Origin of the sequence: Flavobacterium sp. KACC 22758 (assembly GCF_028736135.1) — a bacterium.
Lineage (GTDB): Bacteria > Bacteroidota > Bacteroidia > Flavobacteriales > Flavobacteriaceae > Flavobacterium > Flavobacterium johnsoniae.
In genome coordinates, this window is sequence record NZ_CP117878.1 from 115,344 (window position 1) to 173,014 (window position 57,671).

Sequence of the window (57,671 nt, forward strand, 5' to 3'; positions counted from 1 at the left end):
ATTCAACCAGAAACAGAGAACGTCTGGCACTTATAGAAAAAGGAGTAGATGCCAGCATCTTTTTGCAGGGAAAAGGAAACGGCGTTCCGGCCTGGAAAATATTTGTTGTGAATCTGGCCTTCTTATTAATAGGAAGCGGAGTTGGAATTTTTCTGGCTTTACTAATCACAACCTATACTTCTCTTAATGATGGAGCTGTTTATCCTTCGATTATTTTTATAATGGCCGGAATTGGACTTTTAACAGGATTTAAAACTGCCAAAGATCTGGATAAAGAATAAGAGAAGTAAAAGTTTAAGTTAGTAAAAAAGGGCATCAAATATTTGATGCCCTTTTTTATTCTTTAGATCCTATGGTTTCGTAGTAAACATCTACAGAAAGTTTTGGCTGCATTGATGCCATTACAGCAAGCTGGTCGCAGCGTTCGTTTTGCGGATGGTTATTGTGTCCTTTTATCCATTTAAAATCAACCTTATGTTTTCGGTAAGCAATTAAAAAACGTTTCCACAGGTCAGGATTTTTTTTTCCTGTATATCCTTTTTTTTCCCAGCCGAAAACCCATTTTTTTTCGACAGAATCAACAACATATTTGGAGTCTGAAATTACTAAGACTTTCATGTTGGGATTTTTGAGTTTTTCTAAACCCACAATTACAGCCAGAAGTTCCATTCGGTTATTGGTAGTCAGACGAAAGCCCTCATAGAATTCTTTTTTATAAGGAGTGCCTACCAATTCCATTACCACGCCGTAACCGCCATTGCCTGGATTTCCTTTTGCTGCACCATCTGTATATATATGTACTTCGTGACTCATTTATTTATTTTAGATTGACTTTAGATTGCAGATTGTATGGCTTTATCTAAAATTTGAATTTATATTTAAGAATTTGCATCTAATAATCTATGGATAATTTCAGGAAAATGTTTTTGTTCTAATTCATGAATCTTTTCAGCAACAGTTTCAGGAGTGTCTTCTTCGGTTAAAAGAACGTTTTGCTGAAATATAATACCGCCTTCATCATAATTCTCGTTTACATAATGAATAGAAATTCCGGTTTCTTTTTCCTTATTATTCACTATCGCCCTGTGAATGTGCATTCCGTACATTCCTTTGCCTCCATACTTAGGTAAAAGTGCAGGGTGAATGTTGATTATTTTATTGGGATAGTGCTCAATTATGTTTTCAGGAAATTTGAGTAAAAAACCGGCAAGGATAATTAAATCCGGGTCGATTTTTTGTATTTTTTGTAATACATTTCGTTCTAAAAGTTCATTTTTTGAGAAGATTTCGACCGGAATTTGATGATTTTTTGCTCTGTCAATAACTTTTGCCGAAGCATTATTTGTAAAAACCGAAACGACCTTGGCAATTTCGATATTCGAAAAATATTTTATAATGTTTTCTGCGTTAGTTCCTGATCCTGAGGCAAAAACGATAATTTTTTTCATGATTGAATTTATTTTTAGAATGCAAAAAACGGAATAAAAATCGAAAATAAATAGCTTTAAAAGACCTTTCTTGAAATTAATTTTATAAATTAGTGTCACATTTATAAACTAAATAGTTGTTTTAAAATAAAGTTTTTTATTTTTGCCAACAAATTAAATTCTAAAATTAAAGATTATGTCAGACATTGCATCAAGAGTAAAAGCGATTATCGTAGACAAATTAGGTGTTGACGAAAACGAAGTTGTAACAGAAGCAAGCTTCACTAATGATTTAGGAGCTGACTCATTAGACACTGTTGAGCTTATTATGGAATTCGAAAAAGAATTTGATATTCAAATTCCAGACGATCAAGCAGAAAACATTGCTACTGTAGGTCAAGCTATTTCTTATATCGAGGAAGCTAAAAAATAATAATACCACACCCGAATTTTAAAAATTCCAAAGTTTGAATATCCAAATTCCAAAATTGGCGTTTGTTTTTTACAAAATTGAAATTTCTAAAAATCGGGTGTTATTATTTTTTAAAATTTAAATTTCGATTGATTTTCAATCAAAAAGATATATTTATATTGTAATACCCATGGCTCTTAAGTAGCAATACAATTAAGAAAGCATGGGTTTTATTTGTTTAAAGACACAAAATACATAATTATGGCATTAAGGCGAGTTGTTGTAACAGGATTAGGTGCACTTACTCCTATCGGGAATAATATCCAGGAATATTGGAATGCACTTGTGAATGGGGTAAGCGGAGCCGCTCCTATCACATATTATGATACAGAGAAGCATAAAACGAAATTTGCCTGCGAAGTAAAAAACTTCAACATTGAAGATTACATGGATCGCAAGGAATCTCGCAGACTAGATAAATTTGCTCAATATGCAATTGCTGCCAGTGACGAAGCTATTAAAGATGCTGGTCTAACAAATGATAATATCGACAAAACAAGAGTAGGTGTTATCTGGGGAGCTGGAATTGGAGGGTTAGAAACTTTCCAGGAAGAAGTAATGTATTATGCAAAAGGTGACGGAACTCCAAAATTCAATCCGTTTTTTATACCTAAAATGATTGCCGATATTGCTCCTGCGCATATTTCAATGCGTAACGGGTATATGGGACCAAATTATACTACCGTTTCTGCATGTGCATCTTCTGCAAATGCATTAATCGATGCTTTTAACTACATTCGTTTAGGAATGTGCGATGTTATTGTGTCTGGTGGTTCTGAAGCTGCTGTTACCATTGCAGGTATGGGTGGTTTTAGTTCAATGCACGCTTTATCTACAAGAAATGAAAGTCCTGAAACAGCTTCAAGACCTTTTGATGCAACCAGAGATGGTTTCGTTTTAGGAGAAGGAGCAGGAGCTTTAGTTCTTGAAGATTATGAGCACGCAAAAGCAAGAGGCGCTAAAATTTACTGTGAAATTGGCGGCGGCGGAATGTCATCTGATGCTTACCATTTAACAGCACCGCATCCGGAAGGAATTGGAGTTATCGCAGTAATGAAAAATACACTAAAAGATGCCGGAATGAACCCGGAAGATGTTGATCATATCAACACTCACGGAACTTCTACTCCACTTGGAGATGTGGCTGAATTAAAAGCAATCAGTAATGTTTTTGGTGAACACGCTAAAAACATTAACATCAATTCAACAAAATCAATGACAGGACACTTACTTGGCGCTGCCGGAGCTATCGAAGCAATTGCTTCTATTTTGGCAATGCAGCACGGAATTGTTCCTCCAACGATTAACCATACTGTTGTTGATGAAAATATTGATCCATCATTAAACCTTACTTTAAACAAACCTCAAAAAAGAGAAGTGAATGTTGCTATGAGTAACACGTTTGGTTTTGGCGGACACAATGCTTGTGTATTGTTTAAAAAGTTAGCTGACTAATTTTCGGATATGAATATTATCAAAAAAATATTTTCTAAATCCCGTTCTCTAGAAGACGGGATTTTTTTTGACACTATTCAGAAAATTCTTGGTTTTCAGCCTATAAATATCGAATTTTATAAAAAAGCCTTTACACATAGATCATCAAATAAATTAGATGAAGCAGGACATCCTATAAATTACGAAAGACTTGAATTTTTAGGAGATGCAATGCTAAGTGCTGTAATTGCTGCACATTTGTTTAATAAGGCGCCAAATGGAGACGAAGGTTATTTAACAAAAATGCGTTCAAAAATCGTGAGCCGCGAACATTTAAATGAACTTGGCAAAGATTTGAATTTAGTGCGTTTTGTAGAAAGTAAAGTACCAGTACAGCATTTTGGAGAAAATATTCATGGTAATATTTTCGAATCGCTTATTGGAGCTATATATTTAGATAAAGGGTATTCGTACTGCGAAAGATTTATTCAAAAAAGAGTAATTACACCTTATGTTGATATTGCGAGACTCGAAGGAAAAGTAATTAGTTATAAAAGTTTAGTTATCGAATGGTGTCAGAAAGAAAAGAGAATCTTTCACTACGACATTTTTGAAGATAATGGCATCGACGGACAGCGTTTGTTTGGTGTCAAATTAAGTATAGACGATAAAGTGGTCGCAAGAGCGCGGGCAACTTCAAAAAAGAAAGCAGAAGAAAAAGCTTCGCAAAGAGCCTATTTTGCATTTCAGGAAAAAATTGACAAGAAATAATTACAAAAATGCTGTAGTTTTCTTAACGCTAAATCGTTTTCGTTTATAAATTAATAAAAACAAGCTGCTTATAACTATTGATGCTCCGTTAGAAATAGTATATTTACAACTTGATTTTTCATGACATGGCTATTCATAGATTGGATTTAGATGAATTTGACGAAATTGATTATTATTTAATGGCAATTCATACTTCATTAGAAGATTATAGATTGGCCTATTTTATCAATAAGAACCTTCCGATTAACTTAAGTAAGAGCAAAAACGAGATCCATGCTCAGACTAAAGAAGGTGAGGCAAATTTTTCGAGATTTTATTATTATGATTCTGAGAAAGCTGTATCATGGAATTTGATTCAGAATAAAAATGAGATCATTTCTGTGAGTACAAATGATTTCCAGAATTTGTTTTCTAATGAAACAAGTGAGGTTTCTACAACAATTCATTTACTTCCTGAATTCAAAAAAGTAGATTTTTTCCTGAAAATCGATAACAGCGAAGAGGCTGTTGATTTTTCAGAAATTCAGCAAAAACTAAATTCAATAGAAAGTATCGCAGCAATATATGCTGTAGATACCAATAAAATAAAATCAAAAAACAATCTAATTTTTTAAAAAAAATGTTAACAAATAAGAAAACCAAAATTGTTGCTACACTTGGGCCTGCCTGTAGTACAAGAGAGATCATTAAAGATATGATTGATGCAGGGGTTAATGTGTTTAGAATCAATTTTTCGCATGCAGATTACGAAGGAGTAAAAGAAAAAATTGACATCATTAGAGGATTAAACGAAGAGTTTGGTTATACTACAGCGATTCTTGGAGATTTGCAGGGACCAAAACTTAGAGTTGGTGTAATGGAAGAAGGTACTGTTGTACACGATGGAGATGAAATTACTTTTACAACTGCAGAAGATATTATCGGAAATGCAAAAAAAGCATTTATGAAATATCAGAATTTCCCAAATGATGTAAATGTTGGAGAGCGTATTTTGCTTGACGATGGTAAACTTATTTTTGAAATTGTTTCAACAGATAAAAAAACAGAAGTTGTTGCTAAAGTTATTCAGGGTGGAGAATTAAAATCTAAAAAAGGAGTTAATCTTCCAAATACAAAAATTTCTTTACCAGCTTTAACTGAAAAAGATATTGCTGATGCCATTTTTGCAATCGAACAAAAAGTAGACTGGATCGCACTTTCATTCGTGAAAACACCGCGCGATTTACAAGATTTGCAAGAATTAATCGCGAAGCATTCAGAATATAAAATTCCAATTATTGCTAAAATTGAAATGCCGGAAGCTCTTGAGAACATGGATAAAATTGTAGCATATTGCGATGGTTTAATGGTAGCTCGTGGAGATCTTGGTGTTGAGCTTCCTGCTCACGAAGTTCCATTGGTACAAAAAGATTTGATCCGCAGAGCAAAAACTGCTAGAATTCCTGTTATTGTTGCTACACAAATGATGGAAACAATGATTACAAGTTTAACTCCAACAAGAGCAGAGGTAAACGACGTTGCTAACTCAGTAATGGACGGAGCAGATGCAGTAATGCTTTCTGGAGAAACTGCTACAGGAAACTATCCAGTACAAGTAATTCAAAGAATGGCGCAAATTTGCGAAGCTGTAGAAAACTCTCCGCTTATTCAAGTACCACAAAATACGCCGCAAATTAAAACTAAACGTTTCGTTACTAAAACAGTTTGCCACCAAGCAGCTTTATTAGCAAATGAAATCGAAGCTAAAGCAATTTGTACTTTAACAAACAGCGGTTATACAGCTTTCCAAATTTCGGCTTGGAGACCTTCAACGGCTCATATTTTAGTATTTACTTCAAACAGAAGAATCTTAACACAATTGAATTTATTATGGGGAGTTAAATCTTTCTACTATGATAATGAAGAAAGTACTGACGATACTGTGACAGATGTAAATCAAATTGCAATTGAAAAAGGTTATGCACAAAAAGGAGATTATTTAATCAACCTTGCTGCAATGCCAATTAAAGAGAAAGGAATGGTTAACACCATGAGAGTTTCTGAGATAGAATAGTTTTCTGTAAAAGATCCTAATATTTTTAAAAGCCATCCGATGAATCGGATGGCTTTTTGCTTTTATACCCCTTAGTCAGGATTGTTTCAGATTAAACTTTTAAAGCAAAAAAATCTAAACTCATGTTTTTAGTTGATGCTCCAAACCATAAAATAAAATGGTTTGAAGCACGATAACGCTTTTTTGATGTTGCAAGTTATAATTTGCAACAATGTAGTGTCTTAAAAACAAGGTTGTTAGGTTTTTAATTTTTTAATTTTGATATCCTTAACAAAACGTTAAAAAAAATTACTGTTGAAATTTCCCCTTATTTATCCAACTGTAAAATGCTTAATAAGCTGCTTTTTTAGTATAGGTTATTTTCTATAAAATGTGAGTAGAAAAATTAGTTCGATTACATAAAAAAACATTATACAACGAATTTATTAACAAATCTTATTACCATGAAACAAAGTAAACTTAGAAATGCCTTAATGCTTTTTGCATTAGTATGCTTCACAATTGTTCAGGTGAAAGCTCAAAATAAAAAAGTCAATATTTTAGTGTTGTGGGGCGATGATATTGGAACTACCAATATTAGCGCCTATAGTGACGGACTTATGGGATATACAACCCCGAATATAGATCGTTTAGCTAATGAAGGATTACGTTTTCTTCATTATTATGGAGAACAAAGCTGTACAGCCGGGCGTGCTGCTTTTTTAACAGGACAGCACGGTCTTAGAACCGGACTTACAAAAGTAGGTTTCCCAGGTGCGCCAATGGGTATGAGTCAATTAGATCCTTCTATAGGAGGTATCATGAAAAGTTTAGGATATGCAACAGGCCAGTTTGGTAAAAACCACGTAGGAGATCGTAATGAAAGTTTGCCAACGGTAAATGGTTTCGATGAATTTTTTGGAAACCTGTATCACTTAAATGCTGAAGAAGAACCCGAATTACCAGATTACCCTAAAGATCCTGAATACTTGAAAAAATTTGGACCAAGAGGAGTATTAAAATGTACTGCAACTAATGTTGATGATGCGACTACTGACCCGCGTTTTGGAAGAGTAGGAAAACAAAGAATTGAAGATACAGGTCCATTGACTAAAAAAAGAATGGAAACCGTAGATGACGAAACATCTGCTGCGGCTATCGATTTTATAAAAAGACAAAATGCAGCAGGTAAACCATTTTTCTGCTGGTTTAATGCTACTCGTATGCACTTGCGTACACATGTTAGACCAGAACACAGAGGAAGATATACGCACGGAGACAGTGAATATATCGATGGTATGATAGAACATGATGAAACAATAGGAAGCATTTTAAAAGCATTAGACGATTTAGGAATTGCTGATAATACAATTGTGGTTTATTCTACAGATAACGGACCACACATGAATACTTGGCCAGATGGAGCCATGACACCTTTCCGTTCAGAAAAAAACACCAACTGGGATGGAGCTTTCCGTGTACCATGTCTTGTTCGATGGCCGGGTGTAATTAAACCTGGAACTGTTACAACTGAGTTGATGAGTCATAATGACTGGATTCCAACTTTTGCTTCAATTGCTGGAGAACCCGATATTGTAAATAAACTTTTGAAAGGGTATAATGCTAATGGAAAAACCTATAAAGTACATTTAGACGGTTTTGACCAAAGCAATTTCTTACGTGGTAAAACACAAAAAAGTGCAAGAGATAAATTCTTTTATACAGATGATGACGGCCTTTTAGTTGGTTTAAGAGAAGGAGACTATAAATATGTTTTTGCAGAACAGCGTTTAGGCGGTACAATGGGGGTTTGGGCAGAACCTTTTACTAAACTGCGTTTGCAAAAAATATTCAATTTATACCAAGACCCTTTCGAAAGAGCAGATATTACTTCAAATACATTTTGGGACTGGCAGATGAATCATGTGCAATTAATGTATGGTGCAATACAAGATGTGGTTGTATTTGCAGAAACCTTTAAAGAATATCCTCCAAGATCAATTCCGCCTAGTTTCTCTGCTTACACCATTATGGAAGAAGCAATGAAAGATATCAAGGCACAAAAATATATCGAGAAAAACGTTCTGCCTAAATTAAAAGAAGAAGAGACAGAAACGAAAAAGAAAAAATAAAGAAATATAAATTTTAATAGAGCTTGAATCCCTGTTTCAAGCTCTATAAATTAAAAATCAACACCATGACGTATAGAAAAATTTATGTATTAGCACTGCTGCCTTTTTTTCTTTTTTCCTGTAAAAACAAATCAGAAGAAGCGGTAAGTGTTAATCCAAAAGACAGTTCTGCAGTTATAGTCGGCGATCCGCTGCCAAGCTGGAATAACGGACCTTTAAAAGAAGATATTATTTCTTATGTAGAAAAAGTAACCAAAAAAGGCAGCCCGGATTTTATTCCTATAGAAGACAGAATTGCCACTTTTGATAACGACGGAACATTATGGGCCGAAAAACCGTATGTTCAGGAATTATTTGCTTTTTATCAGGTAAAAAAAATGGTTGAAGCCAATCCGGCATTGGCACAAAAGCAGCCTTTTAAAGCCGTGATCGAAAAAGACAAAACTTACTTTGAAAAAGGCGGAGACAAAGCACTTATACAACTTGTTGGTGCAACACATACCGGAACGACAGAAGATGAATTTGAAACCTCGGTTAATACTTTTTTTAAGGATGCAAAATATCCTGGAAAAAATGTTCCCGTAAAACAAATACGCTATCAGCCTCAGCTGGAACTGTTAAATTATCTTCGCTCAAACGGGTTTAAAACCTATATCGTAACCGGAGGAACAATAGAAGTGGTGAGAGCAATATCTCAGGATTTTTACGGGATTCCAAAAGATCAGGTTGTAGGTACTTCTTTCAAATACAAATACGATGATGCGAAAAATGCAGTACAAAGAGAACCGGCCTTAGATCATTTTAATGATAAAGAAGGAAAACCTGTAGGTATACAACTCCATATTGGCCAGCGCCCTGTTTTTGCCTGCGGCAACGAAGGCGGAGCCGGAGACATTGCCATGCTCAAATATTCGCAGGGAAATAAATATCCTTCATTTCAGCTGCTTGTAAACCACAACGATTCTATTAGAGAATACAGCTACCAGGAAAAAGATAATTTGTCCTTGAGTACAGCGGCAAAAAACAAGTGGCATGTAGTAAGCATAAAAGACGATTGGAAAAAGGTGTTTGCAGATAAATAATTTTGAATTAGTTAAGATTAATGAGAGAGCTTTTGCTGGCCAAAAGTTGTTTCATTTTGATTTTGCGATGAATGATTTTCTTAAATGAATTATTATGAAACGAATTACGATATTATTTCTCAGTACAGTCTTTTTTATATTGTCATTTAATGTTTGTGCACAAGACGCACCGCCAAAAGAAGGAGCAAGTGCACAGGAATTGGCAGATAAACTGGCAAATCCGGTCGCAAGTTTAATTAGTGTCCCGCTGCAAAATAATCTTACTTACGGTATTGGTCCCTATAACGGAATAAAATATCAGATTAATATACAGCCTGTTATTCCATTTAAATTGAGTGAGAATCTAAACTTAATTACCCGTTATATTCTTCCTGTTGTAGATCAGCAGGATGTAACGGGAGAAAATACACACGAGTTTGGTTTAAGCGATGCAACAATAACCGCTTTTTTTGCTCCTAAAACGAAAGGAATCATCTTTGGGGCTGGTCCGGCATTTTTAGTACCAACTGCTACAGAAAAACTTTTAGGAACAGAAAAATTTGGAATTGGGCCAAGTATTTTGGTTATGCATCAGGGAAAAGGACTTTCGGTTGGTTTTATTGCCAATCAAATTTGGTCAGTGGCAGGAGCATCAGATCGTGCTGATTTCAATCAATTTTACACTCAGATATTTCTAACACATAGTTATAAGAGCGGTGCAAGTTTAGGAATCAGTTCAGAAATTACACAAAACTGGCATGGAAACACAACACTTATTACAATTAGTCCAAACGTTGGGGCAATCACAAAATTAGGCAGTCAGACAATGCAATTTGCTGTGATGCCATTAATTCCAATTGTAGGACATGAATCTATAAAACCCGATTGGGGTTTAAGAGCTGTTGTAGCATTTGTATTTCCGGGATCTTAAAACCGTTTAATAAAAAAATATGAACTCAGACCTTAATTAAAGATATGACATATTCCATGGAAAATTAGAGACGTGACAGAAGTAAAATAAATCATTCCTATGACCGAAAAAGCGGATAACAACGATATTTTATTTGATCCCACGGCATCAAAAACAGAACGCTATGAAAAAGGCAGAGCGATTAGAAAAATTGTGCCACGTTCCTCTCATCAGCAATATGTTCCGTTAGAAAATCGGGAAGATCCTGTTGACATTTTAATAAAAACCAGTATAGGAAGAATCGAAAGTTTACTGCCTATTCGATATACTAGAATGATGGAATCGCCTTTTGCATTCTTTCGCGGAGCCGCCGCAATTATGGCAGCAGATCTTGAACAAACGCCCAATACAGGAATAGATTTACAACTCTGCGGTGATTGTCATTTAATGAATTTTGGAGGATTTGCAACGCCAGAACGCAAACTGGTTTTTGATATTAATGATTTTGATGAAACTTTTCCGGGACCCTGGGAATGGGATGTAAAACGATTAGCGGCAAGTTTTGTTATTGCCGGAAAATGGAGAAAATTTTCTAAAAAAAATTGTAAAGAATTTGCCTGGAATGTTGCAGACAGTTACAAAAGACATATGCTGGATTACAGTAAATTATCGGCACTGCAAATTTGGTATGCCGATATTGATCTGGCAGAATTAATAGAATTAGGAAAAGATGAAGAGATAAAAGAGTTTCATCAAAAAAGAATAAAAAAAGCTGCGGAATATACAGCACATGAAAAAGAGTTTGCAAAGATGACATATCGTGATGGTGTGCGGGCAAGAATTAAAGACGAACCGCCACTGATTTATCATCCCTCAGGAAACGAAGAAGATCAAATTTTAAAAGACGCAGAAATAGTTCATAAACGATATTTAAAATCACTTCCAGAAGACAAACAGGTTTTATTAAGCCGGTATTCGATGCATGATTTTGCCATAAAAGTAGTAGGTGTAGGAAGTGTTGGTACACTCTGCGGTATTAGTTTGTTAATGTCGGCAACGGGAGAACCAATCTTTCTGCAGTTTAAAGAAGCAAGAAAAAGCGTTTTAGAACAACATGTAAAAGTAAAAGCTAAATACACGCATCAAGGCGAAAGAATTGTAATAGGACAAAAACTTATGCAGTCAGCCTCAGATATGTTTTTAGGATGGACAAATGACGACAAAGGCCGATTTTTTTATATCCGTCAGCTGAGAGATGCCAAGGTAAAACCGGTTCTTGAAATTATGAAAGAAGAAAACATGATAGATTATGCCAAAGCCTGCGGATGGGCACTTGCAAGGGCACACGCACGTTCTGGCGATCCTTCTATGCTTTCCGGATATATAGGAGACAGTAACGAATTTGCTAATTCAATTTCAAAATTTTCTCTTTTATACGCAGACCAAAACGAATCAGATTATAATAAAATGGTTACAGCAGTAAAAGAAGGCAGACTGCCAATTGCTGCAGAAATATAAATAAATACATTCATGTAGCTGTACAAGGTAAAAAATGAATCTGCTGTTTTATTTGAATGACAGAAAAAAGCATAAAAATAAATAAGTAAGAAATTTACATAATATATGATGCTAATTAAAATAAATGATTTATCTTTGAGTGTTTTGTAAACGCCTGTAATATAGTTCTTTGTGTTTTGATAACGCATTGTCGAAGCCTTTATAGTTCATTCAAGATTTTCAGAATTAATAATTTCGAGTTAAGCCAATTAATCAATAATTTAAATTCTACAAGATGAATATCAAAAGAACAAATCTTCGCATTATCCCAATTTTATTTTTGGGTTTAATTTACAGCTGTTCTCCAACTGTAAAAGTTACGACTGATTACGATCATGCCGCAAATTTTGGTGAATATAAAACTTTTGCAGTTTACGATTTAAAAGCACAACAAGGCCAGGTAAATCAGTTAAATGTAGACCGTGTTACTAATGCCATTCGTGCAGAAATGATAGCTAAAGGATTTACAGAAAGCAGTAATCCGGACTTAAAAGTAAATGCAGTTTCTATCCTAAAAAATAAAACTTCAGTATCTGCCGATACCAATTTCTACGGTTACGGCGGTATGTATAGACCATACGGATATTGGGGAGGCGGTGCCATGATGGGCGGCGCTAATACAACATTTAATACATACGATTATGTTGACGGCTCACTTGTAATTGATATTGTTTCTACAAAATCTCAAAAACTAGTGTGGCAGGGAATTGGTAATGCTGAAATCGACAGTAAGCCAGACAATCCGGAGGAATTTATTAATAACTCTATCAAAAAAATCTTAGCCGGTTTTCCTCCCGGAGCAGAAAAAAAATAATTAAAGTTTTTATAAAAAACAGCTGTACTTTTTCTAAAACAGGAAAAAGTGCAGCACTTATAAAAACACCTTATTTTCTTTTGATTTCTTCAAAAGAACAGAATATCTATTTATAATTTAAGATCAAAATTATGCAGGATATAGTACTTTCTCTTTTCTTTTTTATAGCTACAATCGTTGGATTTGCTACTTCATTTATGGTTCTTTTTTCAAAGAAAAACTATACTAAGAGTTTTTTCTTAGGACTATTTTTGTTTAGCCTTGCAGTTGTAAGTATTTACAATTTTTATTTGTCGGCACACGATTTTAAAGATTTTCCAGATCTTATCATGATCACAAAATCGTTTATATTTCTTGTTGCCCCGTGCGCATTTTTATACGTTCGGAGTGTATTGTTTCCGTGTTCAGCTTTTAAAAATTATGACTGGCTTCATTTCCTGCCATTTTTAATTTATTTCTCGCTTACAATTGTTGTTTGGATTGGAAACTTCACAAACTTTTATTCTGTTGAATACCTTTCTGTAAAAATAAAAAGTCCGTTTTCTATATTCAGCCTGAGTGTTTGGCTCTTATATGCTTTTTGCCAGACCATGATGATTTTAAATTATGATTTAAAAAAGTTCAAGGAAAATCATCTTCAAAAAATAAAAATTTTAAACTGGATCAGAGTTTACAATTTAATGATTCTGTTTTTGTTTTCTACACTTTTTGTGCACTTCTTTTTAATGAGCAAAGTCAACCGTATAGACTATTCTTGTTATGTTTTGATTTCGTCGGTGCTCATTTTTACGGTATGCTGGCTGTATTTTAAACCGCAGATATTTTATGATCAGCAAGAGATAGATGAGTTTAAGATTGTTGAAGAAAACTTAGAAATTTTTACATCGAAAGAAACTAAAAATTCACTCCCGATGGTCAAAGAATTCACACCTGAAAAAAAAGAATTGTACCTGTCTAAACTGGAAAGCATATTTGATTCAAAAAAACTCTTTTTAAAGAAAGATCTCGTGATTCGCGACATTTCAGAAGAAACCGGAATTACCGTAAATAATCTTTCTAATCTAATTAATTCAGAATTTAATTTACATTTTCAGGATTATATAAATCTAAAGCGAATCGAATATTTTAAAGAAAAAATAAACGATGCAGACTGGAAAGATTTATCACTCGAGGGAATGGCTTGGGCTTCTGGTTTTAAATCCAGAACAACCTGTTTTAGAGCTTTTATAAAACATACCGGAAAATCCCCTTCAGAATACTTCAGAATAATCAGGATTAGTCCTGAAAAAACAAATTCCTACTTCTTTAAACAATCTACAAACTAAAAATAGTTTGCTTAGGTTTTGAAGTGTAATTAATTAAAACAGAAACCATGAAAACGATAATAAATCAAAACCTTAAATCAATATTCCTATTATTCTTTTTTTTCGTTTGTTTTCTGGGAAATGCCCAGCTTAAAGGCGGTCATATTCTGGGGGCGATGGGTCTTCAGTCAGGAACGCAGACACCAGCCAATACACTCAGTGTTTATGTGCCGGGTTATTTATATGATGCATGTTCTTTGAGGGATGCCAACGGAGACAAATCGATTGCAAATCCAGATATAACCATGTTTTTAACAGGTGCCGGAGCCAATTATGTAAGCGATTTTAAAATTTTAGGAGCCAATTACGGAGCCACGATTTTAGTCGCCTTTGCCTCAAATACAATTCAGGGAAACACAATCGATTCTAAAAACTCGCTTGCTTTTACAGATATGTATGTACAGCCTTTACAATTGGGCTGGCATAACAAAAGGGCCGATTTTGTTTTCAGTTATCAAATGTATCTCCCAACCGGAAGATTTACAGCAGGAGCTTCAGATAATGCCGGTTTAGGAATGTTTATAAACGAATTTTCTGCCGGAACAACTTTGTTCTTTAATGATAAAAAAACGTTTCATTTCTCGGTTTTGGCATCGTATGAAATCAATAGCAAAAAGAAAGATACCGATATAAAAACCGGAGATATTTTAAGTGTAGAAGGCGGACTTGGTAAAACCTTTTATATGCTTAATGCCGAAAAAACAGCACCAAAATCTATTTTAAACGCAGGGTTAATTTATTATTTCCAATATAAAGTATCTAACGATAAAATTCCGGCGGGCAATTTTGTACTGGAACCAGACAAAGACCAAATTGGCGGACTCGGTGCTGAGGTTAATTATCTTCATATTGGCTGTATGACTTCTGCAGGTTTAAGATGGGTTTCAGAATTTGGTGCTGAAAGCCGTTTTCAGGGAAGTACTTTTTTCCTCACACTGGCACACGTATTTAGCTTATCAAAAGAAAAGAAAGGATAAGCAAAAGTTAGGTTGATGTTTTTTAATGAATACGATAAATTTTAAATTGACTTAAATGAGAAATATACATTCAGATTCTTTTATAAAAAACAGAAAACTTTTGCCGCAAATTATTTTCATTTCTGCTTTTTTGCTTTTTACTTTTCAAACCGCCATTGCACAGAAACAGCATATAAGTGTAAAAGATTCTCTGGACGGCGCTTTCGATTTAAGCGATTATATTATTTATGCACACGGTTTTATTGTGGTGCCAACCGTAATTACAGAACCGGCTTTGGGTGGAATTGGAGGTGCAATTGTTCCCGTTTTTCTAAAAAAACATGCTCCGGTTATTGACGAAAACGGAAAAAAACGTTTTATAAATCCCGATATAACAGGAGGAATTGGAATGTACACCGGAAACAAAAGCTGGATGGCAGGTGCGTTTCGATCTGGAACTCTTATAAAATCCAGGATATTATATCGTGTTATGGCAGGTTATGGCGATATGAATTTATCTTTTTATGCCAATAATATTCCAAATGCAAAAGATCAGGAATTTAAACTAAACTTTAAATCAACGATATTATATACCCAATGGCTAAAGCAGTTTAATAATCCAAAATGGAGCGCAGGACCGCAGTATTTGTTTTTAAATTCTAAAATCAACCTGCCTGATGTAAATCTTCCTCCGCCATTTGTAAAGCCGGGAGATATTAAAAGCACCATAAGTCAGCTGGGCGCTGCGATTCAGTTTGACGGACGCGACAATATATTTACACCAGATAAAGGAATACGGCTTCAGTCAGATTTCTTTTGGTCAGATGATGTTATTGGGAGCGATTACGATGCCTGGCGTGTCAATTTATCGGCTATAGGTTTTTATCCATTAACTAAAAAATTAATTGGCGGGCTTAGAGTAGAAGGAGAGCAGGCGTTTGGGAGTCCGCCTTTTTATCTATTGCCCGGAATCAATTTAAGAGGAATTCCCGCTGCTCGTTATCAGGGAAAAACCAGTATTGTTACCGAAGCCGAATTGCGATGGGATTTGTACCGAAGATGGAGTCTTATGGGCTACGGAGGGTTAGCAAGTGCTTTTAACGATTGGGACAAAGCTTTTGCAAAACCTGTAATTTATAGCTACGGAACAGGATTTAGATATTTATTAGCCCGAAAATTCAAACTCCGAATGGGTGTAGATGTTGCAAAAGGTCCCGAAGACTGGGCCTATTATATTGTATTTGGAAGCAATTGGCTGAGATAATTATTGATTGTTGATTGTAAAAATTAAATTCCCGATAATTGTTTATCGAGAATTTAATTATATCCGTGCACTTGCTTCGCTGGCGGCAAAAAATTATTTTTTCCAGTAAGGCAGAATGATTTTATTTTGTTTTTGGCTCAAAGCCAATAGTAAAATGGTTCCTAATGCACAAAATACAATTGCTTGTATTGATCCTTCGGGACCAAATTCTCCTCCGGTTATAAATTCCGGACCTTGTATTTTGGCTTCTAATAAACTGCTTGTTTTTTCGTTTCCGGATGTTATCGCTCCAAAAATTCCCGACTGTGTAAAATTCCATGCAAAATGCAAAGCAATTGGCATCCATAAATTACGGCTGTAAATAAAAGCAGCACCCAGCATAAAACCTGCAGTTGTAATACATATTCCGGAAATTAAGGTTCCGTGAGGATTCGCCAGGTGAAAAATGCCAAATAACACCGAAGAAATAGTAAGAGAAATATAACTTCCCAGTTTTTCTTCCAGAATTCTAAATATAATACCGCGTACCAATATTTCTTCGATAATGGCAACGGTAAACATTATGGCAAAAGGAATCAGGATAAACGAAACAGGATTAATATTTACAACACTGTAATTTCCGTTAAGGTACATTACTAAAATAGTAAAGGACTGTAAAACAAAACCAATCAAAATTCCAATGGTAAGATTTTTGGCAAGTCCATTTACAGAAAATTCCGTTATGGCTCTTTTATCGTATTTTTTAAAGAAAAGGATATAGCTAAAGATACAGGAGAAAGAAACAAAAAGCCCTTTTAAAAGATTTCGGTAGTCTTTTTCAAGTGGTGTTAAGGCTAGTAATTTTACGGCAATCTGCTGGCCAATAATAACAACAGTCATAAAAGTAAGCAGCGCAAGAACGATTTTGACAATAGGGAAATTGAATATTTTTTGTTTTCGGGTAAGGGTTTCCATTTGATTTATTTTAATGATTTATGATGAGACAAAAGTATCCCGCATTAAAAACAAAAAATAGAATGAAATTTGCCTCTTTATAATTTTTGAAACTGTTTTGGCAGAAATCCCGTTTGCGTTTTAAAAGTCCTTATAAAATGGCTTTGATCAGCAAATCCGCATTCGAGGGCAATTTCGGTTAAATTATTTTCGCTGGATTGTATCAGCGAAAGCGAACGGTTAATTTTTATACGACGCATATATTCGCCCAATGTGCATCCAAAATATTTAGGAAAATGCTTTGAAATCGTAATGGGGTTGAGGTTTAAAACCAATGCCAAATCCTGAAGATTGGGATTCTCGTTCCAGCAGTCGTTTAATAATTCATTTAGACTTTTTACCCAAAACGGACTTTTCTCAAATCGTTTCAAATGAGTATTGGAGTTCGATAACTGAGAGAACAACATTTTAATTGTATCGGCAGAAAAAGTATCGGCGGTAAGCGTTTCCTTAAAAATCTTTAAAATCAAAAACTTGGTAAAAGCTTCATTTTGAATTGATTTTTCGATAACTGCTTCGGAGATTTGAAGTTCCTTGATGAGGTTTTCTTCAATTTCAATATTAATATTTCGGGAAGGAAAAAGCGTATTTTGGTTTAAATGCAGTTCGTCGCTGTGATAAAACAAAAGTGATCCCGCGCCAACCGTTTCGCTGAAATTTTTTCTTTTCTCTGTCGTGCCGCCTTTTAAGAAAAGCGTTATATGTGCATTATTGTGCGAATGCCAGCCTTCGTAAACCTTGTTTTGGTATTCAGTTTCGACCACAGCAATTCCCTGCGCGGTATCAAAACTATTTTTGGTATTACCTAAGTATTTCTCTTTTTCGAGTTCGTACATTTCGGGATCTATTGCGTGGCATTTCTGGAACTAAAATACTATTTATTTTAAAACAAAAATTCAAAACTATTTTGATTCTACTGAATTAGTCGTTTTTATGTAATTTGTAAGATTTAAATGTATAATAAAAACATTGTATAAAGATTAACTGTTAAATAATAGTTTTTTTACCGAATATTTAATTGTTTTGTAACAAAAATATAATAAGGGCGACAAATTAGTCAACTATTTAAATCTTTATATTATGTATAAAAATACGATGAAATCAGTTTTTGCTGCATCTGCTTTTTTAGTGGGAGTAAGCGGCTGTTTTGCACAAGACATTTTGGTAAATTCATTAAAGTTAAATGCAAGTGATAAAAGTAAAGAGGCTTTTAAATTTACCGAAGTAGTTAACTTAGGAACTACATCTGTAAAAAACCAGGGTTCATCTGGAACTTGCTGGAGTTATGCTTCAAACTCGTTTTTAGAGTCAGAAATGATTCGTTTAGGAAAACAGCCTGTTGAGCTTTCTCAGGTTTTTTCGGCAAGAAATGTTTATGTAGAAAAAGGAATTAACTACGTTCGTATGCATGGAGCTGTTACTTTGGGCGACGGTGGTGCTTTGCACGATGTTACAAACATGTACAAAAAATACGGAGCAGTTCCTAGAGAAGTTTACACAGGATTAAACTACGGAACAGATAAAAATAAATTTGCAGAAATGGCAGCACTTATCGAAGGCGTTTTAGCTGCGGTGGTTAAAAATCCAAACGGAGAATTAACACCAAACTGGCAAAAAGCCTATGCAGCGGTTATCGATTCTTATTTAGGAAAAGTGCCGGAAAACTTTACTTATAAAGGAAAAAACTATACACCACAGTCTTTTGCTAAAGAAGTAGTAGGAATTAATCCAGATGAGTACATCGAAATGTCATCGTTTACAACATCTCCATACTACCAAAAAACAACTATGATGGTGCCGGACAACTGGTCATTTGATCAGGTTTACAACGTAAAAGTAAACGACATGACAGATGTTATCGACAATGCATTGAAAAAAGGATATACTGTAGCCTGGGCAACAGACGTAAGCGAGAAAAGCTTTAGCTGGAAAAACGGTGTAGCGTATGTGCCAACAAAGAAATTTGACGAAATGACTGCTGAAGAAAAAGCGGATATGTTTAACGGACCAAAAGCGGAGCCAGAAATTACTCCAGAAATGCGTCAGGCTGCGTTTGATAACTACACTACTACAGACGACCACGGAATGCACATTATTGGTCTTGCTAAAGATCAAACTGGAAAAGAATATTATATCGTAAAAAATTCTTGGGGAGAAACAAACGACTACAAAGGTTTCTTGTTTGTAACCAAAAATTTCGTAAAATATAAAACTACTGCCTTAATGGTAAACAAAGGCGGAATTCCAACTGATATTGCTAAGAAATTAGGGGTTTAAGTTTAAGTTAGTTTTTAATAAAATAAAAAAGCGCTGTGATCTTTGGATTGCAGCGCTTTTTTATTGAATTTGATATAATTATATAATAGTTTTTCTAAAATGATGTAATTTTAAAATAGAAATAATTTCCAATTTAGAAAACTTATCTAGAAGAAAATATCATGGAAAAGATGGATAAAAAAACAAGGATTCAAGTCCCTAGATTTAAAGAAGAAAATGGATTTTATACAACTCCAGAAAGGAGTAAGTTAATGTCTAAGATTAAATCAAAAAACACAAAACCGGAAATAAAATTAAGAAAAAAATTGTGGAATTTAGGATTTCGGTATAGACTACATAATAAACGATTGCCTGGAAATCCTGATATAATATTAGAGAAGTTTAAAATTGTGATTTTTGTTGATGGAGAATTTTGGCACGGATATAACTGGCATGAAAAGAAGTTGAAAATTAAAACAAATCGTGAATTTTGGATTCCAAAAATAGAAAGGAATATGGAAAGAGATATTGAAAATGATTTAAAGATTCGTACTTTAGGATATAAAGTTTTTCGATTTTGGGAACATTCTATTAAAAAAGATATTGATTTGTGTGTCAATGTTGTACAGGAGTATATTGATGAATTGGGAAATTAAATTTGAAACAAGGCGATCTTAAATTTGCATATATGATAATTTTTGTCTAAAATTGCAATATAATTCTTATATATGGAAAATTGGAATAATAAGGCTAAACGGCTTCTCAAATCCGAATTAATAAAAAGAGGAATTACAAATAGTGATTTAGCTCAATTATTAAATAGAAAAGGTATAGAAGAAACAAAAGCAAGTATTGATAGTAAAATAAGCCGAGGAAGTTTTAGTGCTTCTTTTTTTTTACAATGTTTGTCTGTTATTGGATGTAATAAAATTACAATAGAAGATTATGAAACAAATTATTTACTAGTAGCTGAACCAGAAACTATATATGAAAAAACTACCAATGAGAAATAATACTGTAAAATTTATAGATCTTTTTGCGGGTCTTGGAGGAATAAGACTTGGTTTTGAAAGTGCATTTAGTGCTTTAGGGTTTAACACAGAGTGTGTAATGACATCTGAAATAAAACCTTATGCAGTTAAAACTTTAAAACAAAATTTTGAGCACGATTTTTTTGTTGGGGATATTTTCCAAGTAAAAAATGAGGAAATACCAGACTTTGATTTTCTTTTAGGTGGGTTTCCTTGCCAGCCCTTTAGTTCAGGAGGAAGGAGGCAAGGTTTTCTTGATACAAGAGGTACGTTATTTTTTGAGATAGAAAGAATATTGAGAAATAAAAAACCTTACGGCTTTATTTTAGAAAACGTAGAGGGATTGGTGAAACATGATATTGAAAATAAACATGATAAAATAGGTAGAACGTTATCCACAATTTTATATAAATTAGAAAATGATTTAGGTTATAATGTTGCCTGGAAAGTATTTGACTCAGTAGAATTTGGACTGCCACAATCACGTAAAAGAATATTTATTGTTGGGACTAAAAAAGATTGTGTCGATTTAAGCGGAAATGATCCAGTATTTAATTCGTTAGATAGCATCTTGGAAAAAGGGTTGAAAACAATTGAATCTAATTTTATTACTAAAATATTCTCACATTTTGAATTAAAGGATTTGTATGGCAAATCTATAAAAGATAAAAGAGGGGGAGATAATAATATACATAGTTGGGATATTGGCTTAAAAGGAGAAGTATCTGACCAACAATCTTTTTTGCTTAATAAGCTGTTTAAGGAGAGAAGAAAAAAACAATGGGCGCAAGAAATTGGTATTGATTGGATGGATGGTATGGCTTTAACTTTAGAACAAATAAATACTTTTATTGATGTTGATAAAAAAGAACTTTACGAAATGTTGGAAGATCTTACGAAAAAAGGGTATTTAAAATTTGAGCATCCTAAAAAATTAGTTAAAGAACCAACAGAAGATGGTGTTAAAACTTACAGAACTTATGATACAAGTAAACCAAAAGGATATAATATTGTTACTGGTAAATTAAGTTTCGAAGTTAATAAAATTTTAGACCCTAATGATATTGCGCCAACATTAGTTGCAACTGATGTCTCGCGTTTAGCTGTTCCTGATGGTAACGGTTTAAGAAAGTTAACTATTAGAGAAGGTTTGAGATTATTTGGTTATCCTGAATGGTATGTTATTCCAACAAAAGAATATGATGCATTTGATTTGCTTGGTAATACTGTCGCTGTTCCTGTTGTTGAATTTGTTGCATCACAACTAGCAAAGAATTATTTGTTATATTCAGATTTTAATGTCGAGATAAATAAGGTTTCTCTTTGTGGTTAAAGCTTAGGTAAATAATTATCTAAAATATTGTCGAGAATATGAAGGTTTTTTTGGTTGAATACAAAATCACTTGCATCGTATATTCGATGTAAATCATTTTGTCTTCCAACCCATCCAAATCCATCGCAATAATTCAACATTAGAATTTTGTTATTCCTATGATTGGCATTATGTTTCATTAAAATAGAGTAAAGCTCTACTAATTGGTCTGCTCTTTTTGATTGTCCACTACCAGTTGTAATGTTGTATGATGATTCAATTAATATTATAGGAGAATTGACATTTGGTATTAAAATGTCAATGTTTTTATTGAATAATGGAAATTCTTTTTGAATTTCATATGTCAAATTTTTATTGACACTGGCTTTATATGAATCTAGTTTTTTTTGAATTATTTTTTCGACATGCGTTCCTATTCTATTTGAATATTTTCCTTGAATTTCGTTATCATTTAAAATTCTTTCGACATATTTATGATTCTTCAGGTCGTTTATAAATTCTTGATTGGTTAATTTGAAATTTCTCATATAATAAAGAGGAATTTCCGATCCAATTATGGAATTTCTTCCATCAATAAAAAAATCTATTAAATTGTTTTTAAAAATACTGTCAGATTTTATAGTGCTACTAATTTTTTTAATGTCCCATTCACTTTTAAAGACTTCATTGTAGAATCTATACCTAACAAGAGATACTACTCTCTTTAATCTTTCTTCTGAAAGGCCTATTAGGGATATGAATGCTTTAAGTTTAATAATTGGAGGAAATTTATCGTTTGTTGTTAAGAATTCACTTAAGCTTTCAGGATTAGAGAATTTATGACAATTTTCATTTATGAATTTTGTTAATGGTTCGATTGATAAAAGAAAACTATTGTCAAATTCATCATCAATTACAAATGACATTGTATTTTTCCATATTTCGAATGATAATTTCTCCATATTGTTTTAAGTTAAATTAAATGAGAAGGTCTTGTGGATTTTTTTCCACAAACTCTGTAAATATAAAAATTTATTTGGTGATTTTTCTTAACTTAATATTTGCTGTTAAAAAAAAACTATATTCTTACTATTAAAAATTTTTGAAATAAAAAAGAGCTTCTTTTTTAAGAACCTCTTCGTATTTTATATAATAATATATTATTTTTAATCTACTTCCCTTTCAACAACTTCTCCAAATACTCAACCTTATCTTTTTCAGCCTGAACCAAACGTTCGAAAAGCTCAACCATTTTATCAAGTGGATTGAAATTACAGTTATATGCATTTCCATTTACAACATTGCTTTCATGATAAGTATTTCCAATAATATTTAAAACCGCTTCTTCGGAAAAATTTTTAATTCCTTCAACAGAAACACCTAAAATTTCAGCAATTGCCTGAAGCTTTTCATCATCAATTGTTTCGCTGTTTTCAATAATCGAAACGGTTTGCTGGGTTATGCCTAAAGCCTGCGCCAATGCTTCTTGTTTCATGTCACGAAGTTCACGAATACGGCTTATTTTGCGTCCTATATGGTTGGGTTTGGTAAGTGTGCTCATAATTCAAAGATATTTAAAAAATCGTGAAAATGTATTTGTGCTGTAATTTACAAATGTGAATTTTTGAGATACATTTTCTGTTGTCTCACGAAAGCACAAAAATACAATTTTTCGCACAGCTTACTATTAAAAACTAAAATTATAAAGCAGCCGGTGGTTCTTTAAAAAGCAAATTGCACACTTTATCGTTTTTCCGGGCAGTTTATAGTTAAAATAAATCATAACTAACACAAAATCAGTAAATTTATATGATTTTTAATACAGTACGAAATCCAAATCATCATGAAAAGGTATGCAGCATATTTTACTATTATCGCAAGTGTTTTTTCTATAAGTAGTTTTGCCCAGACAAATTATACGATTATCGATGCAGAAACTAAAAAAACAGCTTCAAAGTTTGATGACAAATCAGATGAAGATCTTATTATTGATTCTTATCTGGTTGTAGAAATAATCAATATGCCTTTTGGTAAACGTACAACCAAATACGAAGTATCAAAACTCGATATGGTATATACAAACGATTTAGGACCAAATAACACCAGAACCGTCACACCAATATACAGAAAGAAAAAAGTAAGATCTGCAGGCGCTGTTCCTCCAAAAGCAATTGCCGATGCCAGCGTAGAGATTCAGCCCGTAGAAGTTGAGGTTACGGCTCCCGCATATACAGAGAAATTCGTTAAGGTAGATATTTTAGACACCTACGCCAATGTTTTAGACAAAGGCTACAAATCTATAGAAATGCTCAAAAAAGTCGCAGACAAGCGGTATTTTGAAAGCGATTACGAAGCCTCGGCAAAATACTATGCTGAGTTAATAAGCCTCGATCCAGATTTAGAACCAGTTTATTACTTTAGATACGTCGAATCTTTAAAAGCAATTAATCAAACGGATAAGGCTAATGAAGCGATGCTTTTATTTGAAAGTAAAAATGTTGGCAATGATGTGATGAAACACAGTAAAGTGGCGAGAAATTAAGCTAAATCAGAATAAAAAAAAAGACGATCATTTGATCGTCTTTTTTTTATATATCTTTCTTAAGCAGGATTAGCTGATAAAACCAAACTTGTTTTCGAAAAGTTTCCCAATTAAAGGAAGCGGAGTTTCTTTTTCTTTACTTGCGTTAATTGCTCCAATAATTAAAAGGATTAAAAAAACTAAAGACACTAAACTTAAAATTAAAACTAAGGCAGGAACTATAGCAGCAAGTATTTGAATAATGACATTGTAAATAATTGCTGTAATCCATAATCCAAAGCTTTGTTTTAAGTGATATTTCACCAAAGGATTTCTAGGCATTTTTGATGAAAAAAAAGATACTAACCAGCCTATTATGGTTATATAAGATACAATTGCTAATGTTTTGTTGTTCATTTTGACAAATATTAAATTTAATTTTTGCGCAAAATTATAGACAGCGGCTTTTTTAATTAGGCCGTATAGGTTTTTAATGTATTAAAATAAGACTTTTTAAATGGAAGTTTTTTTTCTAAAATGAAACAATATGGTTTGCACTTTTGTTTTGACAGTCTGATTAAGATTTTATTTGTACTTCTCTTTGAGTCTAGAAATAATATCCGGATACTTAATAAGGTTTTCGACATAGGTTTTGCTTTTCATTTTTTTAATGTGTTTTTCAATAGCCAGACCTTGTGTTTTGTTTTCGCATTCTATTTTGAGAAATAATTCCCAATCTTGAGCATTAGCAGTAAACTTATGTGATTCGGCGTTTTTATGAAACTCCATTCGCACATCAAAATCAGAAGTAAATCCAATGTAAAATCGGTTTAATTTGGCAGAAAAAAGAATGTAAACAATGTTCATAAATATTACTCAAAATTTGAAAGTTCTTTTTATAAAGCTCCCCCTCTTGGTCTCGAACCAACCCCGATAGCTATCGGGGCTCTGATTAACGCCAAAAAAAAATACCACTTAGAATTTGTAAATTCTTTTATAAGATTCCCTCTGGTCTCGAACCAACCCCGATAGCTATCGGGGCTCTGATTAACGCCAAAAAAATACCGCTTAGAATTTGTAAATTCTTTTATAAGATTCCCTCTGGTCTCGAACCAACCCCGATAGTTATCGGGGCTCTGATTAACGCCAAAAAAAAAATACCACTTAGAATTTGTAAATTCTTTTATAAGATTCCCTCTGGTCTCGAACCAACCCCGATAGCTATCGGGGCTCTGATTAACGCCAAAAAAAAAATACCACTTACAATTTGTAAGTTCTTTTATAAGATTCCTCTTGATCTCGAATCAACCCCGATAGTTATCGGGGCTCTGATTAACGCCAAAAAAAAATACCACTTACAATTTGTAAGTTCTTTTATAAGATTCCTCTTGATCTCGAATCAACCCCGATAGTTATCGGGACTCTGATTAACGTCAAAAAAAATACCACTTACAATTTGTAAGTTCTTTTATAAGATTCCTCTTGATCTCGAATCAACCCCGATAGTTATCGGGACTCTGATTAACGTCAAAAAAAAATTACCACTTACAATTTGTAAGTTCTTTTATAAGATTCCTCTTGATCTCGAATCAACCCCGATAGTTATCGGGACTCTGATTAACGCCAAAAAAAATACCACTTACAATTTGTAAGTGGTATTTAATAAGCTCCCCCTCTTGGGCTCGAACCAAGGACCCTCTGATTAACAGTCAGATGCTCTAACCAACTGAGCTAAGGAGGAATCACCTTAAAGGTAAATATGTTTGCTAAAAAAAGTTGCTCCCCCTCTTGGGCTCGAACCAAGGACCCTCTGATTAACAGTCAGATGCTCTAACCAACTGAGCTAAGGAGGAAGTTGTTTGCTCTTTTTAGCGAGTGCAAATATAAAACTATTTTTAGTTTCTCAAAAACATTTTCGCTCTTTTTTTTGACTTTTTTTTACTTGCCTACAATTGCCTTGTAAATGTCGTTACCATTAGCAAACAGTAGTAGTGAAATAAGTAAAACAAAACCAACCATTTGTGCGTTCTCTAGGAATTTATCGCTCGGTTTTTTACCGCTGATCATTTCGTATAATAAAAACATCACATGACCACCATCAAGTGCCGGAATTGGCAATAAATTCATAACTCCAAGCATAATTGATAATAAAGCCGTAATTGACCAGAAAGTTTCCCAGCTCCAAAAACTAGGGAAAATGTTGTAAATCGCAGCAAAACCACCTACTTGTTTGTAAGCTTTTGTTTCTGGATTAAAAATCATTTTTAATTGTTTTCCGTAACCTACTAACTGATCTTTTCCTTTTTCAAGACCAACCGGAATCGATTCGAAGAAACCATATTCTTTTGTGCTTACTTTATAGTAACCTAATTTTTCTAAAGAGTCCATTCCTAAACCGCCCACAGCAACCCCAAGTTTCCCTGCATTAGATACTTTTACGGTAATAGGAGTTTCTTTTAAATCACGCAAAACAACAGCAGGAATAGATTTTCCTTTATTGCTTTCTAAAATAGCTTTAGCTTCATCAAAATATTTAATTTTCTGCCCGTTCAGGCTTACAACTAAATCTTTTGGTTTTAGAGCAGTATTTTCAGATTCTTCAGAAATTTTGCCCACAACAAATGGCATTCTAATACCAACTAATAAGCCTTTTTCATGTTTAGACAACTGATCGACAAAATCAGTAGGCATTTTAATAGTCTGCTGTTCGCCGTTTCTTTCTACAAGAACTTGTTTTGCCATAATGATATTCATATTCATATCACTGTCAAAATTCTCTACTTTTTTTCCGTCAATAGAAATAATCTTGTCTCCGGTTTTAAATCCGGCTTTAAGCATTGCAGGATTGTCTATTGCCACACCATCTTTTAAATCAGAGTTTGCAATATAAGTATCGCCGTAAGCAAATGCCATTCCTATATAAATGATAAATGCAAGAATAAAATTTACGGTAACACCGCCAAGCATAATAATTAAACGCTGCCAAGCCGGTTTAGAACGAAATTCCCACGGCTGCGGAGGAAGCGCCATTTGCTCTTTGTCCATACTTTCATCGATCATTCCGGAAATTTTTACATAACCTCCAAGCGGTAACCATCCGATACCATATTCAGTTTCGCCGATTTTCTTTTTTAACAGCGAATATTTAACATCAAAAAATAAGTAAAATTTTTCAACTCTCGTTTTAAATAATTTAGCAGGAATAAAATGTCCTAATTCGTGAAGAATAATAAGTAAAGATAAACTCAATAAAAATTGAGAGAGTTTGATAACTATATCCATTTTGTATTTTTAATTCGTATTTAACGCACAAAAGTAGCGTTTCTATTTTAATTTGATAGTGCAATATAATACATAAGGTTTTAAATGTTTGTTAATAAATGTCCTTACTTTTAAATTAAGCTGAACTTATCTCATGTCTATATAATTAGTATCTCATTCGATGATAATGTTACAAATGTCTTATTTTGATATTTTAAAAACTTTTACAGGATGTTTTTTTTAAAACACTATTCTAATTTCATCTTTTTGATCTTGTATGAGTAATTCTTAAATAGTTAACATAACTATTTTGAAATTATTAAGATCTGTTTTGTTTTATTAATTTTTTACAGTGAGAATATGAATTTTATTAAACAAATTAAAAGAATTACAAAAATGCATAAATTAATTAGTTCTGAAAAAACAGGGACACCAGAGATTTTTGCTAAAAAATTATCCTTAAGCAGAAGTCAGCTTTATAACGAATTAGATGTTATAAAAGAACTTGATGCGCCAGTTAGGTACTGTAAAAAGAGAGAGAGTTTTTATTACACAGCACCTTTTGAATTAATATTTAATTTTTCCTTAAAAGTAATTAAAGAGGATGAAACTAAAGAAATTTTTGGAGGTACTAACTTCCGTCCAAGTTTATTAGACGGAACTCTGATAAGTTTGCCTTAACAAAATATTTCTCGAGAAAATGAATTTTGTTGAATTTATTAATTAACCATTTAAATTTTAGTATTATGAATTTAGAAGAATTGAATCTAGTTGAACTTAATGTTCAGGAAACATTAGAAATTGAAGGAGGAATTTTACCAGCAATTCTTGCAGCAGTTGAAATAGCGGGAGCTTGTTATGCAGCTGGATACGCAGTAGGTTATTTTATGAGTCATTAAAAATTTAATATTATGGAAAATTTAATAGAAAAAAAAGAAAACGAAATAGTAGAATTGACATTGAATGAAATGGTCTCAATTGATGGTGGAATAGAGAAATGGATGGTTGCAGCAGCTTTTATGGTTGGATTTGCACCAGGCTGTTGTGCTTTAGGATACTACAATGCTACACACTAAATAATAAATTTAAAAACAATTTTTATGGAATCATCTAAATTTTTAAAAATTATAAGGCTATGTGTATTAGCATCTGTGGCATTATACGTTTTAGGTTATTTTATAGGTTATTTAAGTAAAATGTTGTTTTAATTTTATTTGGAAATCTCTCTCTTCAACTCAAATGTTTGAAGAGAGATTTTTTGAATAACAAATTTTATAGTTATGAAAAAACTATTTCTTGTTCTTATAATGATAGCGTATTTACTTACTATTATTATACTTAGAAAATATCCAGAAAACCATATTTGCTCTTTTTTAATCGGACTTTCTTGTGCATTAACTGTAGTATTTTTTATATATATGATTAATATTAAAAATCAACATTTAAAAAAAAAATGAGAATAGCATTTTAATAAGACGATGCTTTGGTATACGCTAATAATTTTATAATATTCTCTTTATTTAATAAAGAGAATATTCTTTTTACCTTGAATATGAATTTCAGTTCAGATCCAATACATACTCTTGAAAATCTTATTGCAAAAAACAAATCCAAGAGTTTTTCTATTTACTTGATTGTTATTATAGCAATTCTAACTTTTTTGATATTACTGCCTATAATTAAGGTAGATATAAGTAGTCAAAGTCGCGGCATTATTCGTGGTAAAGCTGAAAATGTTCCCGTTTCAACGATTGTAAACGGGAGAATTAGCTGGATATTTTTAAAAAATAATGCTTTTGTAAAAAAAGGAGATACACTTTTAAAAATATCTAAAGAAAATCTGGAAAGTGATAAAAGAACTCAAGATACCTTATTAGTTTCTGTTCTTGCATTATTAAGAGACATTTCAAATCTTTTACAGAATAAAACAACACATCTACAAACTTCTACTGCACGCGAAGATTTATTCAAATTCCAATCTGGAAAAAATGGACTTCAAAGTAAAATTTCACAAGCTAAAATAAATTATGATCGCAATAAAATTCTTTACGATAAAGATATTATTGCTAAGGCAGATTTTGAAAAACTTGAATATGAATTACGTTTAACAGAACAGGCAATGCAAAGTTTTATAAGTCAGCAAAAAGCAACTTGGGAAAATCAGAAAAGAGATTTAGAAGAACGTTTAAAAAACCTTAACGGAACGGTTTTTAAAATAAATGCAGAATCAAATAATTATGTTGTTACAGCTCCCATTTCGGGAACTATAGAAAGCTTTTCAGGGATTCAAAAAGGCTCTTTTGTAAGCGCATCACAAACCATTGCGATAATTTCCTCAACAGACAATCTTATAGTCGAAAATAATGTTTCGCCCAATGATATTGGTTTGATAAAGAAAAACCAAAAAGTGAAGTTTCAGTTAGATGCTTTCAATTATAATCAATGGGGATTATTAGATGGAAAAATAATCGACATTGATCATAATATTACGATACAGGGTGATCAGGCATTTTTTAAAGTGCGATGTTCTCTAAACTCAAAAACTTTACAATTAAAATCAGGTGACAAAACTAACGTGTCAAAAGGAATGACCTTAACTACAAGATATATAATCACTAAAAGAAGTTTGTTTGATTTGCTGTTTGATAAAATTGACGATTGGTTAAACCCCAAATTATCAAATAAAATATAAAATGGCTTCAATAAAAATAAAACAACATGATATTAAAGATTGTGGCGCTGCTTGTCTGGTTTCTATTGGGAACTATTTTAAAGTTAATTTGCCCATAGCTAGAATACGTCAGTATGCAAATACGGATAAACGTGGTACAAATGTGCTGGGAATAATTGAGGCTGCTGAAAAAATGGGTTTTATGGCAAAAGGCGTAAAAGGAAATTTAGATGCCATAAATAAAATTCCGCTTCCAGCTATTGCACATATTGTTACAAAAGAGCAGCTTCATCATTATGTTGTAGTTTATAAAATCGAAAAATCGAAAATTACAGTCATGGATCCTGGGTATGGAAAAATGGAAGTTTATAATTTTGATGAATTTCAAAAAATATGGTCAGGAGTGCTAATACTTTTTGCTCCAAATGATGATTTTAAAATTAGAAACGAAAAAACTTCACCACTAAAAAGGTTTTGGAACTTAATTCAGCCGCATAAAACGATTTTAATTCAGGCTTTAGTCGGAGCAATATTGTTTACCGTTTTAGGATTGGCAATGTCAGTTTACATACAAAAAATTACAGATTATGTTTTAGTAGATGGAAATAGAAAACTATTAAATTTATTAAGTGTTTCTATGATTACACTTATTTTGCTTCAATCTTATATTAATTCAAAGAAAAGCATATTTGTAATGAAAACGGGGCAATTAATAGATGCTCAATTAATTCTTGGTTATTATAAGCATTTACTTCATTTGCCGCAACGTTTTTTTGATACTATGCAAATAGGAGAAATTACATCCAGAATAAACGATGCGGTAAAAATTCGTTCTTTTATAAATGAAGTGGCAATAGAAATGATTGTAAATGTTTTTATTGTCATTTTTTCATTTGTATTGATGTTTACCTATTATTGGAAACTAGCTTTAGTTATTATTCTTGTTATACCTTTTTACATTTCTATATATTTTTTATTAAATAAATTTAATAAAAAAGTAGAACGAAGCATTATGGAAAATGCTGCAGAATTACAAACTCAATTAGTAGAAAGCATTACCCATATCAGAACAGTAAAAGAATTTGGAATCGAAGAGTTTTCGAATTTTAAAACTGAAAACAAATTTGTAAAACTTTTATTCTTTACTTATAAATCGGGTTTAAATGGAATTTTTGCGGCAACTTCAACGCAGTTTCTTGCTTCTCTATTTACTATAATTTTAATGTGGATTGGCTCCGGTTATGTTATAGATCGAGAGATTACTCCTGGGGAATTATTTTCATTTTATGCGTTAATTGGATATTTTACTTCTCCAGTTGCTTCGCTGATTAATATGAACAAAACATCACAAAACGCCTTAATCGCTGCAGAAAGGCTTTTTGAGATTATGGATTTAGAAAGAGAAGAAACAGAAAATAAAGTCGAATTACAAAAAGAAAACTTAGGAGATATAAAATTTGAAAACGTTTCTTTTCGTTATGGATCACGATTAGAAGTTTTTAAAAAATTTAATGCAGTATTTAAAAAGAATCAAACAACAGCTATAGTTGGGGAGAGTGGTAGTGGGAAGACAACATTGATTTCACTACTTCAGAACTTATACCCAATAAAAGAAGGGGAAATTCTAATTGGCCAATATGATATTAAATTTATTCATTATCAAAGTTTAAGAAAAATGATTGGAGTTATTCCGCAACAGTTGAATTTATTTTCAGGAAATATTATCGAAAACATCGCTTTGGGAGATTCGTTTCCAAATATTCAAAGAGTCTTAGATTTATCGAAAGAATTAGGAATAACTGATTTTGTAGAAAAACTACCAAATGGTTTTGAAACGCAGATTGGTGAAAACGGAACAATGCTTTCGGGAGGACAAAAACAAAGAATTGCCATTGCAAGAGCATTATATAAAAAACCAGAAATTTTACTAATGGATGAAGCAACAGCTTCGTTAGATACTAATTCAGAAGGAATAGTAAAAAGAGTGATTGACAAATTCAAAACACAAGAGAAAACGATAATAGTTATAGCACATCGTTTAAGTACAATCGCAAATGCCGATACAATATTAGTTATGAAAAATGGAGAAATTATTGAATCAGGAAATCATTTAGAATTGTTGGAACAAAAATCAGAATATTATAATTTATGGAATAAACAGAATTTGCTTTAAATGTTTGTTAATTAATAAACATTTCAATTTCTCGTTTTAGCAAGATGCCGTAACTTTACTTTTTATAAAGGCTCCTATTTTTAATTGGTAGCACTAATCTATTAAAAGTTACAAATATGGCTTCACAATTATTTTCTCCCTTAACTTTAAAAAGCATCACCTTAAAAAATAGAATCGTTATTTCGCCAATGTGCCAATATTCAGCCGTTGACGGATTTGCAAACGACTGGCATCTGGTTCACTTAGGAAGCCGTGCAAGCGGAGGCGTTGGTTTAATTATTCAGGAAGCGACTGCCGTTTCTCCCGAAGCCAGAATTTCTCCTTCAGACCTTGGAATCTGGAAAGACGAACATATCGAAAAACTCAAACAAATTAACGCATTTATTGTTTCTCAAAATTCAGTTCCCGGAATCCAGCTGGCACATGCCGGAAGAAAAGCAAGTGTTTCGGCTCCTTGGCTCGGAAATAAAAAATTAGATTTTGATCAGGGCGGATGGCAGACTGCTGCGCCAAGTGCGATTCCGTATCACGAAGGAGAACCTTTTCTTCCTGAAGCTTTAGACCAAAACGGAATCCAAAAAATAATCTCCGATTTTAAAACTGCAACAAAAAGAGCCGTTGAAGCCGGATACAAAGTATTAGAAATTCACGGTGCACACGGATATTTACTGCACCAGTTTTTATCGCCTTTAACAAATATCAGAACCGACGAATATGGCGGAAGTTTCGAAAACCGAATTCGTTTTACACTCGAAATTGTAGAAGCAGTTCAAACCGAATGGCCTTCAGATTTACCTTTAATCGTTAGAATCTCAGCAACAGACTGGGCAGAAGGCGGATGGAATCCTGAAGAATCTGTACAGCTTTCAAAAATTCTAAAAGAAAAAGGAGTAGATTTAATCGATGTTTCGTCTGGCGGATTGGTTTCGCATCAAAAAATTGCAATTGGTCCGGGTTATCAGGTTCCTTTTGCAGAAAAAATCAAGAAAGAAGCCAATATTCTTACAGGCGCTGTAGGTCTAATTACCGAAGCAAAACAAGCCGAAGAAATTTTAAATAAAGGTCAGGCCGATTTAATTTTGTTTGCCAGAGAATCGCTTAGAAACCCTAACCTGCCATTAGATTTCGCCAAAGAATTAAACGACGATATTCAATGGCCAAAACAATACGAAAGAGCTAAAATTTAAATTTTTATTGGCCGCAAATTGCACAGATTAAAGTGATTTTTTTAGTTTTATTTGCGACAAAAGAAAAAATCCTTTTAATCACATTAATCTGTGGCAAAAAAACACACACAACATGCAAAAAATAAAAACAGCACTATTATCATACGGAATGTCGGGAAAGGTTTTTCATGCCCCTTTTTTAGATATTCACCCGGGTTTTGAGTTATTAGGATCTTGGGAAAGAAGCAAAAAACTCATTCAGGAAGATTATCCAGATGTAAAAAGTTATCCTTCAATCGACGATTTATTGGCAGATGATGTCGATTTAGTTATCGTAAATACACCCGTTGGAACCCATTACGAATATGCAAAAAAAGTACTTTTGGCAGGTAAACATGCCGTTGTAGAAAAAGCATTCACCACAACTGTAGCCGAGGCTCAGGAATTGGCAAAAATTGCAGAAGAAAAAGGAGTAAAATTAGCCGTTTTTCAAAACAGAAGATGGGACAGCGATTTTAAAACCGTTCAAAAAATTATAGACGAAGGTGTTTTGGGAGATTTGGTTGAAGCTGAAATCCATTTTGACAGATACAATCCGTTATTAAGTCCAAAAGCACATAAAGAAACAGCAAACGACGGCGCCGGAGTTTTAAAAGATTTAGGTCCGCATATTATCGATCAGGCCGTTTGTTTATTTGGTTCACCAAAGTCGGTTTTTGGAGATATCAGAATTACAAGAGAAAATTCATTAGTCGATGACTGGATCGATTTGTTATTAATTTACGAAGATTTCAGAGTACGTTTAAAAGCAGGTTTCTTTGTGAGAGAAGCAAATCCTGCATATACAATTCACGGAAAAAAAGGATCTTTCTTAAAACCACGCGGAGACGTTCAGGAAGACGAATTAAAACTTGGAAACAAACCAAATTTAGAAACATGGGGAACAGAATCTGAAGATTTAAAGGGAATTCTGCACACTGAAATCGACGGAAAAGTGGTTCGTGAAAAAGTGCCAACACTTCAGGGAAATTATTTCTCATTTTTTGACGGTGTTTTCAATTCTATTACAAACAATGCTGCAGAACCTGTTACCGCACAAGACGGCGTAAAAGTAATGCAGATTATCGAAGCGGCCATTGCAAGTAACGCGCAGCGTACTGTAATTAATCTGTAACGATTATAGCCCGCGAATTTTACAGGTGAAACGGGTTTACACTGGTTTGATTTTTAATTTGTGTTTAAATATATAACGACGATCAAAGACGCACAACAGTGCGTCTTTTTTTATGTGTAAAATAAAAATATCATCTGCGTAAACCCGTTTAATCTGCTAAATCTGCGTGCAAAATTTGTCAAAGTCTGCGTGCAAAACCAAGCAATTTATAAACAATAACGTTGTAAATAAACGAACAATTTGTACTTTTAAGTAAATATGCTGCTTTTTTGTAATTTTATAACATAATCCCGTAAATACACTATTTTGATAAACTTCAATCCGTTACAACTTTTTCAGACAAAAGGAAAAATCAAGAAAGTTTTTAGAGAAGCAAAAGCATCTTATCTAAACAGAATTCGTTTTGCTGTTGGAATGTTTTATTTTGGAATGGGATTAAGTTTTGCAACCTGGGCAAGCAGAATTCCGGATATCAAAACGGCTTTGCATTTAACCGAAGGCGATTTGGGTTCTATACTTTTTGCCCTGCCAATGGGACAATTAATTGTTATGCCTTTTTCGGGAAAAATGGTAACAAAATTCGGGAGTCATCGTATTTTGATTTTCTCCTTAATAATGTATGTTTTGTGTCTGGCAAATTTAGGTTTGGCTACAACTGGTCTGCAGTTATCAATTGGATTATTTTTGTTTGGATTATTCGGAAATCTGGCAAATATTGCCGTAAACACACAAGGCGTTTACACCGAAGTACTTTTCAAAAAAACAATCATGTCTTCTTTTCACGGAATGTGGAGTTTTGCCGGATTTACAGGAGCATTAGTTGGTTTAGGAATGCTGGCTTTAAAATTATCTCCTTTACATCATTTCCTTATTGTGGGCGGAATAGTGCTTTTGATGATTGCTTTTAACTTTAAATTTTTAATTAGAGCCAAAGAAAAAATCAAGCATAGTACAGAAAAGAAAAAAATGTTTACCAAACCAGACAGCGCTTTAATCTGGCTGGGCGTTATTGGTTTTTGCAGTATGGCCAGCGAAGGCGTAATGTTTGACTGGAGCGGGGTTTATTTTAAAGATATTGTACAGGCTCCGGGACCTTTAGTAGTTTTAGGTTATACATCATTTATGATTATGATGGCCGGCGGAAGATTTTTGGGCGACGGCTTAATCCATAAATTTGGACGCGAACGTGTTATGCAAATCAGCGGTGTTATGATTTCTGCCGGACTTTTTACAGCAGTTTTTCTTCCTTATATCATTCCTTGTACAATTGCATTTATGGCTGTGGGTCTGGGCGTTGCCACTATTGTGCCAACCGTTTACAGTCTGGCAGGAAAAAATCCAACAGTTCCGGCAGGCGAAGCTTTAACAATAGTTTCAAGCGTAAGTTTTCTAGGGTTTTTAATGGGACCACCTGTTATTGGACACATTGCACAAAACTTCGGGCTTCAGTTTTCTTTTGCTTTTATCGGAATCTTTGGCGTTTTAATCGCTTTTATGGTTTCTAAAATTAGAACATCTGCTTAATTTATTGCCCGCAGGTTTAACGGATTAAACTGATTTACGCTGCATTTTCTAATTTTTAAAATCTATAATAAATTATTTTTTTGTAAGAATTTGTTTTCTTTTACAAGAATTTATCTATATTTGAAACTTCTATCGTTTGTATTAGAAACCAGACAAAACTTTTTCCAAAAACCAATTTTATCTTTTGAATAGGATGAATATCCGAAAACAATTTTGAAAGTTAATTGGAATTTTAATGGTAAAAAAATACGCAGCCTTCCTTATTTTATGGTCTTTTAATCTGGCATTTGCACAGCAGGAAATAACAGTTACAGGAATTGTTATTGACGCCCGCACACAAAATCCGCTGGAAAATGTAGTGGTAACTATACAAAACACAGCAGTAATGCAGCTTACTTCCAAAAAAGGAAAATTTGAGCTTCATGTATTTCCAACTAAAGAAAAACTGCTTTTGCTGAGAAGCCAGGGTTACAAAGATTTACTTTTAAAACTTCAATACAATTCAGGACAAAATATAAATCTGGGTATTTTACAATTAGAAGATACTTATACAGATGAAGTTCCTGCTGCCTTGATTACTTTGTCAGATAATGATTTTTCTGATGATAACAGCTCTTCAGAAATGACATCGGGTTTATTGCAGTCTTCAAGAGATGCTTTTATGCAGGCGTCGGCATTTAACTGGGGTCAGGCCCGATTTAGAATGCGCGGTCTCGACAGCGAGAACGGAACGATGATGCTTAACGGTATGACCATGAATAAAATCTACGATGGCAGACCGCAATGGAACAATTGGGGCGGATTAAATAATGTACTTCGTAATCAGGAATTTTCAGTTGGAAATGCAGCATCCAATTATACTTTTGGCGGTGTTTTAGGAACACAGCAAATATTTACACAAGCCTCTTTATATCGAAAAGGAACACAGCTTACCTTTTCAGGAAGTAATGCTTCTTACACTCTGCGTGCTATAGGAACGTATGCTTCTGGAATGAGTGCTTCGGGCTGGGCTTATGTGGTTTCTGCCGGTAAAAGATGGGCAGACGAAGGCTATTTTGAAGGAACAAATTTTGATGCCGATTCCTTTTTTATGAGTGTTGAAAAGAAACTAAATAGCAAACATTCAATCAATTTTACTGGGTTTTATACGCCGAATTCCCGCGGAAAAAATTCTCCAAATACAAACGAAGTGACAGCTTTAATGGGAGAAAAGTACAATTCATACTGGGGGTTTCAGAACGGAGAAAGACGAAATGCAAGAGTAAAAACGGTAGAAGAACCCTTGTTTATGCTGAATCATTATTTTAAAATAGATGAAAAAACAAAGCTGAATTCAGGCGTTATGTATCAATTTGGAAAAGTAGGAAACAGCAATGTCGATTATCAAAATGCTGACAGCCCAGATCCGGTTTACTATCGAAAAATGCCAAGTTATTTTAGTTCACTTTATGCAAAAGACAAAGGTGAATTTTCAGGAGACTTTACTCCGGATTATGAAAATGCAGACAAAAGCAGAACAACATTTTTAGCCAATTCCCAAATTGATTGGAATGCCATGTATATGGCCAATCAAAAACAAGGTCAAAATGGTTACGAACCTTCGCAGAGTCATTATGTTTTATATGAAGACAGAACCGATGATAAAACTTTTGCAGTAAATTCTAACTTAAATACGCAGCTTACTCCAAATATTTCTTTTGATGGAGGAGTTATGTATCGAAATTTAAAATCGCATAATTTTCAATATTTACTGGATCTTCTTGGCGGAAAATATTTCGAAGATATTGATCCGTTTTATAAAGGAGACCTTTCTCAATCTGATTTACAAAATCCAAACAGACAGGTAAAAGAAGGAGATATTTACGGTTACAATTATAATTTTTCAGCCAATACAATTGATGTTTTTACACAGTTTAAATTTTCATATAATAAAACCGAATTTTATTTGACGCAATCCTATTCAATGTCAAATTATCAAAGAGAAGGTTTATACCAGAATGGACTTTATCCAACGGCATCTTTAGGAAAAAGTGAAAAAGTAAACTTTGAGAATTTTGGCTTTAAAGGCGGATTCGTCTATAAGGTTTCAGGTAAACAATGGCTGTTTTTTAATGCAGCACATTTAACAAGGGCGCCTTCACTTCGAAATACATTTGCAAATTCACGCTTAAATAATAATGTAGTAAACGGAATTGAAAGTGAAAATGTTACCAGCGCTGAGGCGAATTATGTATATAGTTCTCCAAAACTTAAATTAAGGATTACGGCTTATTACACTTTAATTAAAAATTCTTCAAAAACGTCTTTTTTCTATGCCGAAGGAATTTTTGATAACGGAGCCGGATATGATCCAACAGACGCTTTTGTAAGTCAGACTTTGACAAAAATGGACAAGAAAAATACTGGTGCAGAATTGAGTTTTGAATATCAGATTACATCTACTTTAAAATCAACCTTAAGTGCTGCTTACGGAAATTATATCTACAACAGCAATCCAAATGTTTCGATTACAAATGATGCAAATGCAGCAAAAGACGGAGCGCAGACTACTTTTGATTTCGGCAAAGCTTATCTTAAAAACTACAAGCAATCCGGAACACCGCAAAATGCACTTTCGTTGGGTTTGGAATATCGTGATCCTAAATTTTGGTGGATTGGAACCAATATTAACTATTTGACAGATAATTATATTGATGTTTCGCCTATTTCCAGAACCTCTCAATTTTACATTAATCCGGTAAACGGATTTCCTTTTCCAGAAGCATCTTCTGAAAGAGGAAATGAATTGTTGAAACAAGAAAAATTTGACCCTGTAACCTTATTAAATATCAATGGCGGAAAATCCTGGAGAGTTTATAAAAAGTATATTGGTCTTTTTGCCAGCGTTAATAATGTCCTGAATGCAGTATATAAAACCGGTGGTTTTGAACAGGCTAGAAATGCCAATTTTAGAGCTTTAAACCAAGATGTATCAAGCGGAACACCTTCATTTGGGCCCAAATATTATTACGGTTACGGAAGAACTTATTTTTTAAATCTTACTATCGGTTTATAAACCGAAATTTTAATTTGTTATGAAAAACATCGTTTTAAATTTATTTTTTGGAATAGCATTATTGTCTGTCTGCAGCTGTAATAATGAAATCGAAACACCAGTATTAGGCTGTACACAGCCGGATTTTAAAGTCAATAAAACAGTTGAAAAGGTTTATGAACTTTCGGCAAATACAGCAAAACAATATTTATATGATGACATAATTGAAGCCTATGTTGTTTCAAGTGATGAAGGAGGAAATTTTTTCAAAAGCATATCACTTCAGACAAAAGCTTCTGCAAATAATCCTGCAATTGGTTTTAGTGTTCCTGTAGATGCTTCAAACACATATATTGATTATCGGGTTGGTAATAAAGTGTATGTAAAACTTAAAAATCAATTCACAGATTTGTATTATGGCGGATTAAGAATTGGAAGTTTATATGTGAGTAATGCGGGAGATCCAACAGTGGGCAGGATTTCTCAAAATGAATACAAGAATGTTTTAAATGCATCATGTACAATCATTGATGAAAATGAATTAGTACAATCTCTTTCTGTAGAAGAAGCGCTTTCAGATAATAAATTAAATACCCTAATAGAACTTAATAATGTTGAATTTACCGAAGCAGCATTGGGACGTCATTATTTTGAAGAATCAAATAATGTAGGAGGATCAACAAATTGGTATTTGAGAGATAAAACAGGAAATCAAATTATTTTTAGAACCAGCAGTTATGCAAAATTTGCCGATCATTTTGTTCCTGAAGGAAGCGGAAAAGTAAAAGGAATTCTAACAAAATTTGGTACTGATTATCAATTTATGGTGCGATATGAAAGTGATATTGTAATGAATGGAAAAAGAAATGTTCCGTTTTTTGCAGAAGACTTTCAGTCGGTTAAAAACAATGTGAATTTTGCCTTGCCGGGATGGAGCAACATTGTAGAAAAAGCGTCAAAATTATGGAAAAGCATGGTATATGCGGGAAATGGTTATGCCGAATTTAATACCACAAGTACAACAGCTGCAGAAAATATTGCCTGGCTGGTTTCTCCTAAAATTAATTTAACAGGCTACAAAAATGCGGTACTTTCTTTTAGAAGCGCTCAGCACGATTTAAAAGTAGATTCTCCATTAAATACGCTGGAAGTATACGTGTCAACAAATTTTGACGGTTCGAGTGTAACGAAAGCAAAATGGACAAAACTTGAAGCAAAAGTTCCAACGCTTTCAAACCCTTCCCGTGAATTTATGAGTTCTGGCGGAATAGATTTATCGGCCTATTCAGGAAATATAAATATTGCTTTTCGATATGTAGGTTCCGGGAAAGATAAAACACTAAATGGGGCTTTTATGGTTGATGATATAAAGATTTTTGGCGAGAAATAAGTGTCGTGTTTTTAAGTGTTTGATTTTTAGTTTTATAAAGATGTTTTTTTGTTTTTTTAAATTTATAATTGTTGATTTCTGACAGAATTTTGTATTTTGGTCATCCCAAATCAATACAAAAACAACATGAAAACCTACTTTATTGCCATCTTAATGATGGTGTTTCCATTCTTGATGCACAGTCAGGACAACGTTAGACTAAAGCAGATCAACATTGTAAAAACAAATTACCAAAACTCTAAAGACGGCGAGATTGTTAATAAAACAATGGTTTTTAAAGATGGTAAACTTCAAACGATTACTACTTCAGATGTTGTGCAGCATTTTTATTACAACAAAAACGGACTGTTGGATATGACAGTAAAAGACAAAGTAGGAAGTGACTGGAAAGAAGTAATCAATTATACTTATGATGCTGATAACAATATTACCAAGTTTGTAAAAAAATATCAGGAAGGGCCAAACTATATTACAAAAGTGGTTTCATTCGTTTATGAAGGAGCAAGAGTAAAAGTAACAACCAAAAAGAGTACAAACCACCAGAATTTAGTTGACGATATTGAATATTTAATTGAAAACGGAATTATTGTAAGACGTACTTCACGCGATAGAAATAAAGCAATTATTGGAAAATTAGAATATGTTTATGTAAACGATAATGTATCTAAACATAGAGGATTGGTTGGCGACAAAATTTCTAAATCATATACTTATGATGATAAAAAATCAGTAGATCAATTAATTGTTCAAAGTCTTTTTGGAGATAATTATAAAGTAATTGTTCCAATGATTTCATACCACGAAGACGAATTTGCTTTTGAATCGATTTCATATAATAATGAAGTAAATTTCAGCCCTTCGTCTGCAGCTTTGGTAGCAGTAAGCAGAAAATACAAATACAACAAATTGAATTTCCCAATTTCTTGTTCACAAATTGAAGAAAACGGAATAGTTAAAACAGAAAAAACATTTATTTACGAATAAGATTATTTTTTTAATTATACTTTGAACCATTTATAAGTCAAGTTAAAACCTGATTTGTAAATGGTTTATTCTTTTATAGAATTTAAAATTGAAATTCTATAATTGTAGTAGTTTACAAATGATTAAATTTGCAGGATTATTTTAAGATATGCTAGAGAAAGAAGTTATAAATTTTGAGAAAACAGCCATTGTAGGTATTGTAACTCAAAATCAGAGTGAGGAAAAACTTAATGAATATTTAGACGAATTAGAGTTTTTAACTTTTACTGCAGGCGGAGAAGTTATTAAACGTTTTTCGCAGAAAATGGAACGCCCTAATCCGAAGACTTTTGTTGGAACGGGAAAAATAGACGAAATCAATCTTTTTGTAAAAGAAAACAAAATATCGACAGTTATTTTTGATGATGAGCTGACACCTTCTCAACAAAAAAATATTTCAAGAATTATCGATTGTAAAATCCTTGACAGAACCAATTTGATTTTGGATATTTTTGCGCAGAGAGCTGAAACTTCGTATGCAAGAACACAGGTTGAATTAGCACAGTGTATTTATTTACTGCCAAGACTTTCTGGTTTATGGACACACCTTGAGCGTCAAAAAGGGGGAATTGGTATGCGTGGTCCCGGTGAAACGGAGATTGAAACAGACAGACGTATTGTTCGTGACCGTATTTCGTTATTGAAAGAGAAAATCAAAACGATTGATAAACAAATGAGCATTCAGCGCAGTAATCGTGGTGCAATGGTTCGTGTGGCACTTGTTGGTTATACCAATGTTGGAAAATCGACTTTGATGAATGCTATTGGAAAAAGTGAGGTCTTTGTTGAAAATAAATTGTTTGCAACTTTAGATACAACCGTTAGAAAAGTTGTAATTAAAAACCTGCCGTTTTTACTTTCGGATACGGTTGGATTTATTCGAAAACTGCCAACTCAATTGGTTGATTCCTTCAAGAGTACACTTGATGAGGTTCGTGAAGCTGATTTACTTTTGCACGTTGTAGATATTTCTCATCCTGATTTCGAAGACCACATTGAATCTGTAAATCAGATTTTACAGGAAATCAAAAGTAATGATAAGCCAACGATTATGGTTTTTAATAAAATCGATGCTTATAAACACCTTACAATTGACAACGATGATTTAATCACCGAAAGAACCAGAAAACACTGGACGCTTGACGAGTGGAAACAAACCTGGATGAGTAATGTAGGTCATGATAAAGCATTATTTATCTCAGCAACTCAAAAGGAAAATTTTGAAGAATTCAGAGAAATGGTTTACGAAGCTGTTCGCCAGATTCATATTACACGTTTTCCTTACAACAATTTCTTATATCCAGATTATAAGGATGCGGTTGAAAAGGATGAAGAATAAAAGACAAACGGCTTTTGAGATTTCAAAAGCCGTTTTTTTATAAATTAGATTAGAAGTTATATTCTTATCTTTGTAGTAATGAGTAAGAATTTATATATAATTTCAGGCTGTAATGGCGCAGGTAAAACTACTGCTTCTTTTACTATATTACCTGAAGTTTTAGATTGCAGAGAATTTGTAAATGCAGATGAGATTGCAAAAGGTCTTTCCCCATTTCAACCCGAAAAGGTAGCTTTTGAGGCTGGTAGGATAATGCTTCATAGGATAAGTGAGCTCTTAGAAAGTGGCCAGGTATTTGCTTTTGAAACTACGCTTGCTACTAAAAGTTATAAATCTAAAATTGCTTTAGCCCAAGAAAAAGGCTATAAAGTTATTCTTTTATTTTTTTGGCTGCAGGATGTTGAACTTGCTATTGAAAGGGTAAAAACAAGAGTTTTGGAAGGAGGTCACAATATTGAAAAAGATGTTATTAGACGTCGATATATAAATGGAATAGCAAACTTATTTAATATATATTTGCCAATAGTTGATGAGGTTATGATTTTTGATAATTCATTTGGTAAACCTGAATTGATTGCAGAAAAAATGTTAGATACTGAAATTGATGTAATAAACGAAATCAAATACGATAAACTTAATAATATCTATAATGAAAACATATAAAAGATCAGCAACACAAACTAAAATTTTGGACGCAATGGATCAGGTTTATGACAAGTTAATTGAATTTAAAAAAAAATCAAATAGCGAGTTGGTTATCATGAAAGATAATAAAATCGTGAAGATAAAACCTAAATCATTATAAAATAAAAAAAAGATAGAGCCTCAATTCAATTGCAATTGAGGCTCTATCTTTTAATATTTATTAAAATCCAAAATTAACGCCTAAACCAAATACTTGTCTGGTTTGAAGCCCTCTGAAGGCATTGTCATCATATATTGCTTGAAAAGCAAAATTTGCAGATAAGAATTTGTTAATTTTCATAATGATATTCAAAGAATAATTGATATCTACGTTTTGAGGATCTTCCAGATAATTAGAATATAAATTCAGCGTATTTTCGGCAGTTACATTGGTCATAATGGCTAATTTATAATAAACTGAAGCATAAAAACCGAGCTCATATCGCATAGTTTTGCCTTCGTCAACTCCAAAATAATCCCCATCCACATAAGGCAGACCAGTAAATCTATCTATACCGCTTGTATAAGCGTTGTCTACAAAAGTGAATTTTGAAGTCAGCGGTGCGAAGTTTATTTTCAGGTTTTCATCTTTTGACCAGTAAATACCAGGTCCAGTGGTAAGATATCCAGGAGACATAAATTTAGTTTGCTCGGTTCTAATTTCTTTGCCATTGGCATCCTGACCATAAATATAACCCGTTGTAAATTGTGTTCTAAAATTTAAGAAGAATGAGTAATACCATTCGCCAAAAGCTCTTTTTCCCACAATTGAATTAAACTCTAAACGGTCATCAGTCTTTTTCCCGAAATCGGTATTTTTAGTTTGTAAAAGACCGTATGAAGCAAGAATTTTATTATCCCAGGTTACATCGTCTTTTTTGTAGTTAAAGTCATAATTTACTCCTAAAGTTCCGGAGAAACTATCTTCGCCTCCTGCAATCCAGTTATTAAAGCTGGATTGATTTAATAAAAGTGATACGATTCCTTTTGCTTTCCAGCCTTCTTCTTCAATGGTATCATTGATTTTTTTTACGGCTTTTTCTGTATTTTGAATTAATTCTTTTTCTGAATTTTGTGCCTGAACAATAGCAAAGTTCGCTAAAATGCATAGTAATAACGCCAGCTTTCTCATGGTTGTTTAGTTTAGTGTATTACCAAATATACTAAAAACGAATGGAAAACTAAATGATAATCTCTTGTAATTGCAGGTTATTTCTTAGATTCTTTGTACAGAGGTACTGCAGAACATGCTTCGCCATACATAATACTGCGGGCAAATGGCTGTAAATAGTTTGCAGCCAAAATGTAAGCACGCATTGGAACCGGTTTTCTAGAACAGCCTTTTACAATAACGGGTTTGCTTTTGTAAACAGAATAATCAATTTTGCTTAAAATTTCTTCGTAAAGACTTGCGTCAAGATCTTCGATAGTTCCGTTAACAACTTTTTTTGCAAAAGGAGCTAAATGAACGCCAACTAAAATTAATGCCCAAGCGGGAATAATGGCATCTGTACTGCAGTGTACAGCCACATATTGATCTTGATATTGCGACCAGTCGTGATTTTTAAGATGCTCTCTAAAGTCTTTTTCTTTCAATAAAAATCCTTCCAAAAGCCATTGCGAAATGTCAATCTGCACACGAATTCCTTTTGGATAATAATCCTCAAGATCAAAAACTTCTAAAGCACTATTGGCAACTTTATTGATGATTTCTTCCATATGAAAAGTTAGTTTCAAGTTTAAAGTTTCACGTTTCAGGTTACACAACTTGAAACGTGAAACTTTAAACTTGAAACAAATATTAAAGCATTCCTAATTCTAATTTTGCTTCTTCGCTCATTAAGTCTTTACTCCAAGGCGGATCGAAAGTAATTTCTACGTCTACATCTTTGATGTTTTCAATTGTTTTTACTTTTTCTTCTACTTCTCTTGGTAAGCTTTCTGCAACTGGGCAGTTTGGTGAAGTAAGTGTCATAAGGATTTTTACTTCGTAATCTGTGTTTACCATTACGTCATAAATTAATCCTAATTCGTAAATATCTACAGGAATCTCAGGATCGTAAATTCCTTTTAAAACTCTTACGATTGATTCTCCTAATTCGTTTGTGTCTATTTCTTGTTCCATTGTTTTTTGTTTTTGAACACTAAGTGTTTTTATTTTTTACCATTAAGACATTAAGAAAATTAAGTTTTGCTTTGTGTCAAAACAGTAAACTTAATTTACTTTTGACTATTAAGGAAATTAAGCATGTCATCTTTATGGAACTTAATTTCTTAATGGTTTAATTAAAATTTAATTTTTGTTTTTAGCATCAAAAGCCAAAGCGTACATTTTGATGTTTTTTATCATCGAAACCAAACCGTTGGCACGTGTTGCAGATAAATGTTCTTTTAAACCAATCTCGTCTATAAAATCAGTATCAGCTTCTAGAATATCTTTTGCTTTTTGATTGGAGAATGCACGAATTAAAATTGCGATTATTCCTTTAGTCAAAATAGCATCACTGTCTGCTGTGAAAACAATTTTATCATCGTTCTGTTCACCTTGCAGCCAAACTTTTGACTGACAGCCTTTGATTAAATTATCGTCGGTTTTGTATTCTTCTTTAATTAGCGGAAGACTTTTTCCTAATTCGATGATGTATTCATAACGCTGCATCCAGTCATCAAACATTGAAAATTCGTCTATTATTTCGTTTTGTATTTCTTTTATCGTCATAATTATTCTTTAGAAAAATCAACTAATAGATCAACTAGTTTTTTAATTTCTTTTGGAGGGAAGCCATTGTCGAAACCTGGTGTCTCGTATGTTTTTCCATCTTTAGTTATTTTTAAATTTCCTATTGCAGCACCATCATAAGTACGTTTGTCTGTTGGCGCTTTTAAGGAAGAAAGACTGTCTAAATTCACTTTTGAATATGCAGAAACAATCTCGCTCCATTTTGCATCATCAATCTTGCTTTGAACAGCTTCGCCGTTACGTTCTTTAACAATAGAAACAGATTTATTTTGTACTACAATACTCTTGTAATAACCTCTTGACATTGCAGAGTATTCAATTTGAGTTGATGTCATATCTGCTTTTTTTTGACTGCAGCATCCCGTAGCAATAAAAAGTGTCAGGAGCAATAATGATACTATTCGCATATAATTTGTTTTTTTAGCTTAACATAGTTTGTGCCTTCTTAACAGCTTCAACCATTGCATCTATTTCTTCTTTTGTATTATAGAAAGAAAACGAAGCACGAATTGTTCCCGGAATACAGAAGAAATTCATAATTGGCTGTGCACAATGGTGTCCTGTTCTAACAGCAATTCCTAATTTATCTATAATAGAACCAACATCATACGGATGAATTCCATCAATATTAAACGAAACTACAGATGCTTTATTTTTGGTGTTTCCGTAAATTCGGATACCTTCAATTTCGTTAAGACGTTTTGTAGCGTGTTCTAACAATTCATTTTCATATTCATGAATTTTATCAAAACCAATCTCGTTTAAATAATCAATTGCAGTTCCTAAAACAATTCCGCCAGCAATATTTGGCGTTCCTGCTTCAAATTTATGAGGCAAATCTGCATAAGTTGTTTTTTCGAAAGTCACTTCTTTGATCATTTCGCCACCGCCCTGATAAGGCGGAAGTTTGTTAAGCCATTCTTCTTTTCCGTAAAGAATTCCTGTTCCTGTTGGGCCACACATTTTATGTCCTGAAAAAGCATAAAAATCGCAGTCTAATTCCTGAACATCTGGTTTTAAGTGTGGAACTGCCTGCGCGCCGTCAATTAAAACTGCAGCGCCAACTGAGTGTGCTTTGTCAATAATATATTTGATTGGATTGATAACACCCAATGCATTTGAAATATGATTTACAGTAACGATTTTCGTTTTGTCTGAAAGCAATTTGTCAAATTCCTCAATGATTAATTCTCCATTGTCATTGATTGGAATAACTTTTAAAACAGCTCCAGTTTTCTCGCATAACATCTGCCAAGGCACAATGTTACTATGGTGTTCTAATGAAGAAACTACAACTTCATCGCCTGGTTTTAAAATCGAAGCAAAACCGTTTGAAACTAAGTTGATTCCGTGTGTTGTTCCCGAAGTAAAAAGCACTTCATGAGCATGTTTTGCGTTGATGTGATCTTTTACTTTTCCGCGAGCAACCTCATAAGCATCAGTTGCTAACTGGCTTAAAGTGTGAACGCCGCGGTGAATATTGGCGTTGATTTCCTGATAATATTTTACTTCTGCATCAATCACAACTTGTGGTTTCTGAGAAGTAGCACCGTTGTCGAAATATACTAATGGCTTTCCGTTTACAGTTTGTGAAAGTATCGGAAAATCAGCTCTTATTTTTTGAATATCTAGCATGTCTTATTTAGAAAAAATCTATTTACAAAAGTACTAAAACTAAATTTGTTTATACAGCAATTCTATAATTTCCTTTTATGATGCCATTGTTACAGGGCTTAAATGCTGATTCCTTAAAAATCAATTCAGTTTTCTGAATTATCCGAAACAGATTTATAATTTGGGTTCTAAAATCGTGAACATAAATTATTTATATTGCATTAAAAATAACTAACTATCATGAAAAAATTTCTCAAAGTACTTTTGCTTATTGTGGTTCTTGCTTTTTTATATTTCGGATTTACAACTTATCCAAAACTTGATTTAATTTCTGGTTTCTCTGCCAAAAGTGTCGCATCTGGACATTTTATAGATAATCGTTCGTTGGATCTAATCCAGAAAACCGACAATGATATCAATTTGGTTGACTTGGCTAAAAATTCAATTGATGATGCCGGGAAATTTGCTATTTCATCTGTTTATGGACTGAAAGAAAGAAAAGCCATTTATCGCGAAGGTTTAGGAGCGACTTTGATTAATGATGATTTTGATGTTTCGAAACCGTATCTTCTTCCAAAAAGGACAAAACTAGAAAACAATCTTCCTTTTCCATACGGAAATAATGAGCCAAAAGATACTGCATTTTTGAATGTAGATTATTCGAAATTGAAAAAAGCTGTCGATAATGCTTTTGACAAAACAGGTGGAAAAATCAAAAGAACTCGCGCTGTTGTGGTTTTGTATAAAGATAAATTGATTGCCGAAAAATACGATACAGGTTTTAATAAAGACAGTAAAATTTTAGGCTGGTCAATGACAAAAAGCATTACAAGTTCGGCTTTTGGCGTTTTGGCTAAACAAGGAAAAATAGATATTTACAAACCTGCTCCAGTAAAAGAATGGCAGAATGATGAGCGTAAAAACATCACGCTTAACGATTTGCTTCATATGAATTCTGGTTTAGAATGGGAAGAGAATTACAGCACAATCTGCGATGCCACCAAAATGCTTTTTCAGGCCGAAGATATGGGAAAAGTGCAATTGGATAAACCATCACAATTTAAACCCAATACACATTGGAATTATTCGTCTGGAACAACCAATTTATTATCTCTAATTTTAAGAAGACAATTCAAAACACAACAAGAATATCTTGATTTTTGGTACAGCGCTGTAATAGACAAAATCGGAATGAATTCGATGATTGTTGAACAAGATATGTCAGGAACTTTCGTAGGTTCATCTTACGGATGGGCAACGCCAAGAGATTGGTCAAAATTTGGATTATTATATCTAAGAAAAGGAAATTGGAACGGTGAACAAATTCTAGACGAAAGCTGGGTAAAATATACAGCAACACCAACCAATACTTCTGAAGGGAAATATGGCGCACAATTTTGGTTAAACGCTGGAGGGAAATTTCCAGATGTTCCTAGAGATATGTTTTATTGCAGCGGTTATCAAGGTCAAATGGTTGCGATTATTCCGTCTCTGGATATGGTGATTGTAAGAATGGGAGTGAGAGAAGGAGATAAAGGTTTTGACTTTAATGGGTTTTTGAAGGAGATAATTGAGAGCGTGAAGAAATAAATTTGTAATATATTTCATTCTTTTTTATAACTTGCTAAAAAAAAATTAATGATGGAATCGTTCGATAACATATTTTTTATTGGTGGTATTCATGGAGTTGGAAAAGGAACTATTTGTAAAGAAATTGCTTCTAAAGCTGAATTGATACATATAACGGCAAGCGAAGTTTTAAAATGGCGTGAAATTAGTTCTTCAAATAATAAATTGGTTGAAAATATTTCTTCAACACAAGAAAAGTTAATTTTTGGATTAAAGAGCTTAATTAAAGAGGATAAAAAATATTTACTTGATGGTCATTTTTGTTTGCTGAATTCATTAAATGTTCCTTTCAAAATTGACGAAGAAACTTTTGATATTCTTAACCCGAGAGTGATTTCTATTGTTCTAGATGATGTAGAAAAAATAATTAAAAGATTGGAAAATCGTGATAGTAAAAAATATGACATAAAAGTTTTGAACGAATTACAGAATATGGAAATTGAATATGCAAAATATCTTTCGAAAAAGTATTCTGTTCCGTATATCGAGATTATGGATAATAATTATGAACAGTTATTAAATATCACTAGGTAATGAAAGTTTTGCTAGACACAAATATTATTATTCATAGAGAAGCAAATAAAATATACAAACCAGAAATTGGTCAACTTTTCAAGTGGATAGATAATCTCAAATATTCAAAATACATTCATCCTTTGACTGTTGAGGAATTAGAAAGATATAAGGATCCAAATACTCTCGATACTATGAGTATTAAAATTGAGAGTTACAATTTGCTTAAGCATCAAGCTCCGCTGGGTGAAGAAATTCTTAAAGTTAGTAAGAAGATAGATAATCAAGATAATGATATAAATGACACCCAAATCTTAAATGAAGTTTATGAAGGAAGGGTTGACATATTAATTTCCGAAGATAAAAAGATACACACTAAAGCGAGTTTACTTGGCATAGCAGACAAGGTTTATAAAATTGAAGATTTTCTGGAAAAAGTAACCTCAGAAAATCCAGAATTAGTAGACTATAAAGTTTTGTCTGTTCAGAAAGTTGATTTTGCTGAAGTTAACATTAGAGATGCTTTTTTTGATAGCTTCAGAGAAGATTATGCGGAATTTGATAAGTGGTTTAATAAAAAAGCTGATGACATTTGTTATGTCTGTTATAGTGAAGGTAGACTAACTGCTTTTCTATTTATAAAAAGAGAGGATGAAAATGAGAATTATTATGAAATCAATCCTGTTTTTGCGAAGAAAAAAAGATTAAAAATTGGAACATTCAAAGTAACTGCAAATGGATATAAAATAGGAGAAAGATTTTTAAAAATAATTTTTGACAATGCTTTGCAATTTAGGGTTGATGAAATATATGTAACTATTTTCGATCAAAGAGATGAACAAGAAAGGTTAATCGAGCTTCTTAAAAATTGGGGTTTTAATCATTATGGAATAAAAACAACTCACAATGGAGTTGAGCAAGTTTATGTTAGATCTTTTAATAAAGAAATAATTAATGTTGAAAATCCTAAACTAACATTTCCCTTTTTTTCTCGGCAACAAAATATTTTTATTGTTCCCATATATCCTAATTATCATATAGAGCTGTTTCCAGATTCAATCTTGAATAATCAATCTCCAAAAGATTATATTGAAAGTTTTCCTCATAGAAACGCATTAAGTAAAGTTTATATTTCACGTTCTTATGAAAAGAAAATGCGATCTGGTGATGTATTAGTTTTTTATATGACAGGTGGAAAATATAAAGGTGTTGCAACTACATTAGGAATAGTTGAGTCATGTGTTTTAAACATCGAAACTGAAGAAGAATTCTTGTCTTTATGCAGAAAAAGAAGCGTTTTTACTAATCAAGAGTTGTCAGAACATTGGAATTATAGTCCTGCCAATAGACCTTTTATTGTAAATTTTCTTTATACCTATTCATTTAGAAAAAGACCAAATCTTGAATGGTTAGTTAATAACGGAATTATTGTGGATTACGAAAATGTACCAAGAGGATTTTCTAAAATAACTGTTGAGCAATTTGATAAACTTTTAACTTTTGCATATTAAGATGAAGAGCATAGCAATTTGGTATAAACCTGTAAATGATAATGTTGAGTTAAATGAGATTTTAGACTTGCATTTTAATTTTTGGAAAATTCCAAACGGGTCAAAACGATCTCACAAGTTTTTAGATATTGGTATAAAATTATCAAATACGAAGAATATTAAAACGTTAAAAATATATTTCCCAATAAAGATTAAGGAAAATGAATTTGAAGACATAGTCGGAAAATTTATTCATAAGGTAGATTTAGTGAGCGCTGTATTCAATGAAAACTATAAGGTGATTTCAACAACATCGAGTAAATCTTATGAAATTAGAAATGCTAAAAATGAGTTTGTTTTTAATATTTACAAAACATCCATTAGTGATTTGACTTTTGAACAAAAGTATGATGGAACAATAATTAATATAAATATTCCGAAACAAGAAATAACAAATTATTTTAGGTTTAGGATAAAAGGAGATTTTATAAATTCGTTATCTTCTGTTAGTGTGCCAACCAATTCTCTACTAGAAAGTGCATTTTCTGAAATTGAAATGATTGATTTTAGGGTTAATGAAATACGGGATTTAAATCAGGACTTGCTTGAGGAAATGAAAGTTGAAAAATTACTGAAAATCCAAAAGCAACATTTTTTCTTTATATGCTCAAAAGATGAAGAATTGATTGGAAATCATCAACCTTTTTTGAGTTGTAGAAATCTTGAAAATTACAGATGGGATGATTATGTTGGTATTAAAAACATTAATAAACAAATTTACTTAGCTTATCATTGGAAAGAAACAAATGTTGAAAGTGCTAGTACACTTATAAAAACTAAATATGAGAAAAACAATTGGAAAACAATTTCTAAATATGCGATATTTGCATTCATGTTAGCTGTGATTATTGAGCTATTTAGTAATTGGCTGTATGACTTAATAAAATAAAAAGGTATTTATGAAAGTAGTATTATCAATAAAACCCCAATTTGCAAATAAAATATTTGATGGGACAAAAAAATTTGAATTCAGAAAAGCTATTTTCAAAAACCAAAATGTAACATCAGTTTTGGTTTACGCTTCTTCACCTGTTCAAAAAGTGATAGGAGAATTCGAAATAGAGAAAATTTTTAATCTTGACCTTAAAGAACTTTGGGACAAAACCAAAGAATATTCAGGTATAACTGAAGATTATTTTTACGAATATTTCGAAAACAGACAACAAGGTTTTGCCATTCAAATAAAAAATAAAAATAAATTTGAAGAACCTAAATGTTTAAAGGCTGATTATAATTTAACACCACCTCAGTCATTTGCATATTGGTCAAATGAAAAAAGATAAAAATTAAAAAACCGATAAGTTTTTAAATCTTATCGGTTTTTTAATTTTAAAAATAGAATCTATTACAAATCAAATCCTAAATTCACTCCCAATTTCATGGCAATGATTTTAGTAATTCTTTGTTTTAATTCTGGTATTTTAATGCTTTCGATAACGGCATTTGAGAATGCGTACATCAATAAAGCCTTAGCTTCTTTTTTCGGAATTCCACGTGATTGCATGTAGAACATTGCTGTTTCATCCAGTTGTCCAACTGTACATCCGTGAGAACATTTTACGTCATCTGCAAAAATTTCCAATTGCGGTTTTGCGTTGATTGTAGCTTTGTCACTCAATAAAATGTTGTTGCTTTTTTGGAAAGCATTTGTTTTTTGAGCTTCTTTCTCTACCAAAACTTTTCCGTTGAAGACTCCAGTCGAACGATCAGAGAAAATTCCTTTATAATCCTGGAAACTTTCGCAATTTGGTGTTGCGTGGTTTACCAATGTATAATGATCAACGTGTTGTTTGTCATTTAAGATAGAAATTCCGTTTAATGTGCTTGTTAATCTTTCTCCGAAATGGTAAAAGTTTAAGTTGTTACGAGTTAAATTTCCTCCAAATGAGAAAGTATGAACAGAAGCATGACTTTCTTGTTGTTGTGAAACGTAAGTGTTGTCAATTAAATTCGCTTCGTTATTATCGTTTTGAATTTTGTAATAATCAACAATCGCACGTTTTTGAGCAAAAATCTCAGTAACAGAGTTTGTTAAAACTGGATTTTCGTTCAAACTTTGGTGACGCTCAATAATTTGAACATGTGAATTTTCACCCACAATAACCAAATTTCTTGGCTGAACCATTAATGCAGCTTCGTTACCTGTTGAGAAATACATAATCTCAATTGGTTTATCAGCTACTTTTTTCTTAGGAATATTAATAAAAGCACCTTCAATTGCAAAAGCAGTATTCAATGAAGTCAAGCTGTCATCTTTACTTGCAATTTGATTAAAGTAAGTATCAATAACCATTTTATATTTTGGTTTGGTCAATGCCGATGACATCAAGCAAACATCTATTCCGTCATGCGTTGTAGAAGACAAATGTGAACTGAAAACGCCATCGATAAATACTAATTTGTAAGTGTCAATTTCGTGTAAAAAGTATTTTTTTACCTGATTGAATTCGATTGCATTTTCCTGCTTAGGAAAAACCGTAAAGTCATTTTTTAAGATGGCATTTAACGATGTATATTTCCAAGCTTCTTCTTTTTTGGTTGGGAAACCTTTATTTTCGAAGTTTTTTAAAGCATTTGTGCGTATGTCGTGTAAATCTGAATGTACATCGACACGCTCTTCAAAAGCCATAAAAGACGATACTAATTTTTCTTTTAAATCCATTGTTCTTTTGTTTCCTTCGGTGTTTCAGGTTTCAAGTTTCATGTTGCCTATTGAAACTTATTCCCCTTGAAATCTGTTTTATTTAGGTAAGTGATAAAGTTTTTTATTTTACCGCTTAAATTTTCATAATCTTTTTTTAAAGCTTCGAATTTTTCTTCTGAAATATATTCAAAATCAAAAACTCGATACAATTGAGATCTTGTTTCTCCGGCAGAACCTTTTGCAATTGATAAAAATTGTCGAAATTCTAAATTTCCATCTCTTTCAAATCCTTCAGCAATGTTATCCATTACTGAACCCGAAGAATCTTTTATTTGATTTTTAAACCTGAGATCGGATCTTAACTCTGTTTGAACGGCAATGAGATGAATTTCTTTTGCTAATCGTCGAGCCTCTTTCCAGATTTCTAAATCTTCAAATCGAGTAATTGTTGCCATAATTTCTGTTTTAAATAATTTAAGTTTAAACTTACAAAACGTAATTCAACTTGAAACTAAAAAAAACATGAAACTTGAAACAAAAATTTAATTTTCTGCTTTGATCCAGTCGTATCCTTTTTCTTCTAATTCGTAAGCCAGTTCTTTTCCGCCAGATTTTACGATTCTTCCGTTGTAAAGAACGTGAACGAAATCAGGAACGATATAATCTAACAAACGTTGGTAGTGCGTGATTACAATAATTGCGTTTTTGTCGCTTTTTAATTTGTTCACTCCGTTAGCAACAATTCTTAAAGCGTCGATATCAAGACCAGAATCGGTTTCGTCAAGGATCGCTAATTTTGGCTCTAACATTGCCATTTGGAAGATTTCATTTCTTTTTTTCTCTCCTCCAGAAAAACCTTCATTAAGAGAACGAGAAAGAAATTTACGATCGATTTCTAACAATTCAGATTTCTCACGAATTACTTTCAGCATTTCGTTTGCTGGCATTTCTTCCTGTCCGTTTGCTTTACGAGTTTCGTTGATTGCAGTTTTCATAAAGTTAGTTACACTAACTCCAGGAATTTCTACCGGATATTGAAAAGAAAGGAAAACACCTTTGTGTGCTCTTTCCTCAGGTGCTAAATCAGCAAGATCTTCTCCGTCAAGGATAACCTCTCCGTCTGTAACTTCATAGTTTTCGTTTCCTGCAATAACAGCAGAAAGTGTACTTTTTCCAGAACCGTTTGGTCCCATGATAGCGTGAACTTCTCCAGCTTTAACTTCTATATTAATTCCTTTAAGGATTTCTTTATCACCAATTGCGGCGTGAAGGTTTTTTATTGATAACATCTTTTTTTTGTTTAAAGTTTCAAGTTTCAAATTCTCAGTTATGCTGAAAAGCGAAACTTTGAAAAATCTTTTATTTTAATATAATATAAAATTCTTTTTTAATGGTTGCAAAAGTGAGTTTCGGATCAAAAACTTGACGCCTGAAACAAGGAACTTTTTTAACCTACAGATCCTTCTAAAGAAATCTCTAATAATTTTTGCGCTTCAACCGCAAATTCCATTGGAAGTTTGTTCAATACGTCTTTACTAAAACCGTTTACAATTAAGGCAATCGCTTTTTCAGTCGGAATACCTCTTTGGTTACAGTAGAAAACTTGGTCTTCTCCAATTTTACTTGTAGTTGCTTCGTGCTCGATTTTTGCTGTTGGATTTTTACTTTCGATATAAGGGAAAGTATGTGCTCCGCAATTGTTGCCCATTAATAACGAGTCACATTGAGAAAAGTTTCTTGCATTCTCTGCTCTTGGAGAAATCTGCACTAAACCACGGTAACTGTTTTGTGATTTTCCAGCCGAGATACCTTTAGAAATAATAGTCGATTTAGTGTTTTTTCCTAAATGGATCATTTTTGTTCCAGTATCAGCTTGTTGGTAATTATTGGTTACAGCGATCGAATAAAATTCTCCTACTGAATTATCTCCTTTAAGTACGCAAGAAGGATATTTCCAGGTTACAGCAGAACCAGTTTCAACTTGTGTCCAAGAAATTTTAGCGTTTGTTTCGCATAAACCTCTTTTGGTTACGAAGTTGTAAACCCCACCTTTTCCTTCTTTGTTTCCTGGGAACCAGTTTTGAACGGTAGAATATTTAATTTCAGCATCATCCAAAGCAATTAATTCAACCACAGCAGCGTGTAATTGGTTTTCGTCACGGCTTGGAGCAGTACATCCTTCAAGGTAAGAGACGTAACTTCCTTCATCGGCAATAACCAGCGTTCTTTCGAATTGTCCAGTTCCTGCCTGATTGATTCTGAAATAAGTTGAAAGTTCCATTGGACATTTTACGCCTTTTGGAATATAACAGAAACTTCCGTCAGAGAAAACTGCTGAGTTTAATGCTGCATAGAAGTTGTCTTTTTGAGGAACAACAGTACCTAAATATTTTTTTACTAATTCCGGGTGTTCTTTAATTGCTTCAGAAATCGGGCAGAAAATAATTCCTTTTTCAGCTAAAGTTTTCTTGAAAGTTGTTGCTACAGAAACAGAATCGACAACAATATCCATAGCGACATTGTTCATCTTTTTTTGCTCATCAACAGAAATCCCAAGTTTTTTGTACATCTCTAATAGTTCCGGATCAACATCGTCCAGCGTTTTATTAGGATCTACTTGTTTTGGAGCTGAATAGTAAGAGATGGCCTGAAAATCTGGTTTTTCGTATTGTACGTTTGCCCATTCCGGCTCTATCATTTCTTTCCAGGCACGGAAAGCCTCGATGCGCCATTCGGTCATCCATTCAGGTTCTTCTTTTTTAAGCGAAATAGCTCTTACAATTTCTTCGTTTAAGCCAATAGGGAAAGTTTCGGATTCAATATTGGTATAAAATCCGTACTCATATTCTTTAGTTTCCAGTTCGATTTTTAAATCGTCTTCTGTGTATTTGCTCATTGTTGATTTTAAAGATTCAAAGATTTAATTCAGAAATTTCAAAGAATTAATCTTTATTAGTCTTGGTATTCTCTATTATTTTATAGTGAAAATGATTCACCGCAGCCACAAGTTCTGCTTGCATTTGGATTATTGAAAACAAATCCTTTTCCGTTTAATCCGCCTGAGAATTCTAAAATTGTTCCGGCTAAATACAGAAATGATTTTTTTTCAACTGCAATTTGTATGTCGTTATCTACGAATATTTTATCATCTTCTTCTTTGGTTTTGTCAAACTTTAAATCATAAGACAAACCAGAGCATCCACCGCTTTTAACGCCTACTCTTACGTAATCGCTT

Annotated in this window: 58 protein-coding genes and 2 tRNA genes (2 of these 60 cut by a window edge); 38 read left to right on the plus strand and 22 right to left on the minus strand. The window is 32.9% G+C overall.

The window, feature by feature from the left end:
* Positions 1–281: the 3' portion of a DUF6249 domain-containing protein gene (locus PQ462_RS00565; RefSeq protein ID WP_121362668.1), read on the plus strand. The gene continues 67 nt to the left of window position 1, outside the view; 281 of the gene's 348 nt are visible here — the last part of the coding sequence; its start codon lies beyond the left edge, outside the window; the stop codon is at positions 279–281.
* Positions 282–336: 55 nt separating this feature from the next.
* Here PQ462_RS00565 and rnhA read toward each other — a convergent pair whose 3' ends face one another.
* Both rnhA and purN read right to left on the minus strand, forming a co-directional pair.
* Positions 337–813, minus strand: coding sequence for a ribonuclease HI (gene rnhA / locus PQ462_RS00570; protein WP_012023220.1), 477 nt, complete (start codon positions 811–813; stop codon positions 337–339).
* 65 nt (positions 814–878) lie between these two features.
* Positions 879–1,448, minus strand: coding sequence for a phosphoribosylglycinamide formyltransferase (gene purN, locus PQ462_RS00575; protein ID WP_274251980.1), 570 nt, complete (start codon positions 1,446–1,448; stop codon positions 879–881).
* A 175-nt stretch (positions 1,449–1,623) separates the two neighbouring features.
* On the opposite strand from purN, the gene PQ462_RS00580 reads away from it, so the two are divergent.
* From PQ462_RS00580 to PQ462_RS00640, 13 genes are all read left to right on the plus strand, one after another.
* Complete coding sequence (locus PQ462_RS00580; protein ID WP_007137004.1) at positions 1,624–1,860, plus strand: acyl carrier protein; 237 nt, start codon at positions 1,624–1,626, stop codon at positions 1,858–1,860.
* Positions 1,861–2,100: 240 nt separating this feature from the next.
* A complete protein-coding gene (gene fabF / locus PQ462_RS00585; RefSeq protein WP_044047537.1) occupies positions 2,101–3,354 on the plus strand; it encodes a beta-ketoacyl-ACP synthase II in 1,254 nt (417 codons plus the stop codon).
* Positions 3,355–3,363: 9 nt separating this feature from the next.
* Entirely contained in the window at positions 3,364–4,104 is a 741-nt protein-coding gene (gene rnc / locus PQ462_RS00590) for a ribonuclease III (protein WP_012023223.1), read from the plus strand.
* Between the two features lie 125 nt (positions 4,105–4,229).
* On the plus strand, positions 4,230–4,718 hold the full coding sequence (locus tag PQ462_RS00595; protein WP_012023224.1) for an IPExxxVDY family protein: 489 nt from the start codon (positions 4,230–4,232) through the stop codon (positions 4,716–4,718).
* A 5-nt stretch (positions 4,719–4,723) separates the two neighbouring features.
* Positions 4,724–6,157, plus strand: coding sequence for a pyruvate kinase (gene pyk, locus PQ462_RS00600; RefSeq protein ID WP_274251982.1), 1,434 nt, complete (start codon positions 4,724–4,726; stop codon positions 6,155–6,157).
* A 443-nt stretch (positions 6,158–6,600) separates the two neighbouring features.
* A complete protein-coding gene (locus PQ462_RS00605) occupies positions 6,601–8,268 on the plus strand; it encodes an arylsulfatase (RefSeq protein ID WP_274251983.1) in 1,668 nt (555 codons plus the stop codon).
* Between the two features lie 65 nt (positions 8,269–8,333).
* Positions 8,334–9,350 (plus strand): HAD family hydrolase, encoded by a 1,017-nt coding sequence (locus PQ462_RS00610; protein WP_274251984.1) that lies wholly within the window; start codon positions 8,334–8,336, stop codon positions 9,348–9,350.
* A gap of 94 nt (positions 9,351–9,444) precedes the next feature.
* Entirely contained in the window at positions 9,445–10,260 is an 816-nt protein-coding gene (locus PQ462_RS00615; protein WP_274251985.1) for a hypothetical protein, read from the plus strand.
* Positions 10,261–10,359: 99 nt separating this feature from the next.
* Positions 10,360–11,757: a DUF2252 domain-containing protein gene (locus PQ462_RS00620; RefSeq protein ID WP_274251986.1), complete on the plus strand. Its 1,398-nt coding sequence runs from the start codon at positions 10,360–10,362 to the stop codon at positions 11,755–11,757.
* 274 nt (positions 11,758–12,031) lie between these two features.
* Positions 12,032–12,610: a DUF4136 domain-containing protein gene (locus PQ462_RS00625; protein WP_274251987.1), complete on the plus strand. Its 579-nt coding sequence runs from the start codon at positions 12,032–12,034 to the stop codon at positions 12,608–12,610.
* A gap of 131 nt (positions 12,611–12,741) precedes the next feature.
* The gene (locus tag PQ462_RS00630) at positions 12,742–13,935 is read left to right on the plus strand and encodes a helix-turn-helix domain-containing protein (protein WP_274251988.1); all 1,194 of its coding nucleotides are present in this window, start codon (positions 12,742–12,744) and stop codon (positions 13,933–13,935) included.
* 47 nt (positions 13,936–13,982) lie between these two features.
* Positions 13,983–14,951: a SphA family protein gene (locus PQ462_RS00635; protein WP_274251989.1), complete on the plus strand. Its 969-nt coding sequence runs from the start codon at positions 13,983–13,985 to the stop codon at positions 14,949–14,951.
* A 55-nt stretch (positions 14,952–15,006) separates the two neighbouring features.
* A complete protein-coding gene (locus tag PQ462_RS00640; protein ID WP_274251990.1) occupies positions 15,007–16,194 on the plus strand; it encodes a BamA/TamA family outer membrane protein in 1,188 nt (395 codons plus the stop codon).
* 93 nt (positions 16,195–16,287) lie between these two features.
* On the opposite strand, the gene PQ462_RS00645 is transcribed toward PQ462_RS00640, so the two are convergent.
* Complete coding sequence (locus tag PQ462_RS00645; RefSeq protein ID WP_274251991.1) at positions 16,288–17,148, minus strand: CPBP family intramembrane glutamic endopeptidase; 861 nt, start codon at positions 17,146–17,148, stop codon at positions 16,288–16,290.
* A gap of 77 nt (positions 17,149–17,225) precedes the next feature.
* Entirely contained in the window at positions 17,226–18,023 is a 798-nt protein-coding gene (locus tag PQ462_RS00650) for a helix-turn-helix transcriptional regulator (RefSeq protein ID WP_274251992.1), read from the minus strand.
* A gap of 244 nt (positions 18,024–18,267) precedes the next feature.
* Between PQ462_RS00650 and PQ462_RS00655 the strand changes: the two genes are divergently transcribed.
* The 4 genes from PQ462_RS00655 to dcm all read left to right on the plus strand — a co-directional run bounded on the left by PQ462_RS00655 (position 18,268) and on the right by dcm (position 21,807).
* A complete protein-coding gene (locus PQ462_RS00655; RefSeq protein WP_274251993.1) occupies positions 18,268–19,464 on the plus strand; it encodes an aminopeptidase C in 1,197 nt (398 codons plus the stop codon).
* 161 nt (positions 19,465–19,625) lie between these two features.
* Positions 19,626–20,099 carry a very short patch repair endonuclease gene (locus PQ462_RS00660; protein WP_274251994.1) on the plus strand — a complete coding sequence of 158 codons (474 nt, stop codon included), beginning with the start codon at positions 19,626–19,628 and terminating at the stop codon, positions 20,097–20,099.
* A 72-nt stretch (positions 20,100–20,171) separates the two neighbouring features.
* Positions 20,172–20,456, plus strand: a complete 285-nt coding sequence (locus PQ462_RS00665; protein ID WP_274251995.1) for a DUF6471 domain-containing protein — start codon at positions 20,172–20,174, stop codon at positions 20,454–20,456.
* Positions 20,431–21,807 (plus strand): DNA (cytosine-5-)-methyltransferase, encoded by a 1,377-nt coding sequence (gene dcm / locus PQ462_RS00670; RefSeq protein WP_274251996.1) that lies wholly within the window; start codon positions 20,431–20,433, stop codon positions 21,805–21,807. Before PQ462_RS00665 ends, dcm begins: the two co-directional genes overlap by 26 nt.
* Here the strand turns inward: dcm and PQ462_RS00675 are convergent.
* Both PQ462_RS00675 and PQ462_RS00680 read right to left on the minus strand, forming a co-directional pair.
* A complete protein-coding gene (locus tag PQ462_RS00675; RefSeq protein WP_274251997.1) occupies positions 21,804–22,748 on the minus strand; it encodes a DpnII family type II restriction endonuclease in 945 nt (314 codons plus the stop codon). The genes dcm and PQ462_RS00675 overlap by 4 nt on opposite strands.
* 209 nt (positions 22,749–22,957) lie before the next feature.
* Complete coding sequence (locus PQ462_RS00680) at positions 22,958–23,347, minus strand: helix-turn-helix domain-containing protein (protein WP_274251998.1); 390 nt, start codon at positions 23,345–23,347, stop codon at positions 22,958–22,960.
* Between the two features lie 282 nt (positions 23,348–23,629).
* Here PQ462_RS00680 and PQ462_RS00685 point away from each other — a divergent pair, with 282 nt between their 5' ends.
* The gene (locus PQ462_RS00685) at positions 23,630–24,328 is read left to right on the plus strand and encodes a hypothetical protein (protein ID WP_274251999.1); all 699 of its coding nucleotides are present in this window, start codon (positions 23,630–23,632) and stop codon (positions 24,326–24,328) included.
* 69 nt (positions 24,329–24,397) lie between these two features.
* On the opposite strand, the gene PQ462_RS00690 is transcribed toward PQ462_RS00685, so the two are convergent.
* From PQ462_RS00690 to rseP, 5 genes are all read right to left on the minus strand, one after another.
* Positions 24,398–24,724 (minus strand): DUF4870 domain-containing protein, encoded by a 327-nt coding sequence (locus PQ462_RS00690; protein ID WP_274252000.1) that lies wholly within the window; start codon positions 24,722–24,724, stop codon positions 24,398–24,400.
* A gap of 168 nt (positions 24,725–24,892) precedes the next feature.
* On the minus strand, positions 24,893–25,174 hold the full coding sequence (locus PQ462_RS00695) for a GIY-YIG nuclease family protein (protein WP_274252001.1): 282 nt from the start codon (positions 25,172–25,174) through the stop codon (positions 24,893–24,895).
* 800 nt (positions 25,175–25,974) lie between these two features.
* Positions 25,975–26,048, minus strand: a tRNA-Asn gene (locus PQ462_RS00700).
* Positions 26,049–26,086: 38 nt separating this feature from the next.
* Positions 26,087–26,160 (minus strand) — tRNA-Asn (locus PQ462_RS00705).
* A gap of 85 nt (positions 26,161–26,245) precedes the next feature.
* Positions 26,246–27,589: an RIP metalloprotease RseP gene (rseP, locus tag PQ462_RS00710; protein ID WP_149205787.1), complete on the minus strand. Its 1,344-nt coding sequence runs from the start codon at positions 27,587–27,589 to the stop codon at positions 26,246–26,248.
* Between the two features lie 375 nt (positions 27,590–27,964).
* On the opposite strand from rseP, the gene PQ462_RS00715 reads away from it, so the two are divergent.
* From PQ462_RS00715 to PQ462_RS00780, 14 genes are all read left to right on the plus strand, one after another.
* Positions 27,965–28,249 (plus strand): hypothetical protein, encoded by a 285-nt coding sequence (locus PQ462_RS00715; protein ID WP_123875669.1) that lies wholly within the window; start codon positions 27,965–27,967, stop codon positions 28,247–28,249.
* A gap of 65 nt (positions 28,250–28,314) precedes the next feature.
* Positions 28,315–28,467: a class IIb bacteriocin, lactobin A/cerein 7B family gene (locus tag PQ462_RS00720; RefSeq protein WP_121362655.1), complete on the plus strand. Its 153-nt coding sequence runs from the start codon at positions 28,315–28,317 to the stop codon at positions 28,465–28,467.
* A gap of 12 nt (positions 28,468–28,479) precedes the next feature.
* A complete protein-coding gene (locus PQ462_RS00725; protein ID WP_012023246.1) occupies positions 28,480–28,644 on the plus strand; it encodes a class IIb bacteriocin, lactobin A/cerein 7B family in 165 nt (54 codons plus the stop codon).
* A 476-nt stretch (positions 28,645–29,120) separates the two neighbouring features.
* Positions 29,121–30,260, plus strand: a complete 1,140-nt coding sequence (locus PQ462_RS00730; RefSeq protein WP_274252003.1) for an HlyD family secretion protein — start codon at positions 29,121–29,123, stop codon at positions 30,258–30,260.
* Between the two features lies 1 nt (position 30,261).
* Positions 30,262–32,412, plus strand: a complete 2,151-nt coding sequence (locus PQ462_RS00735) for a peptidase domain-containing ABC transporter (RefSeq protein WP_274252004.1) — start codon at positions 30,262–30,264, stop codon at positions 32,410–32,412.
* Between the two features lie 116 nt (positions 32,413–32,528).
* Complete coding sequence (locus PQ462_RS00740; RefSeq protein WP_274252005.1) at positions 32,529–33,599, plus strand: NADH:flavin oxidoreductase/NADH oxidase; 1,071 nt, start codon at positions 32,529–32,531, stop codon at positions 33,597–33,599.
* Positions 33,600–33,711: 112 nt separating this feature from the next.
* The gene (locus tag PQ462_RS00745; RefSeq protein ID WP_274252006.1) at positions 33,712–34,752 is read left to right on the plus strand and encodes a Gfo/Idh/MocA family oxidoreductase; all 1,041 of its coding nucleotides are present in this window, start codon (positions 33,712–33,714) and stop codon (positions 34,750–34,752) included.
* A 306-nt stretch (positions 34,753–35,058) separates the two neighbouring features.
* Positions 35,059–36,276, plus strand: coding sequence for an MFS transporter (locus tag PQ462_RS00750; protein ID WP_274252007.1), 1,218 nt, complete (start codon positions 35,059–35,061; stop codon positions 36,274–36,276).
* Positions 36,277–36,511: 235 nt separating this feature from the next.
* Positions 36,512–39,331 carry a carboxypeptidase-like regulatory domain-containing protein gene (locus PQ462_RS00755; RefSeq protein ID WP_274252008.1) on the plus strand — a complete coding sequence of 940 codons (2,820 nt, stop codon included), beginning with the start codon at positions 36,512–36,514 and terminating at the stop codon, positions 39,329–39,331.
* Between the two features lie 19 nt (positions 39,332–39,350).
* On the plus strand, positions 39,351–40,700 hold the full coding sequence (locus PQ462_RS00760) for a DUF5689 domain-containing protein (protein WP_274252009.1): 1,350 nt from the start codon (positions 39,351–39,353) through the stop codon (positions 40,698–40,700).
* Positions 40,701–40,826: 126 nt separating this feature from the next.
* Positions 40,827–41,684: a hypothetical protein gene (locus tag PQ462_RS00765; protein ID WP_274252010.1), complete on the plus strand. Its 858-nt coding sequence runs from the start codon at positions 40,827–40,829 to the stop codon at positions 41,682–41,684.
* 148 nt (positions 41,685–41,832) lie between these two features.
* Positions 41,833–43,062 (plus strand): GTPase HflX, encoded by a 1,230-nt coding sequence (gene hflX / locus PQ462_RS00770; RefSeq protein ID WP_274252011.1) that lies wholly within the window; start codon positions 41,833–41,835, stop codon positions 43,060–43,062.
* A gap of 78 nt (positions 43,063–43,140) precedes the next feature.
* Positions 43,141–43,725, plus strand: coding sequence for a zeta toxin family protein (locus PQ462_RS00775; protein ID WP_274252012.1), 585 nt, complete (start codon positions 43,141–43,143; stop codon positions 43,723–43,725).
* A complete protein-coding gene (locus tag PQ462_RS00780; protein WP_165768436.1) occupies positions 43,712–43,867 on the plus strand; it encodes a hypothetical protein in 156 nt (51 codons plus the stop codon). The genes PQ462_RS00775 and PQ462_RS00780 overlap by 14 nt, the downstream gene beginning before the upstream one ends.
* 60 nt (positions 43,868–43,927) lie before the next feature.
* Here the strand turns inward: PQ462_RS00780 and PQ462_RS00785 are convergent, their stop codons facing one another.
* The 6 genes from PQ462_RS00785 to PQ462_RS00810 form a co-directional block, all read right to left on the minus strand.
* On the minus strand, positions 43,928–44,878 hold the full coding sequence (locus PQ462_RS00785; protein ID WP_274252013.1) for a DUF3078 domain-containing protein: 951 nt from the start codon (positions 44,876–44,878) through the stop codon (positions 43,928–43,930).
* Between the two features lie 77 nt (positions 44,879–44,955).
* Complete coding sequence (locus tag PQ462_RS00790; protein WP_274252014.1) at positions 44,956–45,465, minus strand: DUF2480 family protein; 510 nt, start codon at positions 45,463–45,465, stop codon at positions 44,956–44,958.
* Positions 45,466–45,547: 82 nt separating this feature from the next.
* On the minus strand, positions 45,548–45,871 hold the full coding sequence (locus PQ462_RS00795; RefSeq protein WP_012023258.1) for an SUF system Fe-S cluster assembly protein: 324 nt from the start codon (positions 45,869–45,871) through the stop codon (positions 45,548–45,550).
* Between the two features lie 168 nt (positions 45,872–46,039).
* Positions 46,040–46,465: a SufE family protein gene (locus PQ462_RS00800; protein WP_248728973.1), complete on the minus strand. Its 426-nt coding sequence runs from the start codon at positions 46,463–46,465 to the stop codon at positions 46,040–46,042.
* A gap of 2 nt (positions 46,466–46,467) precedes the next feature.
* Positions 46,468–46,893, minus strand: coding sequence for a hypothetical protein (locus PQ462_RS00805; RefSeq protein WP_274252015.1), 426 nt, complete (start codon positions 46,891–46,893; stop codon positions 46,468–46,470).
* A 13-nt stretch (positions 46,894–46,906) separates the two neighbouring features.
* Entirely contained in the window at positions 46,907–48,121 is a 1,215-nt protein-coding gene (locus PQ462_RS00810) for an aminotransferase class V-fold PLP-dependent enzyme (protein ID WP_274252016.1), read from the minus strand.
* A gap of 219 nt (positions 48,122–48,340) precedes the next feature.
* Here PQ462_RS00810 and PQ462_RS00815 point away from each other — a divergent pair, with 219 nt between their 5' ends.
* The 5 genes from PQ462_RS00815 to PQ462_RS00835 are packed head-to-tail and all read left to right on the plus strand — an operon-like array spanning position 48,341 to position 53,075.
* Positions 48,341–49,690, plus strand: coding sequence for a serine hydrolase domain-containing protein (locus PQ462_RS00815; protein WP_274252017.1), 1,350 nt, complete (start codon positions 48,341–48,343; stop codon positions 49,688–49,690).
* Between the two features lie 48 nt (positions 49,691–49,738).
* The gene (locus PQ462_RS00820) at positions 49,739–50,263 is read left to right on the plus strand and encodes an ATP-binding protein (protein WP_274252018.1); all 525 of its coding nucleotides are present in this window, start codon (positions 49,739–49,741) and stop codon (positions 50,261–50,263) included.
* Positions 50,263–51,753, plus strand: a complete 1,491-nt coding sequence (locus PQ462_RS00825; protein WP_274252019.1) for a PIN domain-containing protein — start codon at positions 50,263–50,265, stop codon at positions 51,751–51,753. Before PQ462_RS00820 ends, PQ462_RS00825 begins: the two co-directional genes overlap by 1 nt.
* Position 51,754: 1 nt before the next feature.
* Complete coding sequence (locus PQ462_RS00830; protein WP_274252020.1) at positions 51,755–52,681, plus strand: hypothetical protein; 927 nt, start codon at positions 51,755–51,757, stop codon at positions 52,679–52,681.
* 10 nt (positions 52,682–52,691) lie between these two features.
* Entirely contained in the window at positions 52,692–53,075 is a 384-nt protein-coding gene (locus tag PQ462_RS00835; RefSeq protein WP_073483828.1) for an ASCH domain-containing protein, read from the plus strand.
* Positions 53,076–53,137: 62 nt separating this feature from the next.
* On the opposite strand, the gene sufD is transcribed toward PQ462_RS00835, so the two are convergent.
* From sufD to PQ462_RS00860, 5 genes are all read right to left on the minus strand, one after another.
* Positions 53,138–54,454 carry a Fe-S cluster assembly protein SufD gene (gene sufD / locus PQ462_RS00840; protein WP_008466068.1) on the minus strand — a complete coding sequence of 439 codons (1,317 nt, stop codon included), beginning with the start codon at positions 54,452–54,454 and terminating at the stop codon, positions 53,138–53,140.
* A 47-nt stretch (positions 54,455–54,501) separates the two neighbouring features.
* Positions 54,502–54,891: a four helix bundle protein gene (locus tag PQ462_RS00845; RefSeq protein ID WP_274252021.1), complete on the minus strand. Its 390-nt coding sequence runs from the start codon at positions 54,889–54,891 to the stop codon at positions 54,502–54,504.
* An 87-nt stretch (positions 54,892–54,978) separates the two neighbouring features.
* Complete coding sequence (gene sufC, locus PQ462_RS00850; RefSeq protein ID WP_008466070.1) at positions 54,979–55,725, minus strand: Fe-S cluster assembly ATPase SufC; 747 nt, start codon at positions 55,723–55,725, stop codon at positions 54,979–54,981.
* Between the two features lie 158 nt (positions 55,726–55,883).
* Positions 55,884–57,332, minus strand: coding sequence for a Fe-S cluster assembly protein SufB (gene sufB, locus PQ462_RS00855; RefSeq protein WP_274252022.1), 1,449 nt, complete (start codon positions 57,330–57,332; stop codon positions 55,884–55,886).
* Between the two features lie 80 nt (positions 57,333–57,412).
* On the minus strand, positions 57,413–57,671 hold the 3' portion of the coding sequence (locus PQ462_RS00860; protein WP_274252023.1) for a HesB/IscA family protein. The gene runs 71 nt beyond the window's last position; 259 of the gene's 330 nt are visible here — the last part of the coding sequence; its start codon lies beyond the right edge, outside the window; the stop codon is at positions 57,413–57,415.

Coding starts and splice junctions, on each gene's coding strand:
- rnhA (WP_012023220.1), bottom strand. CDS start 813: ATGAGTCACGAAGTACATATATATACAGATGGTGCAGCAAAAGGAAAT.
- purN (WP_274251980.1), bottom strand. CDS start 1,448: ATGAAAAAAATTATCGTTTTTGCCTCAGGATCAGGAACTAACGCAGAA.
- PQ462_RS00580 (WP_007137004.1), top strand. CDS start 1,624: ATGTCAGACATTGCATCAAGAGTAAAAGCGATTATCGTAGACAAATTA.
- fabF (WP_044047537.1), top strand. CDS start 2,101: ATGGCATTAAGGCGAGTTGTTGTAACAGGATTAGGTGCACTTACTCCT.
- rnc (WP_012023223.1), top strand. CDS start 3,364: ATGAATATTATCAAAAAAATATTTTCTAAATCCCGTTCTCTAGAAGAC.
- PQ462_RS00595 (WP_012023224.1), top strand. CDS start 4,230: ATGGCTATTCATAGATTGGATTTAGATGAATTTGACGAAATTGATTAT.
- pyk (WP_274251982.1), top strand. CDS start 4,724: ATGTTAACAAATAAGAAAACCAAAATTGTTGCTACACTTGGGCCTGCC.
- PQ462_RS00605 (WP_274251983.1), top strand. CDS start 6,601: ATGAAACAAAGTAAACTTAGAAATGCCTTAATGCTTTTTGCATTAGTA.
- PQ462_RS00610 (WP_274251984.1), top strand. CDS start 8,334: ATGACGTATAGAAAAATTTATGTATTAGCACTGCTGCCTTTTTTTCTT.
- PQ462_RS00615 (WP_274251985.1), top strand. CDS start 9,445: ATGAAACGAATTACGATATTATTTCTCAGTACAGTCTTTTTTATATTG.
- PQ462_RS00620 (WP_274251986.1), top strand. CDS start 10,360: ATGACCGAAAAAGCGGATAACAACGATATTTTATTTGATCCCACGGCA.
- PQ462_RS00625 (WP_274251987.1), top strand. CDS start 12,032: ATGAATATCAAAAGAACAAATCTTCGCATTATCCCAATTTTATTTTTG.
- PQ462_RS00630 (WP_274251988.1), top strand. CDS start 12,742: ATGCAGGATATAGTACTTTCTCTTTTCTTTTTTATAGCTACAATCGTT.
- PQ462_RS00635 (WP_274251989.1), top strand. CDS start 13,983: ATGAAAACGATAATAAATCAAAACCTTAAATCAATATTCCTATTATTC.
- PQ462_RS00640 (WP_274251990.1), top strand. CDS start 15,007: ATGAGAAATATACATTCAGATTCTTTTATAAAAAACAGAAAACTTTTG.
- PQ462_RS00645 (WP_274251991.1), bottom strand. CDS start 17,148: ATGGAAACCCTTACCCGAAAACAAAAAATATTCAATTTCCCTATTGTC.
- PQ462_RS00650 (WP_274251992.1), bottom strand. CDS start 18,023: ATGTACGAACTCGAAAAAGAGAAATACTTAGGTAATACCAAAAATAGT.
- PQ462_RS00655 (WP_274251993.1), top strand. CDS start 18,268: ATGTATAAAAATACGATGAAATCAGTTTTTGCTGCATCTGCTTTTTTA.
- PQ462_RS00660 (WP_274251994.1), top strand. CDS start 19,626: ATGGAAAAGATGGATAAAAAAACAAGGATTCAAGTCCCTAGATTTAAA.
- PQ462_RS00665 (WP_274251995.1), top strand. CDS start 20,172: ATGGAAAATTGGAATAATAAGGCTAAACGGCTTCTCAAATCCGAATTA.
- dcm (WP_274251996.1), top strand. CDS start 20,431: ATGAAAAAACTACCAATGAGAAATAATACTGTAAAATTTATAGATCTT.
- PQ462_RS00675 (WP_274251997.1), bottom strand. CDS start 22,748: ATGGAGAAATTATCATTCGAAATATGGAAAAATACAATGTCATTTGTA.
- PQ462_RS00680 (WP_274251998.1), bottom strand. CDS start 23,347: ATGAGCACACTTACCAAACCCAACCATATAGGACGCAAAATAAGCCGT.
- PQ462_RS00685 (WP_274251999.1), top strand. CDS start 23,630: ATGAAAAGGTATGCAGCATATTTTACTATTATCGCAAGTGTTTTTTCT.
- PQ462_RS00690 (WP_274252000.1), bottom strand. CDS start 24,724: ATGAACAACAAAACATTAGCAATTGTATCTTATATAACCATAATAGGC.
- PQ462_RS00695 (WP_274252001.1), bottom strand. CDS start 25,174: ATGAACATTGTTTACATTCTTTTTTCTGCCAAATTAAACCGATTTTAC.
- rseP (WP_149205787.1), bottom strand. CDS start 27,589: ATGGATATAGTTATCAAACTCTCTCAATTTTTATTGAGTTTATCTTTA.
- PQ462_RS00715 (WP_123875669.1), top strand. CDS start 27,965: ATGCATAAATTAATTAGTTCTGAAAAAACAGGGACACCAGAGATTTTT.
- PQ462_RS00720 (WP_121362655.1), top strand. CDS start 28,315: ATGAATTTAGAAGAATTGAATCTAGTTGAACTTAATGTTCAGGAAACA.
- PQ462_RS00725 (WP_012023246.1), top strand. CDS start 28,480: ATGGAAAATTTAATAGAAAAAAAAGAAAACGAAATAGTAGAATTGACA.
- PQ462_RS00730 (WP_274252003.1), top strand. CDS start 29,121: ATGAATTTCAGTTCAGATCCAATACATACTCTTGAAAATCTTATTGCA.
- PQ462_RS00735 (WP_274252004.1), top strand. CDS start 30,262: ATGGCTTCAATAAAAATAAAACAACATGATATTAAAGATTGTGGCGCT.
- PQ462_RS00740 (WP_274252005.1), top strand. CDS start 32,529: ATGGCTTCACAATTATTTTCTCCCTTAACTTTAAAAAGCATCACCTTA.
- PQ462_RS00745 (WP_274252006.1), top strand. CDS start 33,712: ATGCAAAAAATAAAAACAGCACTATTATCATACGGAATGTCGGGAAAG.
- PQ462_RS00755 (WP_274252008.1), top strand. CDS start 36,512: ATGGTAAAAAAATACGCAGCCTTCCTTATTTTATGGTCTTTTAATCTG.
- PQ462_RS00760 (WP_274252009.1), top strand. CDS start 39,351: ATGAAAAACATCGTTTTAAATTTATTTTTTGGAATAGCATTATTGTCT.
- PQ462_RS00765 (WP_274252010.1), top strand. CDS start 40,827: ATGAAAACCTACTTTATTGCCATCTTAATGATGGTGTTTCCATTCTTG.
- hflX (WP_274252011.1), top strand. CDS start 41,833: ATGCTAGAGAAAGAAGTTATAAATTTTGAGAAAACAGCCATTGTAGGT.
- PQ462_RS00775 (WP_274252012.1), top strand. CDS start 43,141: ATGAGTAAGAATTTATATATAATTTCAGGCTGTAATGGCGCAGGTAAA.
- PQ462_RS00780 (WP_165768436.1), top strand. CDS start 43,712: ATGAAAACATATAAAAGATCAGCAACACAAACTAAAATTTTGGACGCA.
- PQ462_RS00785 (WP_274252013.1), bottom strand. CDS start 44,878: ATGAGAAAGCTGGCGTTATTACTATGCATTTTAGCGAACTTTGCTATT.
- PQ462_RS00790 (WP_274252014.1), bottom strand. CDS start 45,465: ATGGAAGAAATCATCAATAAAGTTGCCAATAGTGCTTTAGAAGTTTTT.
- PQ462_RS00795 (WP_012023258.1), bottom strand. CDS start 45,871: ATGGAACAAGAAATAGACACAAACGAATTAGGAGAATCAATCGTAAGA.
- PQ462_RS00800 (WP_248728973.1), bottom strand. CDS start 46,465: ATGACGATAAAAGAAATACAAAACGAAATAATAGACGAATTTTCAATG.
- PQ462_RS00805 (WP_274252015.1), bottom strand. CDS start 46,893: ATGCGAATAGTATCATTATTGCTCCTGACACTTTTTATTGCTACGGGA.
- PQ462_RS00810 (WP_274252016.1), bottom strand. CDS start 48,121: ATGCTAGATATTCAAAAAATAAGAGCTGATTTTCCGATACTTTCACAA.
- PQ462_RS00815 (WP_274252017.1), top strand. CDS start 48,341: ATGAAAAAATTTCTCAAAGTACTTTTGCTTATTGTGGTTCTTGCTTTT.
- PQ462_RS00820 (WP_274252018.1), top strand. CDS start 49,739: ATGATGGAATCGTTCGATAACATATTTTTTATTGGTGGTATTCATGGA.
- PQ462_RS00825 (WP_274252019.1), top strand. CDS start 50,263: ATGAAAGTTTTGCTAGACACAAATATTATTATTCATAGAGAAGCAAAT.
- PQ462_RS00830 (WP_274252020.1), top strand. CDS start 51,755: ATGAAGAGCATAGCAATTTGGTATAAACCTGTAAATGATAATGTTGAG.
- PQ462_RS00835 (WP_073483828.1), top strand. CDS start 52,692: ATGAAAGTAGTATTATCAATAAAACCCCAATTTGCAAATAAAATATTT.
- sufD (WP_008466068.1), bottom strand. CDS start 54,454: ATGGATTTAAAAGAAAAATTAGTATCGTCTTTTATGGCTTTTGAAGAG.
- PQ462_RS00845 (WP_274252021.1), bottom strand. CDS start 54,891: ATGGCAACAATTACTCGATTTGAAGATTTAGAAATCTGGAAAGAGGCT.
- sufC (WP_008466070.1), bottom strand. CDS start 55,725: ATGTTATCAATAAAAAACCTTCACGCCGCAATTGGTGATAAAGAAATC.
- sufB (WP_274252022.1), bottom strand. CDS start 57,332: ATGAGCAAATACACAGAAGACGATTTAAAAATCGAACTGGAAACTAAA.